The sequence below is a fragment of the Nonomuraea sp. NPDC050394 genome (assembly GCF_044459065.1).
Classification (GTDB): domain Bacteria; phylum Actinomycetota; class Actinomycetes; order Streptosporangiales; family Streptosporangiaceae; genus Nonomuraea.
Map to the genome: position 1 here is coordinate 1 of NZ_JBITIO010000012.1, position 57,671 is coordinate 57,671.

Consider the following 57,671-nt stretch of genomic DNA (forward strand, 5'->3'; position numbering starts at 1 on the left):
GTCCCCACCAGCACCATGCCCGGCCCGGTCCGCTTCTTCGCCGAACACCAGCCGGTCACCTCCATCGTCAACACCATCCGCGCCCTGCTCACCGACCAACCCACCGGCACCGACATCTGGACCGCCCTGGCCTGGTGCGCGGGCATCCTCATCGCCGCCTACCTCCTCGCCATGAACACCTACCGCCGCAAGATCGCCTGACGGCCGACACGGCCCGGCCCCATCGAGGGATCCCGGCCCACGTTCACAAGGCGCCCGGTGCCCGCCGCCCCCTTTGGACGAGGGCGGCGGGCTCTGACCTCTGGGGCGGGTGTCAGGCGTCCTCGTAGGGGATGATCTCGGCGAGGGCGGAGGCGCCGCCGAGGCTGTAGTCGCTGCGCAGCCTGATGTAGCGGGCCGTGACGCCGTCGAGCATGACGTCGTTGGGCGCGGTCATGCGGGGCCACGCGACCCGCTTGACGTCCCTGAACGTGACGCCGTCGTCACTGACCTGCACCATTCCCTCAAGGATGGTGCCGTTCATGTTGACCCGGAGCTTGGGCTGGAAGCGTACGGCCGACAGCTTCCTGACGCGGCCGAGGTCGACGGTGATGGTGTGCGGCTGCGGCGGCACCACGGGGTAGTCGGAGTGGAAGTCGGTGGTGAGGTTGCCGTCGACGGCCCTCGCCGGATCGCCGATACCGGGCTTGAACGTACTGGCGGTGGCGGTGAGCTCGGCGGGCGGGACGCGGCGGCCGGCGGGTGCCGCGGGCCAGATGTCGCGTCCCTTGCCGGGCTGTTCGGTGACGGGCGCCCGGTCGGGTCCCCTGCCCTTGCCGCGGATCAGGATGTCGGTGATGACGGAGCCGTGGTCGGAGTAGAAGGGGTACGGCCGGTTGAGCGGCGACTGCTGATGGCGGGGGAGACGGTCGACGTCGGCGCGGGAGCCCAGGACGCGGACGTCCTTGCCGCGGGCGAAGACGTAGTCGATGCGTCCGGGAATGGCGCCCATGCCGTGGAACGGGCTCCACGTGCGGCCGGGGTGGCGTCCGGCGTCGGGGTTGGCGTAGCGGAAGGTGTCGAGGAAGCCGGCGTCGCTGTACTGCTTGGTGTACGGCCAGGGCAGTACCACTCCACCATGGCCGGGAGCGTTGGCGAACTGCTCCGACCAGTCCAGGTGCGACTGCGCGTTGAGGTCGCCGCCCATGAGGACGGGGGCGTCGTCGTCGCCGATGAAGGACGGGATGGCCTTCTCGAGGATGGCCTTGCCCATCGCGACCCGGCGGAAGTGGTCGCCCTCCAGGATCTGATCGGTGGTCTTGGTGCGGGGCAGGCCATGGGTGTTCTGCACGGCCGCGTCGTGGGTGTCGCCGTACGCCCATCCGTCGTGCCAGGTCCACAGGCTGAACGCGTGGACGTGCTTGCCGTTGGGCAGGCCGAGGCGGGCGCCGCCGAGGTTGAAGGAGGAGATGTCGGCGTCGGCGTAGCGGGGGTAGACCTTCTCGATCTTGAGCTTGGTGTAGAGCCACAGGTTGTCGCCGTTGACGCTGTAGTCCTGCGGCTGGGTGAGCTGTACGCCGGAGTACCGGTCGTTCGACGGCCGCCCGGCGTTGAGCCCGTCGAGGATCTTCTGGCCGGACCCGTACCCCTCGACCACGAAGAAGACGTCGGGGTTGACCTCGTTCATGTAGTCGATCATCTGGGCGAGGTTCTCGCCGGTGGTCTCCTTGCGGTCGAACGTCCCGCCGACGAAGAGGTTCCACGCCATCAGCCGCAGCGGCGTGCCCACATGGTTCTCGGGCAGGGAGGTGACGGAGACGTCGACCGTGATGTCCTGCTCGGGGAGGGTGAAGGGGCGGCTGCGTACGCGCCCGTCACGGCTGTAGAGCGTGTCTCGTGCCCAGACCTGCTCACCGCTTCTGACGGTGGTGACGAACTCCTGCACGCGGTGCGGCCGGGACTTGGCGGTGGCGACCACGGTGCAGGTGCGGCCGTCGCAGTCGAGGCGGTAGCGGGGTTTGGATCCCCGGTCGGCGGTGGCGGGAGTGGTGGCGGCGAGCAGTCCGGCCAGAGCTACGGCCACGGCCAGGGGAGGGGTTAAGACGCGCATGGGCCTTCCTTCGCGGCGAGAGGTCGAGGGGAGGTTCCAATGATCACCGGGCTGCTGCCACTATTGATGGACTCCAGAGGATATTGCTCCGGACATGGCACCTCATGCCGGGATCATCCCGTCTTCTGACACGCTGTCGCAAGCCCTGTGAGAGACTATCTATGGAGTCCGCAATAAAGCCGTCCGGTCAGGGAGTGGCGGTGGACGGGGTGTCGCCGTAGGACCGCAGCAGACCGGACATGATCGCGGCGAACTGGTCGCGCTGCTCCTCGTCCAGGGACTGGAGCAGGCGGGCCTGGTTGGCGATGTGCTCGGGGAGCACCCGGTCGATGACCTCCAGGCCGTGCGGGGTGAGGCGGATCTTGACCGAGCGGCGGTCGGCCGTGTCGCGTACCCGGGTGACCAGGCCCTTGTCCTGCATCTTGTCCACACGCAGGGTGATCGCTCCGGTGGTGACCAGGGAGACCTTGAGGAAGGTCCCCGCGGTCAGCTCGTACGGCTCGCCCGAGCGCCGCAGCGTCGACAGGACGTCGAACTCGCCGGGTTCGAGACCGTGCTTGGCCAGTACTTCCTTGATCGACATATCCCACATGCGCGACAGCCGCATGAGGCGGCCGACGATGCCGACCGGCCAGATGTCGATGTCGGGACGCTCCCGGCGCCACTGCTCCAGCACCGCGTCCACCGCGTCGGCCATGACGACTCCTCCGAATAGGCGAGCGCTCATCTACTTGACACTCGCATAACTGCTCATTATCTTAGCGCTCATCTTATCAGCTATCGTCTTTCTCAGGGGTTGAGTCGCATGCCTTTCACCTCCTTCCGGGGTTCCAAGGTCCACTACGAGCTGGACGGCGCCGGGCCGGGCCTGGCCCTGGTGCACGGCACCGGCGGTGACGCCGACAAGGTCTTCGGCAACGTCGTGCCGTACTTCGCCGACACCCACACGGTGATCCGTCCCAACTTCAGCGGCAGCGGGCAGACCGAGGACGACGGTTCGGAGCTGACCGTCGACCTGATCGCCGGCCAGGTCGCCGCGTCCATCGAGGCGGCCGCGGACGGCCCGGTGGACCTGCTCGGCTTCTCGCTGGGCGCGGTCGCCGCCGCGGCAGTCGCCGCGACCAGGCCCGAACTGGTACGCAGTCTGGTGCTGGCCGGCGGATGGGCGCATTCGACCGGACCCCGCGACGCCTTCTACTTCGAGACCTGGCGCAGGCTGCTGGAGACCGACCGTGACCTGTTCAAGCGGTTCTCCGCCCTGACCGGGTTCAGCGCGGCGGCGCTGGACTCCTTCGGCCACGACGGGCTCGCCGCCTCCCAGGCCGACGCGTGGCCGCCCGCGGGGATGGGCCGCCAGATCGAGCTCGGGGCGCGCGTGGACATCCGGGACCTGCTGCCCGCCATCACCGCTCCCACCCTGGTCATCGGGTTCGGCGACGACGCCATGATCCCGATGGAGGGCTCGCGGCAGCTGCACCGGGCCATCGCCGGCAGCCGCCTGGTCGAGGTGCGGGGGCAGGGCCACATGGACTGGTTCGCCGACCCCACCGGACTGGTCGAGCTCACCGGCGGCTTCCTCACCGGGGAGAAGTAGCCATGTCCTACCCCGACCCCCGCTACTTCGGCGAGCAGGGCGAGGTCAACGCCCTGTTCCGGCCGTCCGGCGCCGCGCCCGACTTCGTCTCGGGGCCGGGCACCGGCGGCGAGACCCGCTACCACTACCTGTCCACCACCGCCTCCACCGGAGGGGAGTACGGCCTGTACCGGGTGGACATGGGGCCGAAGTTCGGCGGGCCCAGCACCCACTTCCACAAGGCGATGTCGGAGTCGTTCTTCATCCTGTCCGGCACGATGCGGCTGTTCGACGGCGAACGCTGGATCGACGCCGTCTCCGGCGACTATCTCTACGTCCCGGTCGGCGGGCTACACGCCTTCCGCAACGAGTCGGGGGAGCCCGCGTCCATGCTGATGCTGTTCGCCCCGGGCGCGCCCCGCGAGGAGTACTTCGAAGGGATCACCCAGCTCGGCGACCTCACCGACGCCGAACGCGCCGAGTTCCTCATTCACCACGACAGCTACTTCCTCTGACCGGCGGTGAAGGCCAGCAGGGCGGTGGCGGTCCGCGGCGGGTCCTCCAGGAGGGGCGAGTGCCCGAGACCGGGCAGCATCTCGACCTTCGCGCCCGGTACGACCAGGTAGTCGGCCGCGGACGCCGGCCGCCATCTGCGGTCATCCTCGCCGAAGATCACCAGGAGCGGCTTGCCGAGGGGCGCCAGCCGTTCCGGGAGCGCCCGCTCGTGCAGGTATTCGGTCGTCGCCCGCATCGTCGCGACGAGCGAGTGGTACGTCATGGCGCGTACCTCGTCCAGGAGTTCCCGAGGGACCTCGTATCCCGGGCGGCTGAAGCCGGTGCTCGCGAACCGGCGGATCCGCTCGTCGGCCGGCGGCCACGGCTCCGGGCTGATGGCGTCGGACTCCGATGCCATGAAGGCGCCCAGGCTGGGGCCGGTGTTGATGAGCGCGAGCGCGTTCACCAGGCCGGGACGCTGTTTGGCCAGAGCGGTGGCGATCACGCCGCCGCTGGAGTGACCGGCCACGACGGCGTGGTCGACGCCGAGCCGGTCCAGGGCCGCACCGACCCGGTGAGCCTGGTCGGCGGTCGCGTAGCTGACGTCGTCCGGTTTGGGCGATCGGCCGTGGCCGAGCAGGTCGATCCGGATCACGTGATGGGATCCGGTCAGCAAAGGAACCAGCAAGTCCCACGAGCGCGACGAGGACGCGGACCCATGGATGAGCAGAAGCGCGGGGGCGTCGCGCGGGCCGTCCCGCCGCACGTGCAGGGTTTCGGAAACGGTCATGAGGTCACTGTCCACGCCGGTACGCGGCGGTGTCTTGGACGAATGTTCCCTCAACGGGGCTCGTAGCATGGGGCCGTGCGGACGTTCGTCCACGGTGCGGCCCGGTGGGAGGTCGCGGTCCCGCGGCTGCCCGGCCGGGTGGCCGGTGTCAGCATGGCCGGATTCCGGGTCGGTGATCTGGACGCGCTCCGGATGGTCCCGCACCCGGCCGTGACGCTGCTGCTGGAGTTCGGGAGCGGTTCGCCGGTCCTGGACCACGCCGCCGGGCGGCAGGGAGGAAGCATCGTCGCCGGGCCCGGGTTCGGGACCGGAGGCACGGTCTGGGCGCGGGGCGAGAACGTCGAATGTGTGCAGGTGCGGCTGTCTCCGCTGGTCGCCCGCGCGGTTCTGGGCGTTGGCCCGGCTGAGCTGGACGGCGCCGCCGTGGCCCTGGACGACCTGTGGGGGCGGGAGGCCTCGCGGCTGCTTGAGCGGCTGGGCGAGGTCCGCTCCTGGCAGGACCGCTTCACCCTGACGGAGGTGCTGCTCGCCCGCCGGTATGAGGCGGGGGCGCGCGTCGATCCGGAGGTGGCGCGGGCCTGGCGCCGGATCGTCGGCGGGCGTGGACTGGCGCGGATCGACGGGCTCGCGGCCGAGGTCGGGTGGAGCCGTAAGCGGTTGTGGTCGCGGTTCCGGGACCAGATCGGGCTGCCGCCCAAGCGCGCCGCCAAACTGGTCCGCTTCGACCACGCCGCGCACCGGCTGGCCGCGGGTGAAAGCGCGGCCGGGGTCGCGGCGGAGATGGGTTACGCCGACCAGTCCCACCTGCACCGGGACGTCATGGGATTCACCGGGGTGACCCCGGCGTCCGTGGCCGGTGAGGCGTTCCTGGCCGTCGACGACCTCGCCTGGCCCACGGAGTTCACCGCAAGAGAGCGCTCTCTTGACAGCGGGCTTGTCGTGCCGGACAGTCTCGGGTAAATCCATTTCTGTGAATCCGGTGAGGAAACCCGAATGGATCACACCCCCCGTTCAAGAATGTCGCTCGCCATCGGTGCCGCCCTCACCACCGTCCTGGCGATGCTGGCCCCCATGGCCGCGAGCGCGGCCGTCACCGCCGCTCCCGCCCCCGGCCCGCTGGTCTGGTCCGACGAGTTCAACGGATCGGCCGGCAGCGCCGTGGACCCGTCGAAGTGGCGCTTCGACGTCGGCGGCAGCGGCTGGGGCAACAACGAGCAGCAGTACTACACCAGCAGCACCCGCAACGCCGCCCTGGACGGCGGCGGCAACCTCGTGATCACCGCCCGCCGGGAGAACCCCGCCAACTTCCAGTGCCACTACGGGACCTGCCAGTACACCTCGGCCCGGTTGCTGACCGCCGCCACCTTCACCAGGGCCTACGGCCGCTTCGAAGCGCGCCTGAAGGTGCCACGCGGCCAGGGCATCTGGCCGGCGTTCTGGATGCTCGGCAACGACATCGGGTCGGTCGGCTGGCCCGGCAGCGGCGAGATCGACATCATGGAGAACATCGGCCGCGAACCCGGCACCGTTCACGGCACCATCCACGGTCCCGGCTACTCCGGCGGCGCGGGCATCGGCGCCGCGTACTCGATCAGCGGCGCGTTCGCCGACGCCTTCCACACCTTCACCGTCGACTGGTCGCCGAACCTCATCATCTGGTACGTCGACGGCAACGAGTACCAGCGGCGCACGCCCGCCGACCTCGGCGGCGACCGATGGGTCTTCGACCACCCCTTCTTCATGATCATGAACGTGGCCGTCGGCGGGCACTGGCCCGGCTACCCCGACGCGACCACCACGTTCCCGCAGACGATGACCGTCGACTACGTCCGCGTCCACGCCCCGCCCGCCGCCGGCGGCGGCCAGATCGTCGGCGTCGGCGGCAAGTGCGTCGACGTGGCGGGCGCCAGCCCCGCCAATGGCACGGCCGTGCAGCTCTGGGACTGCAACGGCTCCGCCGCGCAGAACTGGACGTGGAACGGTGACGGTTCCGTGCGGGCGCTCGGCAAGTGCATGGACGTCGCCTCCGCCGGCACCGCCAACGGCACGCGGGTCCAGCTCTACGACTGCAACGGCACCGGCGCCCAGCGATGGACCTTCAACTCCGGCACCGGCCAGATCGTCAATCCTCAGGCGAACAAGTGCCTCGACGCGACCGGGGCGAGCTCCGCCAACGGCACCCGGTTGCAGATCTGGGACTGCTCGGGCGGCGCCAATCAACGTTGGGCGCGTTGACACTTATTGAGAACGCGCTCTCTTGGTGGCGTTCATATTCACCGTGACCTTTCCCCGGATATTCCCGCGCTCGGCCGCACGGTGCAGGTCCGCCAGCGCCGCCAGCGGCCGGGCGCTCACCTCGACGTCCACCACGCCCTTGTCGATCAGCGCCACCAGCTCGGCGAGCTGACCCGGATCGTTGCGGGCCACGAAGTGAACGGCGCGCGGATGCCCGATCGGCCGGGTGATCGACACGAACGCCCCGGTGATCACGGTCCCCGCGACATCCCAGCCGAGCGTGTGCGGCAGGGTGATGCCGAGCGTGTCCTTCAGCAGCCCGACCTCCGACGGGTTGAAGGAGGTCGCGGCCACCCGGACGGGCACCTCACCGGGACCCGGCCGCGGCACCGGCAGCTCGTCCGGCGAGATCACCGAGGCGTCGCCGTGTGGCGGCTGGGCGCGGCCGCCCGCATGCTGCGCGACAAGGACGCCGCGCTGGGCGAGATCGCCACCGAGGTCGGCTACAGCTCGGAGTACGCCTTCTCCCACGCCTTCAAGCGCCAGTACGGCATGGCCCCCGGCCAGTACCGCCGCCAGGGCTGCCCGCTGCCCGGCCGCTGACCATGGCCGTCCGGCTGCGGCCGGAGCTCCCGCGCACACGAGTCTCCCGTGCGTACGACATTCGCGAACGGAACGATGTACGCACTGCGTACGTTGTGCGTATAGTGAACGTTGTACACATCGCACGGCCGGTCCGGCCGTCGAAAGGAGACTCCATGCGATTGAGCGACTCCCTTTACAAGACCGCCGAAAAGCTCCTCATGCACAACCGGAGCAAGATCGTTTTCGGTGACAGGGTCGTGCCGAACTGGCTCGGCGACGGAGCCCGCTTCTGGTACCGGTCGAGCACCGCGACCCGGCGGCAGTTCCTCGTCGTGGACCCGGAGGCGGGCACCCGGCGCCCCGCCTTCGACCACGAGCGGCTCGCCAAAGCCCTGGAGGCGGCCTCCGGTCACGAGGTGAGCGCGGCCAAGCTGCCCTTCATGGCGATCGCACTGGCCGGCGACTCCGTCTATTTCGCCGCCTTCGACAAGACCTGGCAGGTGTCCCTGGACACCTACGAGGCGCAGGAGACGCCGGCCCCGCCGGCCGTCAACCCGATCGAGGCCGTCTCGCCCGACGGGCAGTACACCGTCTACCGCGACGGGCCCAACCTCGGGCTGCGCCGGATCGCCGACAACCAGACCCGGCCCCTGACCACCGACGGCGACGCCGGCCACGAGTACGGCGTGAGCCCCGACTACTTCCAGTACGACAACCTCATGAAGGCGGTCGGGCTGCCGGAGAACCCGATCTGCGCCGCCTGGTCGCCCGACGCCACCAAGGTGCTGAGCCACCGCACCGACCAGTCGGGCATCGGCCTGGCGCACCTGATCGAGAACTGGCCCCGCGACGGCAGCCGGCCCAACCTGCAGCCGCAGCGGCTGGCCCTGCCCGGCGACACGCACATCCCGACCGCCGAGATGACCGTGGTCGACGTGATCGGCGGCCGGGTCGTGAAGGCGCAGGACGAGCCCGTACTGATGACGATCATCTCGCCGATGGTGGTGCGCTGGGCCTTCTGGGCGGAGGACAGCTCGGCCGTCTACTACCTCAGCCAGTCCCGCGACGTGCGCACCCTGAAGCTCAAGCGCATGGACCCGGTCACCGGCGAGGTGACCACCCTGATCACCGAGACCGGCCCCACCCGCGTGGAGCCCACCCAGACGGCGCTCAACTTCTTCCCCATCATCAAGGTGATCAACGGCGGGGCGGAGGTGCTGTGGTACTCCCAGCGCGACGGCTGGGGCCACCTCTACCTGTACGACACCAGGACCGGCGAGCTCCGCAACCAGGTGACCTCCGGAGGCTGGGCCGTCCAGGAGATCCTGCACGTCGACGAGGCGAGCCGTACCGTCTACTTCACCGCCGGCGGGCTGATCTCCGAGGACCCCTACCGCCGCTCGGTCTGCAAGGCGGGGCTGGACGGCGGCGGGTTCACCCGGATCACCGACGACGCCCTCCACCACGTGGTGAGCGTCTCGGCCGACGGCCGCTACTTCGTCGACAACGCCTCCACGACGGACACGCCGCCGGTGATCACCGTACGCGGCTGGGACGGGGCCGTCCGCGTCGAGCTGGAGCGGGCCGACATCTCCGCGCTGCAGGCCACCGGCTGGAGCGCCCCCGACCGCTTCCGCGCCAAGGCCGCCGACGGCATCACCGACATCTTCGGCGTGCTCTACAAGCCACACGACTTCGATCCGAACCAGTGCTATCCGGTCATCGACGTGGCGTACCCGGGTCCGCAGGTCCTGCGCGTGCTCCCGACGTTCGACCCGGGGCCGTTCGGGTACGAGGCCGAGGCTCTGGCCGCGCTCGGCTTCGTGGTGGTCGCCATGGAGGGCCGTGGCACTCCGGGCCGCGACAAGGCCTTCCATGACCACTCCTACCGGAACTACAAGAGCGCCGGCGGCATGGAAGACCACGTGTCCGCGATCACGGAGCTGGCGCGGACCCGCCCGTGGATGGACATCGACAAGGTGGGCATCACCGGCATCTCCGGCGGCGGTTACCAGACCGCGCGGGCGATGCTCGACCACCCCGAGTTCTACAAGGTCGGCGTCTCCCGCTCCGGCAACCACGACAGCCTGAGCTACCAGCAGGGCTGGGCGGAGACCTACGACGGCCCGGTGGGCGAGGTGGACTACGCGCTGTCCTCCAACGCCGAGTCCGCGGCCCGGCTGCAGGGCAAGCTGCTGCTCATCCAGGGCGGGGTGGACACCAAGGTCCTGCCGGAGCAGACGCTGCGCTTCGTCGACCGGCTCATCGCCCACGACAAGGACGTGGACCTGCTGATCATCCCCGGCGCCGAGCACCTCTACCTGGGCTACGAGCACTACATGTTCAGGAAGCTGTTCGACTACTTCGTCCGTCACCTGCTCGAGGTGGAGCCGCCGGCGTACCGGCTCGCTCCTTCGGTGCTCGACGAGGAGCGCATCGCGGAGATGTTCGTCGGATGACCCGGCCGTCCCGGGCGGCGGGGGCCGCCCGGGACGTGCCGTCACAGCACGTTGAGCTTATGAGCCGAAGGAGAGACCTGATGAGTGGAGTACCCGCGCGACCGGCGTGCCCCGACCCGGAGCACGTGTCCGCCACCGGCGGCAAGGGCATGATCTCGACCTCCCACCCCGCGGCGTCGGCGGCGGGCGTGGCCGTGCTGCGCAAGGGCGGCAGCGCGGTGGACGCCTACCTGGCCGCCGCGGCGGTGCAGACGGTGGTCGAGCCGACGATGACCACGCTGGCCGGCGGACTGTCGGTCACGGTCTACGACCCGGACACCCGGCAGAGCCTGGTGATCGCGGGTATGGCGGGCCTGCCCGCGGGCGAGAACGGTGACCTGGACGACGGCGCCCGGCTGTCGGGCCGCACCGTGGTGCCGCCCGGCTGGGTGCGCGGCGCGCACGCCGCGTGGAGCAAGTTCGGCCGCCTGTCGTGGGCGGAGCTGTTCGCCGACGCGGTGGTGGCGGCACGTGAGGGTTTCGTGGCCGACCAGTTGCTGTGGGGCTGGGCGTTCGCCTACCGCATGGCCGCCGGTCGCTATCAGGAGGGCCACGACACCTGGTTCCCCGGCGGTCACCTGTTCCGCGTCGGTGAGGTGCTGCGCCAGCCAGCGCTCGCCCGTACCATCGAGCAACTCGCCGAGCAGGGGCCCGAGTACTTCCACGAAGGCGAGTTCGCCAAGAGGTACGTCGAGACGGCACGGCGGCACGGCGGCCGGATCACCCTCGACGACATGGCCGCGGCCAGTGCCGTCGAGATGCCGCTCCCGCCGTTGCCCACCGCGGGCGGCTACGAACTGCACACGGTGGGCGCGCTCTACCCGCTGCTGCTGAGCCTGTCGTCGCTGATCGAGACCGACGACCTGTACACGCGGATGCGCGTCGTCGAGGAAGTGTGGGCCTACGGCCTGGACGAGATCCCCGACCCGTTCACCGATCCGACCGTCCCGATCGAGGACACGCTGCGCGCGATCTCGCCGGAGGCGGCCGAGCGGCTGGTGCCCAGGGTGGTGCACGGCAAGCCCCGGCCGTTCGACCCGATGAACGGCGGCACCAACGCGATCGTGGTCGTGGACGAGCGCGGCATGATCGCGCACGGCACGCACTCCTCCAGTTCCACGGCCTTCGGCGTCGGGCTGATGACGGACGGGGTGATCATGCCGCGGCCGATCACGTTGTTCGCCGACCCTTGGGTGAAGATCCCGGTCGGCTGGGGCACCTCGCTGCTGGCCATGCGCGACGGCAAGCCGGCGTACGTGGCCGGGTCGCCGGCGATCTCGGCGGTGCAGAACGTGTACCAGAACTCCGTGAACGTCCTGGAGCGGGGCATGACGGCGCTCGAATCGGTGAACCAGCCCATGTTCGGCGCGTCCGTGTATCCCAGCAGGCGGCCGATCGTGGAGTCCTCCTTCGGTGACGTCGTCCTCACGGAGGTGGAACGGCGCGGCGTCGGCATCACCCGCGTCTCGCCGTGGGAGCTGGAGATGGGCAGCTGCCAGGCCATCGCGTTCGGCGAGGACGGCACCCTGCACGGCGTCGCCGACCCCCGCAGGCTGGGCAGCGCCGCCGGGTACTAGCGGTGTGGCCGTGACGCGATATTGACGGACCTCCTCGTCAAGGGTCCGTCAATATCGCGGGCCGCGCCATTTCCGGTCCTGAATAGTGGGGACGGCACAGAGCCGGGTTTGTGGCGGGATCAGAAGCCTTTCCCGATCCGGCTCCCTGGTCAGGGAATGGCCGGCCTCCCGATGCGGGCCCCTTTGGCAGCGGCGCGGTCATGCCGCATTCTCGCCCTTCTTTCTCGGGAGGCCTTCAGCGATCCGCAGAAGAAGGTCGATGGCCACACCTCAGTCCTTCGCGCACGCACCGGCGTGGACAGGGCCAGGACCGGGTCCTGGCCCTTCGCGTGCGTCACTTCAGCACCCTGATGCTGGTCGGGATCGGCTGCTGCAGCCAGCCCTCCGTCTCGCCCTGGGCCTTGCTGAAGAAGAACGGCTGCTTGGCCACCGCGATCGGGACGATGTCGGCGTCGCGCAGGAGGGCCCGCTCGGCCTCGTTCCAGAGCGCGCAGCCCGCGGCGCCGGTGGTGGCGGCGGCCTCGCCGGCCAGCTTGACGAAGTCGGGGTTGTCGATGCCGGTGAAGTTCTGGCCCTTGGGCGGGACGGCGCCGGAGGCCCACGGCAGGATGTGGGTGGGCAGGTCGAACCTGAGGCCCGCCCAGTAGGCGTCGAAGTCGCCGGTCTCGAACATGGCCCTGGTGGCGGCGGCCAGGTCGTCGGAGGTCAGCTTCACGGTGACGCCGACCGCCTGCCAGCGCTTGGACACCAGCTCGGCGGCGGCCACGCTGCCCTCGCCTTCGCTGGGGCTGTAGTGCAGGTCGATCACGAGCTTCTCGCCGTCCTTGGCGCGTGTCCCACCGGCGCCCTTGACCCAGCCGGCCTGGTCGAGCAGGGCGGCGGCCCGTACGGGATCGGTGGCGGGCAGGTGGCCGGTGACGTTGTCGGCGGCGCACGGCTGGGTCTGGCTCGCCACCAGGCCGGGGGCCCGTGTGCCCGTACCCGAGGTGACGACGTTCACCAGCTCGTCCAGGTCCAGGGCGGCGGTCAGGGCGCGGCGGACGAGCGGATCGGCGCCGGGCCGGCCGTCGCGCTGGTTGTACCAGAGCTCGCCGAGCATGGCCGTGAGGTCGAAACGCTCCAGGTTGCGGGCCAGCAGCCGCTCGCGGTCGGGGCCGGCGACGTTGGCCAGGTTGACCTGCCCGGCCAGCAGCAGGTTGGCGCGGGTGGTCTCGTTCGGCACGACCTTGAACACGATCGTGGCGGGGCTGCCGGGGGCGTTGCCGGCGGCGCCGTCCGGGCCCCAGGTGTAGCCGTCGCGGCGGGTGAAGGTGTAGGTGTCGCCGCGGACGATCTTGCTGAGCACGAAGGGCCCGCTGCCCACCGTCGCGTTCTCCAGGAGCTTGGGGTCGGCCAGGCCCTTGTCGCAGACGATGGGGACGCGGCCCAGCGTCTCGATCAGGAGGGCGAAGGGCTTCTTCATCGTCACCTTCACCGTGCCCGTCGCCTCGTCGGCGCCGACGTCGTACGGCGCGGCCGGCACCAGCAGCCCGGACAGCGGCGACGGGTTCTTGAGGTGGCCGAGTGCCCTGGCCACGGTGCCCGCGGTGAGCGGGGAGCCGTCGGAGCAGGTGATGCCCTTCTTGAGGGTGAAGGTGGCGGTCCTGGCGTCGGCTTTCCAGGTCGCCGCCAGCCCCGACACGATCTGGCCCCGCGGGGTGACGTTGATGAGCGAGTCGTAGGTGAGGCTCGTCATCTCGCCGTGCGGGAGCAGGTTGCGGTAGGGGTCGAGGATGCCGGGGTCGGCGGGGATCGCGAAGGTGAAGGTGCCGTCCTTGACGTACTCGGCGGGGCCCGCGGCCGGGCGCGGCGCGCCGCCGCACCCCGAGGCCAGCGCGGCGGCGGTCACCGCGGCGATGAGAGCGCCGGCGGGTGTGCGTGTCTCAGCCACGGCGCACGACCGGCAGCACGACGCAGGACGCGAGCCCCGCCTCGTGGAAGACGCGCTGGTCGGCGACGACGACCTTGTCGTCGTCGAAGGGGTTGTCCGCACCGGAGTTGGTGTTGCGGTCGTAGCGGCTGAACCCGGTGCTGCTCACCTCCACGCGGATGCGGTGTCCCGGCAGGAAGCGCACCCCGCAGGCGTCCATGGTGAACTCGAACAGGGTGGGCTCGCCGGGTTCGAGCAGCTTCGGCTCCTCGAACGACTCGCGGAACCGCGCCCGCAGCGCGCCGCGGCACAGGAAGCGAGCGGTGCCGTCCGGCTGCACGTCCGACAGGCGCACATGCCAGTCCGTGTCGAGTGCCGACGACGAGGCCCACAACCGGCAGGTAACCCAGCCGACGACGTCGAGCGGCTCGGCCAGCGGCTCGCTGGTGTAGCAGAGCAGGTCCGCGCGCTGCTGCGCGGGACGCTCGTCGACCGGCCCCTCCTGCATGCTCCAGACACGTGTGCCCTGGTCGAGGGGATCGTAGCGGTAGACGTCGGCCGGCTCGGCACCCGGCGGGCCGGCCGACAGGACGCCGTCGCCGTCCAGCGAGTTGGCGCGGCCCCCCGAGTGGAAGTAGAACGGCACCTCCTCGGCGTCGCGCAGCGGCCACTCGTCCTCCGCCCACCATTCGTTCGCGCCGGTGACGAAGACGTGCACGGGCTTTTCCGCTTCGATGCCGTTCTCGATCCCCTTCAGCCACCGGTCGAAGAAGCGGATGACGTAGTTGTCGAGCTCGACGACGGCATGCTCGCCGAAGTCGGCGCCGCTGAGCTCGCGCCGCATGTTCACCATGTGCGGCCAGGGCCCGATGATCAGCTTCTGCCTGTCCGCGGCGCGGCCGGTCCGCATGGCCTCGAAGTTCAGGGGCGCGCCGGGGAAGTTCATGTCCCACCAGCCCGTGATGTTCAGCACCGCGAGGTCGGAGTCCGGGTGGTGGTCATAGGAGCGCCGCTTCCAGTACTCGTCGAGCACCGGGTGCCGCAGCATCTCATCCAGCCAGCGCGAGCCGGCCCCGGCCTGTTCCGCCAGCGACGTCAGCGGCAGCGCGTCGAAGTACGGCTGGTGCTCGGTCAGCATGCTCATGGGGTTGAGCCGCTGGTAGGAGCGGACGCCCATGTCGACCATCCACTCGGTGATGCCCAGCATCAGGCATCCGCCGAAGATCGGCTCGTTGCGCCACGGCGAGGCGGGCGGCGAGCAGTACGGCACGATCGCCTTCAGGCTCGGCGGCCGGCGCGAGGCGGCGAACCACTGGGTCTGCCCGGCGTAGGAGCCGCCGAGCATCCCGACGTTGCCGTCGCACCAGTCCTGCGCGGCGATCCACTCGATCACGTCGTGGCCGTCGTCGGCCTCGTGGAAGTGCGGCTCGAACACCCCGTCGGAGTTGAACCGCCCTCGGCAGTCGTTGAAGGCCGTGATGTAGCCCCGCTCAGCCAGCCCCCGGTAGATCCCGCCGTACCGTCCCGCCACCTTGTCGTACGGCGTGCGCTGCAGGACGACCGGCAGCGGACCGGGAAGGTCGGGCCGGACCAGGTCCAGCGCCAGCTCCACCCCGTCGCGCATGGGCACCCGCAACCCGTGGATCACGCGGGAGCCCTCCGACATCACGGGCGAGGTCTCGCCGCGCGGCGGCTCACCGGGCTGCGGCCTTTCCGCCGGGCGCACTTCTGTCATGACATTTCTCCTCGCGTCGAGGCAGGGCCGGAATTCACTGGCGACGGTACGGCAGCCGCGAACGCCCCCTTTCAAACGCCCGTAGAAAACTGGCCACGCCGCTTTGGACAGATGTCGCGCCGCCACCTGCTTCGTATGCGCATCCCAAAACCGGCCCGTTATTCGTACCGGCGTATGGACGATGCCCCCGGTGAATTCACCTAGCCTGCCGGTGCCAGTGCATTGACCCGGAATAGGGGAATCATGTTCGCGCACGAAGAAGTCGTCATCCGGGCCGGCGTCCGCACCGGCCTGCCGATCATCATCGCCGTCCATTCCACCGTCCTCGGCCCGGCCGGCGGCGGCTGCCGGGTGCGTCACTACGCCGACTGGCGCGACGGCCTGGCCGACGCGCTGCGGTTGTCGCAGGCCATGACGGACAAATGCGCGATCGCCGGGCTGGACACCGGAGGCGGCAAGACCGTGGTCGCCCTGCCCGAGGGATACAGCTTCACCCCGGAAAGCCGCCGCGACATGTTGCACGACGTCGCCGACGTCGTCCACTCCCTGCGGGGCAGGTACGCGACCGCCCCGGACGTGGGCACGGGCCCCGAGGACATGGCGGTCATCAAGGAACGAACCCCGCACGTCTTCTGCACCCCCGCCGAGATGGGCGGCAGCGGCGATTCCTCTCCCGCCACCGCCACCGGCGTGATGGCCGCCCTGGCCGCGGTCTGCGCCCGCCTGGACAAGGGCGCCGCGCTCGACACCGCACCGCTGAAGGGGCGGCGGGTGGGCGTGCTGGGGCTCGGCCATGTGGGGTCGCACCTGGTCCGGCGTCTGGCCGCGGAGGGCGCGGACATCCTGGCCGCCGACGTCGACCGGGCCAGGCGGCGGCTCGCCGGCGAGGTGGGCGCCACCTGGCTCACCCCGGACGAGCTGGTCGAGGCCGAGCTCGACATCCTCGTCCCGGCCGCGATGGGCGGCCTGCTGACGGAGGAGCTGGTGCCCCGGCTCAGGTGCGCCGCCGTCGCCGGACCGGCCAACAACCAGATCACCACCCCGGAGGTCGCCCGGCTCCTGCACGAGCGCGGCATCCTCTGGGCCCCTGACGACATCGTCAGCGCCGGAGGCGCGATCTACGCCCACGCCGTCGAGCTGCGCCACCTGGCCGCCGAGGAGGCGAACGCCCGCGTGGCCGAGATCGCCGAGCGCCTCGGCGCGGTGCTCGACCTCGCCGAACAGGACGGGGTCAGCCCCTACTTCACCGTGCGCGAACTCGCCCGCACCCGTCTGGGCCGATGACCATGGCCCCGCCATACGAGCCGCACGACGGACACGAGCCGCACGAAGGGCCCGAACCACGCAACGGGCACGAGCCGCACGACGGACACGCGCCGCACGACGGGCACGAGCCGCACGACGGACACGCGCCGCACGACGGGTACGCGCTGGACGACAAGTACGCGCGGGCCGGTGGCCGTGTCCTCATGACCGGGGTCCAGGCGCTGGTACGGCTCACGCTTGAGCAACGCCGCCTGGACGAGGAGCGCGGGCTGGACACCCGGATCTTCGTCAGCGGCTACCGGGGCTCACCCCTGGGCGGGGTCGACATGGAGATGGAACGGGCGGCGCCGTTCCTCGAACCGGCGGGCGTCGTCTTCCGCTCCGGCCTGAACGAGGAACTGGCGGCGACCGCCGTGGCGGGGACGCAACTGCTGGAGCGGGCGCCGGGACGGCGGCACGAGGCGGTCACCGGGTTCTGGTACGGCAAGAACCCGGGCCTGGACCGGGCCGCCGACGCCGTACGGCATGGCATGGTGTCCGGCACGGCCCCGCTGGGCGGGGTCGTGGCGTGGATCGGCGACGACCCGGCGTGCAAGTCCTCGTCGGTGCCGAGTTCGTGCGAGCAGATGTGCCAGAGCCTGTCGATGCCGCTGCTGGTGCCGGGCTCGGTGGAGGAGGTCATCGAGCTCGGACTGCACGCCGTGGCGATGTCGCGTGCCAGCGGGCTGTGGGTCGGGCTGAAGATGCTCGCCGACGTCGCGGACGGCTCGGCCACCGTGGAACTGGCGGGGCGGGGCGAGGGCGTCCCGCCGCCGGACCGCGGGCGGGCCGGGTCGGCCGGGCTGGGCGGGGCCGTGCTGGACGCCGAGCACGACATGCGCACCCGCCGCCTGGACCTGGCGCTCGCCTACAGCCGCACGGCGGGGCTGAACCGCGTCACCTCCGACGGCGACGGCGCGACCCTGGGCGTCGTCGCGCCCGGGGGCGCCCACGCGGTCGTGGTCCGCGCGCTGGCGGACCTCGGCCCGTCGGCCCCGAGGCTCCGGCTGGTCAAGCTGTCGATGCCATTCCCCGTCTCGGATGAGGAACTGGTGGAGCTGACCGCCGGCCTCGAGCGCGTGCTGGTCGTGGAGGACAAGGTCAGCTTCGTGGAATCGCGGCTAAAGGAGGCGCTCTACCGGCGCCCGGACGCGCCCGAGGTGGTCGGCCGCTCCCTGCTGACCGCCCGGGGCACGCTCGGCGCCGAAGACGTCGTACGGGCGCTGGCGACACTGACCGGCGAGCCGCCGCGGCCCGAGCCGATCGTCCGGCGCGCGCTGCCCCTGGTCGCGGCCAGAGCGCCGTTCTTCTGCTCGGGCTGCCCGCACAACACCTCCACCCGCACCGACGACGCCACCCTGGTGGGCGTGGGCATCGGCTGCCACGCCATGGTCGCGCTGGACGGCAAGGGCCGGGGCACCCAGCTCGGCATCACCCAGATGGGCGGCGAGGGCGCGCAGTGGTTCGGGATCGCCCCCTTCACCGACGACCGCCACTTCGTGCAGAACCTGGGCGACGGCACCTTCCACCACTCGGGCTCGCTGGCCGTCCGGGCGGCGGTGGACGCCGGCGTGACCATGACCTACAAGCTGCTCTACAACGACGCGGTCGCGATGACCGGCGGCCAGCGGGCCGAGGGCCGGCTCGACGTGCCGACGCTGACCCGGTGGCTGGCCGACGAGGGGATCAAGAAGGTCGTCATCACCACGGCGGACCCGGCGAGCTACCGCGGCGTACGCCTGGATCCGATCGCGACCGTCCGCCATCGCGACGAGTTCGCCGAGGCCGAGCGGAGCCTCGCCGCGCTCGACGGGGTGACGGTGCTGATCCACGACGACCGGTGCGCCGCCGAGGAACGGCGGCTACGCAAACGCGGCAAGCTGCCCACCCCCACGGAGAAGGTCGTCGTCAACGAACGGGTCTGCGAAGGCTGCGGCGACTGCGCCGAGAAGTCGACGTGCCTGTCCGTGCACCCCGTCGACACCCCGTTCGGCGGCAAGACCCGCATCCACCAGGGCTCCTGCAACTCCGATCTCAGCTGCCTCAAGGGCGACTGCCCGTCGTTCCTGCTGGTGACGCCCGGGAGCAGGCGCGAGAAGGAACCCCCGGCCCCGCGCGCGGACCTGCCGGAGCCGGTGCCGCGCTTTCCCGACGTCCTGATCAGGATGCCCGGCATCGGCGGCACCGGCGTGGTGACGGTCTCGCAGATCCTCCAGACCGCCGCCCGTCTGGACGGCCGGCACGCGGCGGGCGTGGAGCAGACCGGTCTGGCACAGAAGGGCGGTCCCGTGGTCAGCGATCTGCGGATCTCCGCTCGGCCCGTCACCGGCTCGGTCAAGGCGGCCCCGGGCACCGCGGACGTCCTGCTCGCCCTCGACCTGATCGGGGCCGCCGCGGACGGCAACCTGGCCACCGCGCGGTCCGGCCACACGATCGCCGTGGTCAACACGACGCTGGTGCCGACGCTCGGCATGGTCACGCACCGGAGCGCCCTGCCCCGTTCCCCCGCGGACGCGCTGGAGCGCATCGAGTCCGTGACCGACGCGCCCGGCAACCTGTACCTGGACGCGCAGGGCCTGGCCGAGACGCTGTTCGGCGATCACATGCCGGCCAACATGGTGCTGGTCGGCGCCGCTTTCCAGCACGGCTGCCTGCCGCTGAGCGCCGGGGCGATCGAGCGGGCCGTCCGGCTCAACGGCGCGGCCGTGGACAAGAACCTCGCCGCCTTCCGCTGGGGGCGCGCCGCCGTGGCCGACCCCGCCGCGGTCCTGGCCGTGGTCAAGCCCGCCCCGGCCCCCGAGCCCGCCGGCATGGCCCTCTGGACCGCCGACCTCACCGCCTACCAGAGCCCGGTCTACGCCCGCCGGTTCGCCGCCGCGGTCGGCGAGGTCGAGGCGGCCGTGACCGGGCGCGTGGACGAGGAGACCGGCCGCACGATCACCACGGCCTACGCCAGGAGCCTGCACAAGCTGATGGCCTACAAGGACGAGTACGAGGTCGCCCGCCTCCACCTGGACCCCGCCGAGAAAGCCCGGCGCGCCGCGGAGTTCGGGCCGGACGCGAAGGTCGCGGTGCTGCTGCACCCGCCGGTGCTGCGGGCGCTGGGCATGAAGCGCAAGATACGGCTCCGCCGTACCGCGCGGCCGTTGTTCCTGCTGCTCAGGGCGGCCAGGCGGCTGCGCGGCACGCCGTTGGACCTCTTCGGGTACGCGCGGGTCCGCCGGGTGGAGCGGGAACTCGTCACCGAGTTCCAGGGGCTCATGAAGGCCGCGCTCGACCGGCTCACCCCGCAGACGGCCGGGCAGGTGGCCGCCATCGCCGCGCTGCCGGACCTCGTCCGCGGCTACGAGGACATCAAGCTCGCCCGCGTCGCGGAGTTCCGCGCCCGGGCCGACCAGGCGCTCGCCGGGCTGGAAAGGGTCACCAGTGCTCCATGACCGAGGTGGCCCGGCCGTACGCGACCTCCATGATCTGAAGGACCTTCGGGACGTCGCGGCGATGTTCAACCGCATCTGGCGGCCGCCGCCCGGCATCGACGCCGTCGGCCTGGAGTGGCTCCGTGCCCTGTCGCACGCCGGGAGCTACGTGGCCGGGGCCTATGCGGACGGGCGGATCGTCGGGGCCTCCGTCGGCTTCCTGTCCGCGCCGGCCGGCCGGGCGCTGCACTCCCACCTCACCGGCGCCGACAAGGGCCACGGGATCGGCTTCGCGCTGAAGCTGCACCAGCGCGAGTGGGCGCTGGCCAGGGGACTCGACCGGATCACGTGGACGTTCGATCCGCTGGTCCGCCGCAACGCCCACTTCAACCTGGCCAAGCTGGGCGCCAGGCCGGAGGAGTACCTGCCGTCCTTCTACGGTGTCATGACCGATGCCATCAACGGCGGTGGCGACGACTCCGACCGGGTGCTCACGACGTGGCGGCTGGCCGAACCGGGCGTGGTGGCCGCGGTGGGGCGGCAGCCGTACCGGAGGGAGATCCCCCGGGACGCGGCGGTCGGGCTGGGCGAGGCGGACGGGCGGCCCGTGCCGGGGCGCACGGACGCGGCGACGGTGCTCGTCGCGGTGCCGGAGGACATCGAAGGGCTGCGTCGCGGCGATCCGGCCGTGGCCAGGTCGTGGCGGCTGGCGATGCGCGAGGTGCTGGGCGGCCTGCTGGCCGAGGGCGGCCGGGTGACCGGGTTCCACCGGCGTTCCTTCTACGTCGTCGAGAGGGGCGGGCCTACCTGAAGATCTCCATCTGGAGCATGGCGTCGAGCCGCGCGCGATGGTCGTTCAGGTCGATCCCGCTGATCTCGACCGCGCGCCTCAGGCGGTACCTGAAGGTGTTGGAGTGGACCTTCATCGCGGCCGCGGCGGCGATGACGTCCCCGAACGCCTCCAGGTAGGCGCGCAGCGTGCCCGCCAGGTCGCTGCCGTGGCCGGCGTCGTGGGCGAGCAGCAGTTGGTACGGCCCGCCGGGCTCCTGCCGTTCGGCGGCGGCCAGGTCGGCGAGCCGCAGCAGGAGCGACTCGAACTGGACCGCCCGGTAGGCCGCCACCGTGCCGCTCGCCCGGCGCGAACGCAGGACGCGCAGCGCCCGGTCGGCGTCCGCGCGGGCCGTGGGCACCTCGCTCAGGTCCGCCGCCTGCGTCCCCACCCCGATGTTGGCGGTGAAGCGGTGGCCGACCCGGTCGAGGAAGGACTCCGCCACCCGGACGGCGCGCTGCTCGGCGTCGCCCGGCGCCCGCACCGGCAGGACGGCGTAGGTCACCCGGCCGATGAGGGCCGCGGCCGAGCCCGGGTGGATGGCGCTCAGGTGCAGCGCCAGCGTGTCGCTGAAGCGCTGCCGTTCGCTCTCCCGCTTGACCGGGTCCTCTTCGACGGCCGGGGGTTCTCCGGGCTCGGCCAGGTGCGCGGCCAGGACGCACAGGTGCCCGCCGGAGACGCCCAGCCGCTCCGCCGCCGCGGCGGCGTCCTGCCCGCCCGCCAGCACCGCGGACAGCAGACCGGCGCGCAGCCGCCGCGGGGTGTCGGCGCCCGCCCTGGCGCGGAGCATCTGCATCGCGACCATCTTCGAGGAGTCGGTCAGCGCCCGCTTCCTGGCCGGGCTCAGCTCCTCGCGCGTCACGGCCCAGATGGTGCCGAGGATCTCGTCGCCGGATCGGACCGCGATGGCCGTACGGAAGATGTCCTCGTGATGGAGGTAGAGCGGTTCCAGGCTCCGGTAGATGGCGCGGTAGGTGCCGAGTTCGTCCATCAGCCGCCGCAGCCGCTCGGGCGTCTGGCGGCCGAGGATGGTCTCCACGCGGCTGGGATCGGCCTTGTCCTGACGTTCCGAATAGGCCACCACCCGCGAGGAACGATCCTCGATCGTGATCGGCGCGTCCACCAGCGCACAGACCGCGTTCGCCAGGGCGAACAGGTCGTCGGGCACGTCATCGGCCGCGGCCGGCGCCCCGCCGGCGAGCATCGCGCGCATCAGCGCCGCCACCTGGGTCCACGAGGCGCTCCTGTCCAGGCCCAGCAGCGTCGTCCCGGTCCGCGCCGCGGTGGCACGGACCTCGTCGTCCACCGTGACCGGATGTTTCACCACGAGCGCCACGGACCGCCCGGCCGCCTCCAGCAGGTCGCTGATCCGCCGCGGGCCGGTCACTCCGACCCCGAGCAGCAGCCCGCCGGGCGGGATCGGCTGCCCGTCCGCGGGGTCGTGGATGAACACGCCGGTGACCTCCGCGTCGAGGTCGCCGGAGGGCACGGCCACGTCGAGGACCGAACTGCCCAGATCCTCCAGGATCCGCCGCACGTTGATCGCCGGCCGGCTCGTCATCCGCTCACGATAATGGACGCCCGCCCACGCTGACATCGGCCCGGCCACCTGTGTCAGCAACTTGTCAGCGTGCCCGAGCAGGGTGCATCCATGATCAACGATGCGTACACCCTGCCGGCGCTGCCGGCCACCCGCACCCCCGGCTGCCCCTTCGACCCGCCGCGGGAGCTGGCGCGGGCCCGCGAGCACGGCCCCATCAGCCGCCTGCCCTTCCCCGGCGGGGACGAGGGCTGGGTCGTCACCGGTCACCAGCTCGCCCGTACCGTGCTGGGCGACCCCCGGTTCAGCTCCCGCCAGGAACTCATGCGCTCCCCGGTCGCCGACCTGGGCGACAGCCCTGTTCCCCCGGCGCCGCCCGGCATGTTCATCATGATGGACCCGCCGCAGCACAGCCGGTACCGCAAGCTGCTGGCGGGCAAGTTCACCGTCCGCCGGATGCGGCTGCTCACCGAACGCGTCGAGCGGGTCACCGCGGAACGTCTCGACGCGATGGCCGCCGCCGGTCCTCCCACCGACCTGGTCAGCGCGTTCGCCCAGCCGATCCCGGCGATCATGATCTGCGAGCTGCTGGGGGTTCCCGCCGCCGACCGGCCCTTCTTCCAGGAGCATGTCGCGACCATGTTCGACGAGGACGCCCCGGACGAGGAGCGCTACGCGAGCCACACCGCGGTCCACGGGTACATCGCCACTCTCGTGTCCGCCAAGCGCGCGGCCCCGACCGACGACGTCCTCAGCGACCTGACCGGCACCGACCTGTCGGAGGCGGAGCTCATCGGCGCCGCGGGCCTGCTGCTGGCGGCGGGCATGGACACCACCTCGAACATGCTCTCGCTGGGCACCTTCGCCCTGCTGAGCACCCCCGGACAGGTGGCCATGCTGCGCGAGGACCCCGACCGGTCCGTCGAGGAACTGCTGCGCTACCTCAGCGTCGTGCACGTCCGGCCACGGGTGGCCCTTGAGGACGTCGAGCTGGACGGCCACACCGTCAAGGCCGGCGACCAGGTGATCCTGTCGCTCAGCACCGCCAACCGCGACCCCGGGCGCTTCGAGCACCCCGGCGCCCTCGACGCCGGGCGATCGGCCGGCGGCCATCTGGCGTTCGGCCACGGGGTGCACCAGTGCCTCGGCCAGCAACTCGCCCGCGTCGAACTGCGCACCGCCTACCCGGCGCTGTTCGGCCGGTTCCCGTCGCTGCGCCTGGCCGTACCGGCCGGGGACATCGTCATCCGCCCGGAGTCCGGGGACGTCATCGGCGTGAAGAGCCTGCCGGTCACCTGGGACGTCTGAGGCCCCGTCCCGTGCACGTCGTATGCGAGTTGCGCACACCGATCCGAATGCGTACAGTGTGCACAGCGAGTGTACGACGTGCGCCTAAGGACTGATCATGCCTGTCTTCGAAACCCCAGAACCGATCCTCGCCGTCATCGCCCTGGCGGCCGGCGACGTCCGGATCACCGCCACAGGGCGCGGCGACACCAGCGTCGAGGTACGGCCGAGCGACGCGGACAGCGACGAGGACGTCAGCGCCGCCGGATCGTGCGAGGTCGAGTTCCTCGCCGGCCGGCTCACGGTCAGGACGCCGCGCCAGGACGCGCCGGCCAGACGCGCCGGATCGGTGGAGGTCACCGTCGAACTGCCGGAGGCCTCCGGCCTGGAGGCGGACGTGGCCGCCGGGGGAGTGCGCTGCGCCGGGCGGCTCGGCGAGACCCGTGTCACCGCCTCCCACGGCGAGATCGACCTCGACCGGACCGGCCGCCTGGAGGCCGGCTCCGGCTCCGGGGCGATCAGGGTCGCCGCCGTCGACGGCCAGGCCCTGATCAAGACCCTGAGCGGGAACGTGCACCTGGGCGAGGTCTCCGGCGACCTGCGGGCCGGCACCGCGCACGGGGACATCGTCGTCGAGCGCGCCCTGTCCGGCGTCCAGGCCAAGACCGCGCACGGCGACATCCGCATCGGCGAAGTGGTCCGCGGGCTCATCTCCGTCTCCACGGGCCTGGGCGAGGTCGAGGTCGGCGTACGCAAGGGCACCGTGGCCCGGCTGAACCTCGGCTCCACCTATGGCCGCGTCCGCAACCTGCTCCAGCCCGGGGCGGCCCCCGGACCCGCCGAGGACCACGTCGAGGTCAGCGCCTCGACCACCCACGGCGACGTCCTCATCCACCACTCCTGACCCGCGAGAGGAATCCACCATGACCGAGCCGTTGAGCACCCTGCCCCTGGAACGGCCCGCCGGCCGCCCCTTCGACCCGCCCGCCGAACTCGCGCGGCTGCGCGCGGAGCAGCCCCTGCGGCCGCTGATCTTCCCCGACGGGCACGAGGGCTGGCTGGCCCTCGGCTACGACGAGGTCCGCGCCATCGTGGCCGACCCGCGCTTCAGCTCCCGCTACGAGCTGATCCACTACGCGCTGGCCGACGTCGGCCAGATGCCGCCCGCCCCGCCCGGCGACCTGGTCGGGATGGACCCGCCGCAGCACAGCCGGTACCGCAAGCTGCTGGCGGGCAAGTTCACCGTGCACCGCATGCGCCTGCTGGCCGAGCGCGCCGAGGAGGTCACCAAAGAGCACCTGGAGGCCATGGCGGCGTCCGGCCCGGAAGCCGATCTGATCGAGGCCTTCGCCCGGCCGGTGCCCGCGGTGATGATCTGCGAGCTACTCGGCGTGCCGTACGCCGACCGGCAGGAGTTCCAGCAGATGGCCGCCACCATCGGCGGGCTGGACGCCACCCCGGAAGAGCAGTACGCCGCCTACGCCCAGATGGGCGAGTACATCGGCAAGCTGGTCCAGGCCAAGCGCGCCACTCCCACCGACGACGTGCTCGGCGACCTGACCGGGAGCGACCTGACGGACGAGGAACTGGCCGGCGTCGGCGCGTTCCTGCTCGGCGCCGGGCTCGACACCACCACCAACATGATCGCGCTGGGCACCTACACCCTGCTGCGGCACCCGGACCAGCTCGCGCTGCTGCGCGAAGACCCGGACCTGGCCGGCAACGCGGTGGAGGAGCTGATGCGGTTCCTGACGATCACCCACACCGGAGCGCGCGCGGCCCTGGAGGACGTCGACCTGGCCGGGCAGACGATCAAGGCCGGGCAGACGGTCGCGCTGGCGGTGCAGGCCGCCAACCGCGACCCCGGGAAGTACCCCGACCCGGACGTCCTCGACCTGCGCCGCGACGCCTCCGGCCACATCAGCTTCGGCCACGGCATCCACCAGTGCCTGGGCCAGCAACTGGCCCGCGTCGAGATGCGCGCCGCCTTCCCCGCGCTGCTCGGCCGCTTCCCCGGGCTGCGGCTGGCCGTACCCGCCGACCAGGTGCCGATGCGTGAGGGCCTGGACATCTACGGCGTGCACCGCCTGCCGGTCACATGGTGAGCGTCCCGCGACCCGCGGAAAGTCCCTGACCATGACCGTGGCCGAACCCGCCCTCAGCTGGGAGAGCATCGTCACCGCGCACTCCGCGCTCGTGCACCGGCTGGCCTACCGGCTGACGGGCGACCCGCACGACGCCGAGGACCTCACCCAGGACGTCTTCTGCAAGGTCTTCCGCTCCCTGCACACCTACCGGCCGGGCACCTTCGAGGGCTGGCTGCACCGCATCACCACCAACCTCTTCCTCGACGGTGTACGGCGGCGCGCCCGCGCCCCCGTGCACCCGCTCAGCGAGGAGTCGGCGAACCGGCTGCCCGCCCGCGACTCCACTCCCGAGCAACTTCTCGACGAGCGGCGGTTCGAGCCCGACATCGAGGCCGCCCTGCTCGCCCTCACCCCGGTGAACCGGGCCGCGGTCGTGCTGAGCGACGTCGAGGGCCTGCCGTACGAGCAGGTCGCGGAAGTGCTCGGGATCAAGACCGGAACCGTCCGCAGCCGCATCCACCGCGGCCGCGCCCAGCTCAAGCAATACCTGCACCACAGAGCCTGTGAAAGGACATGACATGCACACCTTCGACACCCCCGGCCCCATCCACGCCCTCGTCGAGTTCGGCTCCGGCGAGGTCCGCGTCGACGCGGGGCCGTACGAGGAGACGACGGTCGAGGTGACCCCCGCCGACCCCGCGCGCTCCGCCGACGTGGCTCTGGCCGGGCAGACCGAGGTCACCTACGCCGACGGGCACCTGGCCGTGCGCTCGCCCCGCCAGGCCTCCCGCCGCTGGTCCACCAAGACGCCGCCCTCGGTGGTGATGGTCATCCGGCTGCCGGCCGAGTCCGAGCTGAACGCCGACGCCTTCTACGGCGCCATCCGTGCCACCGGAAGCCTCGGCGACGTCGAGGCGCACACCTCGCACGGCGACATCTCCCTGGAGGAGACGGCCGGCGTGCGCGCCCGCAGCGAGCACGGCTCCATCACCATCGCGCGGCCCGTCGGCGTGGTGGAGATCGCCACCGACGGAGCCGTCCGCGTCGGCGAGGCCGGCTCCACCCTCACGATCGAGGCGGGCAGCGGCGACATCGACATCGACCGGGTGCACGCCGACGTCAAGGCCACCTCGGCCCACGGCGGCATCCGCATCGGACGGCTGGCCTCGGGCAAGGCCGTACTGGAGACCGGCTACGGCGCCGTCTCCGTCGGCGTGGCCCGCACCACCGCCGCCGACGTGGACGTCAACTCCCGGCACGGCAAGGTCCGCGACACCCTCGATTCCGGCCGCGCCCCCGTGCACACCGACGCCAAGGCGGACATCTACGCCCGCACCACCTATGGCGACATCAATGTCCACCGCGCCTGACTTGCCAAGGAATCCGACCATGACCGGCACCGCCATCACCGTCTCCGGGCTGCGCAAGTCCTACGGCTCCCACCGCGTACTCGACGGCATCGACCTGTCCATCCCGCAAGGATCGATCTTCTCCCTGCTCGGGCCCAACGGCGCGGGGAAGACCACGACCGTGCAGATCCTGTCCACGCTCATCAAGGCCGACGCCGGGCAGGTCACCGTGGCCGGCAACGACCTGGCCAAGCAGCCGGACGCCGTACGCGCCGCCATCGGCGTCACCGGCCAGTTCTCCGCCGTCGACGGGTTGCTGACCGGCGAGGAGAACCTTCGCCTCATGGCCGACCTGCACCTCCTCGGCCGCTCCAAGGGCCGCAAGACCGCTCGCGAGCTGCTGGAGCGCTTCGACCTCACCGGCGCGGCCCGCAAACGGGCCGCCACCTACTCCGGCGGCATGCGGCGCCGCCTCGACCTGGCCATGACCCTGGTGGGCGACCCGAGCGTCATCTTCCTCGACGAGCCGACCACCGGCCTCGACCCGCGCAGCCGCCGTTCGATGTGGGCGATCGTGCGCGAACTCGTCGACGGCGGCGTCACCATCTTCCTCACCACCCAGTACCTGGAGGAAGCCGACCAGCTCGCCGACCGCATCGCCATGCTCAACGGCGGCCGCATCGTCGCGGAAGGCAGCGCGGAGGAGCTCAAGCGGCTGGTACCCGGCGGGCACGTCAGCCTGAAGTTCGCCGACTCGGCGAGCTACGAGCTGGCCCTGCGCGGCGTCGGCCCGATCTCCCGCAACGACGAGGCCCTCACCCTGCTCGTCCCCAACAACGGCGGCACCGCCACCCTGCGCGGCCTGATCGACTGGCTCGACGGCAACGCCATCAAGGTGGAGGAACTGTCGGTGCACACCCCCGACCTCGACGACGTCTTCCTCGCCCTCACGGAGTCACGATGACACGCGCCCTGACCGACTCGGCGACCATGCTGCGCCGCCAGCTCCGGCACATCCTGCGCTACCCGGCGCTGACCCTGACCGCGGCCGGCATGCCGATCATCTTCCTGGTGCTGTTCGTGTACGTCTTCGGCGGCACCATGGGCGCCGGCATCGACGTCGGCACCGGCGACCCGCGCACCGCCTACGCCAACTACCTCGCGCCGGGCATCATCCTCATGACAGTCGTCGGCGCGGCCCAGGGCACCGCCATCTCGGTGGCCACCGACATGACCGGCGGCATCGTGGCCCGCTTCAAGACGATGGCCATCGCCCGCGTCTCCGTTCTCACCGGGCACGTACTCGGCAGCATCATCCAGACCATGCTCGCCGTCGTCGCGGTGGTCGCCGTCGCGCTGCTGGTGGGCTTCCGGCCCAGCGCGGGCGTGGGCGGCTGGCTCGGCGTCGCCGGCGTCCTGGTCATGATCAGCTTCGCGATCACCTGGCTGTCCACGGCGCTCGGCATGGTCACCGACGACATCGCCGCCGCCAGTAACCTGCCCATGCCGCTGATCATCCTGCCCTTCCTCGGCAGCGGCTTCGTCCCCACCGCGTCGATGCCGGACGCCCTGCGGTGGTTCGCCGAGAACCAGCCCTTCACCCCGATCATCGAGACCCTGCGCGGCCTGCTCACCGGCACGCCGGTCGGCGACAGCCTCACCCGCTCGATCGCCTGGAGCGCCGTCATCGCCCTGCTCGGATACCTGTGGGCCAAGAAGCTGTACAACCGCGACCCCGGAAAGTGAGAACCGCCGGCCGGCCTTGCCCACACGCGGATGACGGCGCCATCGACCCGGAAACAAGGAGACGCACCATGCATCAGTTCGCCCCGGAGCGGGGGCCGGCGTGACCGCCTCCGCCACCCTGCCTGCTCCCCTCAGCACGACCGCCCGATCCCTGGCGCCGGATCTGGCACGCGGCATCATGCTGCTGGGCATAGCCTTGGCCCACGCCCCGCAGTTCCTGCTCGACTGGACACGCGGGTCCTCGGCCCTCAACACGATCGCCCACTTCTTCACCACCCTCGTCACCGACAACCAGGCCCGCGGGATGTTCGTCTTCCTGTTCGGCTACGGCCTCGGGCAACTGGCCCAGCGTCAGTACGCGCGCGGCAGCGAATGGCCGTCCGTGCGCGCGCTGCTACGCCGGCGCAGCCTGTGGCTGATCGTCATCGGGCTGGCACACGCGGTCGTCCTGGTGCCGTTCGACGTCATCGCGGTCTACGGCGTGACGATGCTCTTCCTCGCCTTCCTCGTACGCGCCCGCGACGCCGTGCTGTGGCGGCTGGGCCTGCTGACCCTGATCCCGGGGGCGCTCTTCCTCACCTGGCAGAGCGTTCAGGTCTACACCACGGCCGCGGAGGGCTCGCCGTTCACCATCGCGAAGTACATGGAGCCGGCCTTCGTCGAGCACCTCCTCACCAACGCCGTCGCCTGGCCGGGCAGAACTCTGGTGTCCATCCTCTTCGCGATCCCCGGCATGGCATGGGGGCTCCTGGCCGCCCGCAAGAAGATCCTCGACGAGCCGGAGCGGCACGTGGCTCTTCTGAAGCGGATCGCCTTGCTGTGCATCGGCGCCGCGGTCGCCGGACGGCTCCCGGCGGCGTTCCTGGCCGTCGGCACCTGGCCCGACGTGGCGACGCCCGTTGTCTGGGTGACGTACGCCGCGCACAGTTTCACCGGCTACATCGGCGGCATCGGCGCGGCCGCGGCCATCGGGCTCGCCGCCGTCCGCATCGGCCGCGACCACGGCCCCCTCACCACCGCCCTGGCCGCACTCGGGCAGCGTTCGATGACGTTCTACCTCGCGCAGTCGGTGGTCTGGGTGGCCCTCTTCTACCCGTTCACCCTGGGCCTGCGCGACGACCTCAGCTTCGCCGCCAGCCTCGCCGTCGCCGTCGTCATCTGGGCGGCCTCGATCCCCGCGGCGGCCTGGATGCACCGCAAGGGATACCGGGGCCCGTTCGAGGCACTCGTGCGCCGCATGTCATACCGCTAGCCCGCACGGCCGTTTCCTCCCGCAGGCGCCCTGCGGAGCGCGGGGGATGCCCAGGCTCACGATCCGGGGACCGCGGGGGCGTCATGTCCGAGCCTCGCCGTCGCCGTCCGCGGCGCGCAGCCGTTCCCTGTAGGCGCGAACGGCCGGCCGCACCAGGCACACCCGCAGCGCGTAGACCCCGGCCCCTCGGGGTGAGCTGAGGTGAGCGCCGACCCCTCCGCGACGCCGAAGGTCGCGGGGGAGCGGAAGCGTGGTGCCGGGCCTTGGTCTCCGATCGACGAAGCCCGCGTACCGGGTCAGGGGCGGGGGATGGCTACGGCGTTGTACGTCGTGTCGGGGGCCGGCGGGGTGGTGAAGCGGGCGTTGGGCAGGTAGAGGCGGGACCCGAACGCGGCCACCGTCGTCGGCACGTCGAACAGGGCGCTGGTCACCCGACGGACCACGCGGCCCTCGGTCCCCGCCGTGTTCAGCCGCAGGACGGCCACCGTGTTGATCCGGTTCTGCACCGCGTACAGCGTCCGGCCGCGCAGCAGCAGGCCGTCGCCCTGCGGCAGCGACTCGCCGTGCAGGTCGATCCGGGAGGTGGCGCCGGAGCCGTCCGCGCGGAACAGGCCGCCGGTGTTCGACTGCACGATGATCAGGCCCTGGCCGTCGGGGGTCGCGGCGATGCCGTTGGCGTTGATGCCGGTTCCATACACCAGGTCGCCCGTCAGCGGGACCCGCACCACGTCGGCGGGCAGCCGTCCGCCGCGCAGCGGCAGCTTGTAGAGCACCGGGTTGGCGGAGTCGGTGAACCACGCGGCGTCGCGGGTGAGGACGACGTCGTTGACGAACCCGGCGGCGGTGGCCAGCCGGTAGGAGGCCAGGACCCGGCCGGTGCGGGTGTCGACGACGCGGGCGTCTCCGGCCGTGCCGCCCGCCACGAACAGGCGTCCGCGCTCATCGATCTTCATCCCGACGGACGGGGTGCCGGGACCCCGGCTGATGATCGCGCCGCGCCCGGTACGCAGGTCGGCGCGGTAGATGGAGCCGTCCGCCAGCGAACCGAAGTAGGCGAGCGGGCCGGAGCCGATGGCGATGCCCTCGGGCCGGAAGCCGTTGGGCAACGGGATGGACTCGGGTGCCTCCCGGTCCGCGGCCGCCCCGGCGGGAGCGCCGGTCGCGGCGGCCAGGACGAGCGTGGTGACAATCGCGCAAAGGAGCCTGATGGTTCGCAGCATCTGATGCCCTCTTTCCAATCGTCTCGGGACCCACGCTAGATCGCCGCGCGCCATGCGCAAGTACCGGGACGTTGTGAGGAACGCACCATCGGTGATGTCGTACGCCTCTGGCCCGGCAGGGCGCCGCGGCCTAGCGTGCGGTCCATGGCCGCTCTGCGACGTCTCGCCGTCCTTCTGGTCGCCAGCGCCGTGTCCGCCGCCGGGCTCGTCGTCCCCGCCCGGGCGGACGTGTCGTACTTCTGCCTGTCGGTGCAGCGGTTCCCGCCGGTCGGGCCGCGCTACGAGGTGCGGGGCCTGATGTGTCACGGATCGGGCACCACCGACGTCACCATCACCGGCGGCGGCACCCTGGTGACACATCTGTGCCACACCGCCACCCTTTCGGGCACGACGCTGACGGGCGAGGACTGCCGCCAGGCGTCCGGCTAGCGGGCGGCGTCGCCGCCGTACACGGCCGTCACCTTCACACCGAGCGCCACGGGCAGAAGCGGCGCGGCTTCCGCGATGGCCGCACCGCCCGGGGCGAAGGCGGCGGCGTGCCTGAGCGCGATTCTGGCCGCCCGCCCCTGGACCTCGTAGGAGGCGTGCCCGAACGCGGCGGCCAGCGCGGGAGCCAGCTCGGCGGCATGCGGCAACTCCCGTTCCAACCGGCGCAGGCCCTCCAGGGCGAGCCTGGCCTCAGGCCGGAACGTCAGCGCGCCGATCGTCTCGACCACCTGGCCTGCCGCGGCCGCGCCGCCGTACCCGATCTGGGCGAGCGCCAGCTCCGCGACCGCGCCGGGAGCGGCGGGCAGCAACCGCAGATAGTCGCGTACGCGGGCGGCGGCCTCCTGCGGCGTCGGGTCGAGCAGGCGGTGCAGCCGCACGAAGAAGCGCAGCCCGACGCACCCGGCAGTCCGCCACGAACTCATCCCGATCCATGTTCTGCCCCTCCGCCCTAGCATGATCGATACCCACCTTCAGGTGCGTAACGGACTTTCTACCGTGACCATCAGACATTGTTCGACATGAGGGGAGTACGCGGATGCGCATGGGAATTCTGGGCACCGGAACGCTGGCCGCGGCGCTCGGCGAAGCCTGGGCACGCGCCGGGCACGAGCTGACCGTCGCGGGACGATCTCCGTCCAAGGCGCGCGAGCTCGCCGACCGGCTGGGCGGGGGAGCACGCGCGCTCACGCCCCGCCAGGCCGTCGAGGATCGTGACGCCGTGCTGCTCGCGGTGTCCTGGCAGGGCGCCGAGGACATGCTGCGCGACGCGGGCGCGGCCGAAGGCTCGCTGGCGGGAATCCCGTTGATCGATCCGACGAACGCCGTCGAGCACGGCGTGGGCGTGGTGCTGACCGCACCCGGCGAGGCGATGGCACAGCGGATCGCCCGGCTGTCTCCCGGCGCGCACGTCGTGAAGGCCTTCAACGTCTTCCCCTCCGCCCAGTGGACCGGCGCCGGTGGCGAACCCCCTGTCACGGTGGCGATGTGCGGTGACGATCCTCGGGCGTTGCGCGTGGTCGGCGACCTGGTGCGTGATGCCGGCGGAGTCCCGGCCGTACTGGGGCCGCTGGATCGCGCCCGCCAGCTTGAGGAGGTCGCGGGCTTCGTCATCGGGCTGGCCTTCGCCGGCACCGACCCCGGCTCCGCCATCCCGCACCTCCCCACGGCGGCCGCGTGAGGGCGGTCATCCCCTGGGGCCGCAGGGCGAGACGAGGAGGTGCGCGGCGACGAGGACGACGAGCCAGACCAGAGCGCGCCTGGCCGACCGGCGAGACGGCGCTCACCCATCGTCCGGGAAACGGCGGGCTCGTCACCGTCCCGGACGCCCGCCGTTGACCAGCCGCGAAGTTCTGTCGCCATGTGTGGATTTGTACGCGGATGTCGCCCCGGATCCTTCCTAAGTTTTGCGTTGCCGGACAACACCGGCACCACCACTGATGGGAGTCAGGAATCATGCGTAAGCTTCTCGCCGCCACGGCCATCGCCGGTTCGATCGCCGCCGGTCTGGCCATCGCGCCCGCCGCCAACGCGCAGAGCGCCACCACCGCCACCCAGAGCCGGTCGGGCATCGTGGCCTGGAAGAAGCTGTTCTCCAGCGACGGTAAGGCCTACACCCGCGGCGTCGTGCAGAAGACCGGCCCCGGCGTGTGGCGGATCAGCTGGAAGGGCTTCGACAAGGCCGGCGGCAAGAAGGGCTACGCCTGGTTCCGCTACCAGAAGAACGGTCAGTGGAAGAGCCGCGTCACCGCCTGGGACGGCGTCACCGGCATCCGCCAGTTCGAGCTGCGCGGCATCAAGAAGCTGTTCACCTACACCTGCTGGGCGGGCAAGTCCGACAACTGCGGCAAGAAGCTCTGGCTCGTCAAGTAAGCCCATCCGCTTCGGCTACATTCCGTAGTCGAACAGGTGAGAACTGTTACCAAGGCTCTTGGGGATGTCCATGAGCGGGGGGAGGCTGTGCGGTGGTGGGCCCTCATCGTCGAGGGCCCTGATCTGCGAAGGAGCGGCATCCCCGATGACGAAGCTTCTCTCTGCGGCCCGCCGGGCCGGCGTGGCCGTCCTGGCCACGATGATCGGGCTGGCGATCCTCGCCGTCCCCGCCACCGCGACGGCCGCGACCGTGTGCGCCAAGACCCCCGTCCTCGCCAAGCAGTCGCAGGTACGCGCGGCTGATCCGGCCTACTTCGAGATGACGGACGTCACCGGCGCCAGGTTCGTCGTCCAGCTCACCGACGCCGCCAAGATCGCGCACGCCCGCAGGATCCTCAGCGGTGAGGAGACGCACAGGGTCCACGTCATCGGCCGGATCATCAAGAGGACGGCGCCCTACAACCCGGGCTGGAGCTTCCACTACGACCCCGCCACGATCGACTTCTTCGAGGTGGCCATCGAGGTCTGCGACTCCACGATCCCCTACACCGAGGACCACCTCGACGAGGCGTGCGGCGCGTTCCTGCCCGGCTGCGTGTGGTGTCCCTGGACCTCCCGGCTGGTCCGCGAACTGGCCGGCCGATAGCCGGGCGTAGCCCCTCGGACGGGCCCGCCGCACACGACTCCGCGACGAGGGCGGCGCCGCGTGCGGCGGGCGTCCCGCATCGGGGACGCGCCCGCGACCGCTCTATCAGAAGATCGCCACCATCCCGGAACGCTCCCGGGCGAAGTGCCTCTTTTGATATCGCGATCTCTTCTCTAGCGTCGGCATATCCGCTGGCACATCACCCGGAAGGGATCACCGATGTCGCACCCCCCAACCGCCGAGGCGGCCTTACCCCCCGACACCGGCCTGGCCCGCGAGGACTACGCGCTCGAGCGCGTCCCCGCCACGGCCCGCTACGGCTGGATGACCATCGCCGTGCAGCGCTTCGGCCTGCTCAGCGCGCTGTCGCAGTTTCTCCTGGGCGCCACCCTCGGTCTCGGCATGACGTTCTGGCAGGCCGTGCTCGCCGTCACCCTGGGCGCCGCCATCCTGGAACTGGTCGCGATCGCGCTCGGCGTCGCCGGGATGCGCGAGGGCCTGTCGACCAGCCTGCTGGCGCGCTGGGCCGGTTTCGGCCGGTACGGCTCCGGCCTGGTCGGCCTGGTCATCGCCACCGCGCTGCTCGGCTGGTTCGGCGTGCAGACCGCCGTGCTGGCCCGGGGCGTCTCCGGCCTGCTCGGCGGCTCACCGGCGTGGATCTGGGCCATCGCCGGCGGACTGGTCATCACCGCGATCGTGGTGCACGGCTTCGCCGGCATGGCGTGGACCGCCTGGATCACCGTCCCGGCGTTCCTGGCGCTGGCCGGCTGGGCGATCGCGGTCGAACTGGCCCAGCGCCCGCTCGGCGAGCTCATCGCCTCCAGCCCGGCGGGCCCGGCGATGAGCCTGGCGCAGGGCGCGACCCTGGTCGCGGGCGGGTTCATCGTCGGCGCGGTCATCTCGCCGGACATGTGCCGCTTCAACCGCAACGCCGCCGACGTCGTCAAGCAGACCGTGCTCGGCATCTCCCTGGGCGAGTACGTGCTCGCGCTCGTCGGCGTCCTGCTGGCCCACGCGCTGCGTACCGGCGACGTCGTCACCATCGTCACCACCACCTCCGGCACGGTCGGCGTCCTCGTGCTGATCACCGCGACGGCGAAGGTCAACGACTGGAACCTGTACGCCGCCAGCCTGGGCGTCACCAACACCCTCTACACCGCGTTCGGCCTCAAGGCCGGGCGGGCCGCGGTCACCGTCGGGCTCGGCGTGGTCGGCACCGCGCTGGCCGCCCTCGGCATGGCCGACCACCTGGTCGGCTTCCTCATCCTGCTCGGTGTGGCGATCCCGCCGATCGCCGGGATCATGGTGGCCGAGTACTACGTCGTCCGCACGTGGCGGGCCGTACTGGACACCTCGCGCGAGCAGGGCGCCCTGCCCGCGCGCTCGCCCGGCTGGGTGCCCGCGGCGCTGGCCGTCTGGGTGGCCGCCGCGCTCATCGGCCACTACGTCACCTGGGGCATCCCGGCGCTCAACGCGCTGCTGGCCGCCTTCGTCCTGTACGCCCTGGCCGGCAAGGCCGGGCTGACCAGCTCCAACCGGGCATCCGCCGCATGAGCGCGGCGCCGTACCCCGGCCTTCCCACAGACAGGAGCACCGCACCGTGCGCATAGGCATCGACGTGGGCGGAACCCACACCGACGCCGTCCTCCTCGACCCGGCCATGAACGTCGTGGCCACGATCAAGACGGCGACGACCGCCGACGTGACCCGCGGCGTCGTCACGGCGCTGACCGACCTGCTGGACAGCCACAACCTCGACCGCGGCCAGGTCACCGCCGTCATGATCGGCACCACCCACTTCACCAACGCGCTCGTCACCCGCCGCCGCCTGGCCCGCACCGGCGTCGTACGGCTCGCGCTGCCCGCGACCGCCGCACTGCCGCCCACCTCCGACTGGCCGGCCGAGCTGATCGCGGCCATCCGCCCGAGCGTGCACATGTGTCACGGCGGGCACGAGGTCGACGGCCGTCCCATCTCGCCGCTGAAGCCCGACGAGCTCAAGCGGGCCGCCGCCGACCTGGCCGCCCGCGACATCACCACGGTGGCGATCAGCTCGGTCTTCTCACCCGTCACCGCCGAGGCGGAACTGGCCGCCGCCGGCATCCTGCGCGCCGAACTGCCGCACCTGCGGGTGAGCCTGTCCCACCAGATCGGCCGCATCCGGCTGCTGGAACGGGAGTCGGCCACGATCGTCAACGCCTGCCTGCTCGACCTGGCCGACGAGATCGTCGACGCCTTCACCGGCGCCCTCACCGCCGTCGGGGTAAGCGCCCCGCTGTTCCTGTCGCAGAACGACGGCACCCTCATGGACGCCGAGTACACGCGCAGATACCCCGTGCGGACCTTCGCCAGCGGCCCCACCAACAGCATGCGCGGCGCCGCCTTCCTGGCCGACGTCACCGACGCCGCCGTGGTCGACATCGGCGGCACCACCGCCGACGTCGGCGTGCTGACCGGCGGCTACCCGCGCCAGGCCAGCACCGATGTGGACATCGCGGGTGTCCGCACCAACTTCCGCATGCCCGATGTCATCTCCGTCGGCCTGGGCGGCGGCAGCCGCGTCACCCTCGACCCCGGCCTGCGGATCGGCCCCGACTCGGTCGGCTACCGGCTCACCGAGCAGGCCCTGGTCTTCGGCGGCGACACCCTCACCGCCACCGACCTGGCCGTCGCCGCGGGCATGGCCGACCTCGGCGACCCGGCACTCGCCGGCCGGGTGGACCGGGATCTGGCACGGCGGGGAGTGGCGTGGATGGCCGACCGGGTGGCGGGGCTCGTCGACCAGATGCGCCTGAGCGCCGAGCCGCTGCCCGTCGTCATCGTCGGCGGCGGCAGCATCCTCATGCCGCCCGAACTGCCCGGCGTGCCGGAAGTACGCATCCCCGAGCACCACGGCGTCGCCAACGCCATCGGCGCCGCCATCGGCCAGATCGGCGGCGAGGTCGACCGCCTGTTCGTCACCGGCCCCCAGCTCACCCGTACCGACGTCCTCGACCGGGCGCGCGCCGAGGCGATCGAACTGGCCGTCTCGGCCGGAGCCGCTCCCAGCACCGTCCAGGTCGTGCACGTGGACGAGATCCACGTCAACTACCTGCCCGGCAACGCCGTGCGCGTCATCGTCCGCGCCGTCGGCGACCTCGACCTCGGCCGCACCCCGAAGGAGGCGCCCCAGTGGGCTACGACCTGACCCCGCAGGGCCTGCACGACCTGGCGGAAGGCGCCGCCGTCCTGGGCACCGGCGGCGGTGGAGACCCCTACATCGGGCGCCTGCTGGTGGAGAAGGAGATGGCGGCGGGCCGTACCGTGCACATCATCGGCGCCGGCGAACTGCCCGACGGCGCGCTCGTGCTGCCGTCGTCGATGATGGGCGCTCCGACGGTGTTCGTGGAAAAGCTCCCGTCCGGCGACGGCAACGCGGCCGCGTTCCGCGCCCTGGAAAGGCATCTCGGGCGTACGGCTCACGCCGTCATGCCGACCGAGTGCGGCGGCCTGAACAGCATGATCCCGCTCATGCTCGCCGCCCAGCTCGGCCTGCCCGTCGTCGACGCCGACGGCATGGGACGGGCCTTCCCCGAGCTCCAGATGCAGACCTTCGGCGTCCTGGGCGTGTCCGGCTCGCCCATGGCCATCGCCTCCGACCACGGCGACACCGCCATCATCACCGCGGGCGACAACAAGCGCATGGAACAGCTCGCCCGCGCGCTGACGATCCAGATGGGCGGCGCCTCCTTCATCAGCGACTACCCGATGGACACGGCGGAGGTCCGGCGTACCTCCGTCCACGGCACGCTGACGCTCTGCCGCCGCATCGGCGAGACGCTGCGCGAGGCCCGCGCCACCCACGCCGACCCCTTCGACGCCCTCACCAAGATGCTCGCCGGCACGATCTACAGCCTCGGCACGGTCCTGTTCCACGGCAAGGTCGTCGACGTCGAACGCCGCACCGTGGACGGCTTCGCCCGCGGCAGGGCCAGGCTGGAGGCGACCGGCGACCCCGGCGACGTCCTGGAGATCACCTTCCAGAACGAACACCTCGTCGCCCGCCGCAACGGCACGATGGTCGCGATCGTCCCCGACCTCATCTGCACACTCAACACCGAGTCCGGTGCGCCCATCCCCACCGAATCCCTCGCCTACGGCCAGCGCCTGACCGTCTACGGCATCTCCACCCCGCCGATCATGCGGACCCCCGAAGCCCTGGCCTGCTTCGGCCCCGCGGGCTTCGGCCTGCCCGACCCGTACGTCCCCCTGGAAGATCTGTGATCAGCCGCCGGAGCCGCCCCCGCGCGGCTCCGGCGGCCAGGTTTTTCATCTCACAAAAGGCGGCGTTATGTAAAAAAGGATGGTGGGCGGTGAAAAACGCCATTCATACACTGTGGCCGACAAAAAACCTCCCGTAGGAGGCCTCCATGGCCGTCATCAAATTGGCGTTGTCCGCCCTGCTCGTCATCATGGCGCAGGGCGGTGCCGCGTTCAGCTTGACGAGTAGCGCCTTCTCGCCCGGCGGCGTGATCCCGACGGTTCACGAATGCACCAGCGGCGGCAGCGACCCGCGCCAGCGGAACGAGTCCCCGCCGCTGTCGTGGACCGGCGCCCCGGCCACCGCCAGGAGCTACGCGATAGTGATGCGCGACCTCGACAACAACAATCTCATTCACTGGGTGATCTATGACATTCCGGTGAGCGTGACCTCGCTCCCGCAGAATGTCGACCACGCCTACAGGCCGTCGATCCCCTCGGGATCCAGGCAGGTCTACTACCGCGGCAGCGCGAGCCTGTTCGGATACCAGGGCCCCTGCTCGCCGCGCACGGTGAACACCTACGAGTTCGTGGTCCACGCACTCAACAGGGCGACATTGTCCGAACTGACCTCCAGTTCGTCCACGCAGACCGCGGCGAGGGTCATCGGCAACGCGTCGCTGGGATCGGCGAGGCTGTCCGGCGAGTCGTGAACCAGTCTCCTTGTGGAACGCCGTGGAACCGGGTGTCACGCCCTCTCGGGTGAGGACGAACTCCCGCGAACGGAAGGACACAAGAGATGAAGGCAACCGGCGAAAGGGTCATCCGGGCGGGCGGAGTGCTGCTGATCGCGGCACTCGCGCTCACCGGCGTCGCCGCACCCGCCTCGGCCACCGGCCAGGGCGCGGCGGGCACGTGCAGGCTGACCATCCAGCGGGTCCCCGGGCCCGACCTGTACCAGGTGGACGTCTCCTGCACCGACGCCCAGGTGCTCAACTTCACGCTCATGGGCTCGGACCCGTGGCCCAACCCCGATGACCGGCTGGTCCGGATCCTCGGCTCGTCGAAAGTCATCGGAGGCGACTTTCTCAACGAGGACATCGGCGCCCGCGACGAGGTCTACGCCAAGGTGGCGTACCAGATACCGGGCGGGAGCAGCGGGAGCCGTAACTCCAACACGGTGACCGGCCGCTTCGGCTCACTGTTCACCTAGAGATCCCCAGGGGCCGGCGCCCCGGTTTCCCACGTTTTCCCAACCGGCGGCGCCGCTCTACCCACCGGGTGAGCCCCCGATCGATCCTGAGGCGAATCACATGCCACGGGGAATCGTGTACCAGGGGAGCACGCATGGGGCTACGAAGGTGGACGGCCGTCCTGACCGCGGCGGCGCTGGTCATGGCAGGCCTGGTCGTCACGGCTTGGACGCCGCGCAGGGCGGATGCCCAGGCGGTGGACATCGCGACCGCGTGGATGGTCAAACCGCTGTACCGATTACGGGGCACCACCACGAACGACAACACGCTGTTCACCACCTGGGAGACGGAGTACGACAGCGCGGTGGCCAAATGGGGCTACACCCCCGAGGGCCAGGTTCTGCACGTCGCGCGTGAGGCGGTGACGGGGCTGTCGCCGGTGACCGGCATGCGGAAGTCTGGCGGCGACCGCATCTTCACCCTCGATGAGGCCGAGCGCGACCAGGCCGTGGCGCAGGGCTACGTGGACGAGGGCGTCCGCTTCCACGCGCAGGCGGCGGACGGGGAGGGACTGCTCCCCGTCCATCAGCTGATCAAGGGCCCTTCCCACCGGTACGTCGTGGGCGAGGCGGAGAAGGCCCGCGCGCTGGCCGAAGGCTGGACCTACCAGAAGGTCGCCTTCTACGGACGGGGCTCGTTCACGAAGAAGCTGCTGGTCAACGGGGAGTTCACCACCGACACCTCGTCCTGGCAGGCGGCCGGCCCGGCCACGCTGGCGGCCGAGAACGGCGCCGCGAAGATCACCGTGGCCGGCGGCACCACCGAACCCGCGCAGGCGCACGTGCGCCAGAGCGGCCGGACGTTGCAGGCCAAGCGGACCTACACGCTGTCGTTCGACGCCCACGCCACGGCCGAGGTGGCGATCAGAGCCGTGGTCTGCGAGGAGAGCGAGACCTGCCCGGAGATCTTCGCCACCGAGGTGGAGCTCACCGATCAGCCGCAGCGCTTCTCCTACACCTTCGACTCCACCGCCGACACCGCCCAGGGCGCGCTCACGTTCCAGCTCGGCGGCAAGGGCGAGCTGACGGCCTTCCTGGACAACGTGTCGCTGACGGAGCGCAAGTGGACCGTCTCCACCGATCCGCGGCCGACCGAGGCCGAGGCGCTGGCCGCCGCGGAGACCTCGGGCCAGCTCGTGGAGGTGCTCGCCGAGCGGGGTGAGGCGCGGGAGGTGTACGCCACCCCCGAGGGCACGATGTACGTCCAGGACCGCCTCACCCCGATCCGCATGAAGCAGGGTGACACGTGGGTCCCCTTGTACAACGGCCTGCGCTTCAAGGACGGGGCGGTCCGGCCGTACACCTCGCTGGTGGATCTGAAGCTGTCGGCCGGCGGGACCGGACCGATGGCGACGCTCACCCGTTCCGGCCACACGATGTCGCTGACCTGGCCGAGCACGCTGCCCGCGCCGACCCTGGACCACGACACCGCCGTGTACACCGGGGTGATGGGCCCGGACGTGGACCTGCGGGTCAAGGCGACGCCGGACGGCTTCGCGCACACGCTGGTGGTCAAGACCCCGGCCGCCGCGCAGGATCCCCGTCTGGCCACGCTGACCCTGACGCTGGCGGCGCCGACACTCACCGTGAGCACGAACGCGGAGGGCACGCAGGAGGCGGTCGATCCGGCCAACGACGCGGTGATCTTCGAGGCGCCCAAGCCGATCATGTGGGACTCGGCGCCGGCTCCCGGGGGCCCGGCCGCGCTGACGACCGGTGAGGACGGCCCGGTGGATCCGCCAGCCACCCATGCGACGGACGCGGCGCCGGGCGACGCCTCGAAGATCGCCACGATCGGCACCGAGCTGTCCGGCGGCCGGCTCACGCTGGTCCCGGACGCGGCCATGCTGAACGCGGCCGACACGACGTTCCCGGTGTACATCGACCCGATGTACCGCACGCCGATGAGCTCGGCCAACCTGATGGTGGCCAGCAGCGGGTTCGAGATCTACAACTTCACCAAGGACCAGGGGATGGGCCGGTGCCCGATCGGCCTGCCCTCCAGCGGCCGCAGCTGCGGCTCCCCGCACAGGAAGCGGCTGTTCTACCGCGTCCCGACCGGATGGCTGGCCGGCAAGCAGATCCTGTCGGCCGAGTTCCACGTGCGGGAGGTGTGGGCGGCCTCGGGCAGCAAGCGGCCGGTCAACATCCATCTGGCCAAGGCGTTCGGCAAGAGCTCCACCTGGAACTCGACCTCCGACAACTGGCTGCGCAAGCTGGACAGCCGCAACGTGGCCAAGGGCTGGTCCGGGTGTGCCGCCAGCACCTGCCCGGCCGGTGACGTGCTGTTCAACGTCACCTCGGGAGTCCAGGAGGCGGCGCGGAAGGGCTGGCGCGACACCACGTTCGGGCTGCGCGCCGCCGACGAGGGCGATCAGCTGGGCTGGAAGCGGTTCGAGTCGCGCGCCTTCCTGCGCGTGCACTACAACCGGCCGCCGCTGCAGCCGAGGATGAGCCAGCTGGAGATGGAGCCGGGCGGCCCGTGCAAGGGGCCGGGCAACCCGTCGGTGTTCAACTGGTCGACGCCGAAGCTGATCGCCAAGAACCTGCGCGACCCCGACACCTACAACCGCACCGCCGACAAGGTCCGGGCGGAGTTCCTGGTGTCCTGGAAGAACGCCGCCGGGCAACCCCGGACCTGGCGGCACTTCACCGACCCGAAGAGCGCCAGGTCGGGCAAGGTGGCCAACAGCTTCATGGCGCACGTTCCGCGCGGCCTGCTGCCGGAGAACACCGTGATCAACTGGCAGGTCCGGGCCTGGGACAGCCGCAAGGGCAAGGGGCCGTGGAGCTCGAACGGCGCGGCGACCGCCTGCTACTTCGTCTTCGACACCAAGGCACCACCACTGCCGGTGATCACCTCACCGGGCCCTGAGGGGTACGTCGCGGAGAACCCCCTCGATCCGGCACAGGTGCCGCAGGACGGCATGGGCCGCTACGGCAGGTTCGTCGTCACCTTCGACCCGTCGGTGACCGAGTGGGCGTACGCGGTGAACGAGGATCCCACCCAGTTCCGCCGCCGGAGCGCGGGCAGCGCCACCGAGACGGTCCAGCTTCTCCCCAAGGTCATCGGCAGCAACAGCCTCTACGTACGCGTCAGGGACCAGGCGGGCAACTACTCCAAGGGCTCGGCCGTCTACCGGTTCCGGGTCGCCCCCGGCCGCGCGCCGAAGGCGCACTGGAAGCTCAACGACCCCGCGGGCTCGCTCACCCTGGCCGACACGCGGGGCCGCTTCCCCGCCCGGGTGTCCGGCACGCCGCAACTGGGCGTGGCCGGTTCACGCGGCACCGCGATGGCCGGCAACGGCACCACCGCGTTCGCCCGTACCGACACCGCGGTGCTGGACACCACGCAGAGCTTCACGGTGACCGCGTGGGCCAAGCTGCCCGACACCCTGCCCACGGGGTACGCGACCGTGGCGGCCCAGGACGGCGTCAACGTGTCGGGCTTCTGCCTGCGCTATGACCCGAACGCCAAGAAGTGGGTGTTCTGGCGGATGCACTCCGACGCGACGTCGGTCCCGTCCTCCAGCGCCTGGTCGGCCAAGCCCGCCAAACCCGGCGAATGGACCCACCTGATGGGCGTGTACGACGCCGTCGCCAAGAAGGTGCGCCTCTACGTCAACGGCGAGCCCGGCACCGAGATGGACTACACCAGCGCCTGGCGGGCCGGCGGCCCGCTCACGATCGGCCGGGTCCAGTGGGCCGCCACGCCGCTCGACTTCTTCCCCGGGAAGATCGACGACGTGCGCGTCTACGACCGGATCGTCACCGTCGAGGAGGCGGCGGCGCTGTCGAAGGAGATGCTGACGGTGGCGCACAAGTGGCACCTGAACAACTCTCCCGCCGACAGCGGTGAGGCGATCAGAACCCCCGTCCGCCTGTACGGCGCCGCCCGCTTCGTGCCCAGGACCCCCATGAGCAACAGCGCCGTGCCCGGCTCCCTGCACCTGCCCGGCGCGGCGGGCGACTACGCCGGCATCGCCGCGGCGATCCTGGACCCGAGGGAGAGTTTCACCCTCTCGGCCTGGGTGGAGACCAGCGGGAACGCGCGCAAGGCGATGACCGTGCTCGACCTGCCCACGGCCACCGGCAGCGCGCTGCGGGTGAAGTTCGATCCCGGCCGCGGCGATCCGGACATGGGAGAGATCGGCCGCTACGTGGTGGAGATCCCGGGCGCCGGCATCGTCGAACACCCGGCCTTCCACACCGGCTTCGGCGACTGGGACCACCTCGCGATCGTCTACAACGCGCGGGAGAAGTCGCTGGAGCTCTGGGTGAACGGCACCCTTGAAGCGGCCCCGGAGGCGGAGGTCAAGTCCTACCGCCACGACGTCGCCCTGACCGGGCCCGTCACCTCGGCGCAGATCGGCCGCGGCGGCACCGCGGCCAACTGGTCCGGCCACGTCGACGACGTCTGGGTGCTGCGCGGCCCCGCCGACGAGACCCTGATCGACCTGCTGTCGCTGTGGTCGGAGATGTCGGTCGTCTCAGAAGACGCGCTCAACGACAACGACTCCGACTGACCCCGCCACGGGGCCGCCGCGCCGCCGCGGCGGCCCCGTCACCCCCACTCTTTGTTTGGAGGTACGGCATGCGCGTCCATGCCGCACGCCGCCGTCGCGCGTCCTTATCCCGGATGCTCCGGGCGGTGCTCACCCTGATGCTCACGGCGGGACTGCTGTTCGTCCCCCCGACCTTCCGATCAGCGGCCGCCGCCTCCGAGCGCGACCGGCCCAAACCCGTGGACCGGGAACGCGTCGTGCCCGGCAGGCCCGCCGCGGTGAAACCCCGGATCAGCGAGCCGAAGGCGCCCGACCCGGTCGCGGCCTGGCCCGCGCCCGGCACGGCCGAGGTCGACCTGGCGGCGTCCGCCGTCACGACCCGGCGGGCCGGTACCGTCAGGGCCGCGCCGGCGGACGCGTCGTCCACCGGGCGGGTGAGGATCCAGACCCATGACCGTGCCGCCTCGCGGCGCGCCGGCGTCAGCGGCCCGATCATCACCGCGACCCGCACCGCCGGACCACCCGGCAAGGTGACGATGACGGTGGACTACGCGCCCTTCGCCGAAGCCTACGGAGGCGGCTTCGGCTCCCGCATGCGCCTGGCGGCGCTGCCCGCGTGTGCCCTGACCAGCCCGGACAAGGCCGAGTGCCGGCAGGCCGTACCGCTGAAGGGGCGTAACGACAGCGCGGCCAGGACGCTCGGCGCGGACGTGGACCTCGGCGCCGAGCCGATGGTGCTGGCCGTGACGTCGGCGGCGGCGGGCGACAAGGGCGACTTCGGGGTCACCTCGCTGTCGCCGTCGGCGACCTGGCAGGTCAGCGCCCAATCGGGAGACTTCTCCTGGTCCTACCCGCTGCGGGTGCCGCCGGTGCCGGGCGGGCTGGTGCCGAACCTGGCGGTCAACTACTCCTCGGCCGCCATCGACGGCCGCACGGTCAGCAGCAACAACCAGGCCTCGTGGGTGGGCGACGGCTTCGAGCTGTCGCCCGGGTTCATCGAGCGCAAGTACAAGTCCTGCAAGGACGACGGCGTGCCGAAGGACCCGACCTACCAGGTCGAGCCCATGGACCAGTGCTGGGCCTACGACAACGCCACGCTCTCCCTGGGCGGATCGGGCGGCGAGCTCATCCCGACCGGCGCGAACACCTGGGTCCTGGCCAAGGACAACGGGACGAAGGTCCAGCGGCTCACCGGCACCGACGCCGACACGGGCAACGGCGACGACGACAACGAGTACTGGCGCGTGACCACCCCCGACGGCACCCAGTACTTCTTCGGCAAGAACCGCCTGCCGGGCTGGAGTTCCGGCAAGCCGCAGACCAACGCCGCCTGGGAGGTGCCGGTCTTCGGCAACAACAACGGCGAGCCGTGCCACAAGGGCGCCTTCAAGGACTCCTGGTGCGCGCAGGGCTGGCGGTGGAACCTCGACTACATCGAGGACACACGCGGCAACGCCGTCGCCTTCTACTACGCCAAGGAGAAGAACCACTACGGCCGCAACCTGCGCGCCGCCGACGACACCCCCTACACCCGCGGCGGCCACCTGACCTCCATCCAGTACGGCCTGCGTAGCGGCAACCTGTTCCCCGCCACCCCGCCGGCCCAGGTGGACTTCACCAACGCCGAACGCTGCCTGGCCGACGAATGCGGCGACATCGGCGCCCACCCGGCCCGCTGGCCGGACGTGCCCTGGGACATGAACTGCGACCAGGGCACCGAGTGCAAGGACGGCAAGGGTACGGCGACGCCGAGCTTCTGGACCCGCAAGCGCCTGACGAAGGTCACCACCAAGGTCGTCAACCCGGCGGGCACCGGCCACCGCGAGGTGGACTCGTGGCAGTTCAAGCACCTGTGGGGCATCGCCGACGTGGACCGGCAGCTCAAACTCACCGACATCGCCCACACCGGGCACGCCGGACCCGCGCCGATCACCACGCCGCCGGTCAGCTTCGTCTACCAGCAGCTGGCCAACCGGGTGGACAAACTCGGCGACGACGTCGGCCCGTTCATCAAGGAACGCGTGGCCGCCATCCAGAACGAGACCGGCGGCAAGCTCGACATCACCTACTCGGAGATGGACTGCACCCCCTCCGACCTGCCCGAACCGGCGACCAACCGGCGCCGCTGCTTCCCCACGTTCTGGCAGAACGCCAACGGCGGGGCCGACCCGAGCCTGGACTGGTTCCACAAGTACGTGGTGCGCGCGCTGATCCAGACCGACCTGACCGGCGGCGGCTCGGACATGGTCACCCGCTACGACTACAGCATCGGCAAGCCCGCCTGGCACTACGCCGACGACGACGGCATCACCCCGCAGAAGTTCAAGACGTGGTCGAACTGGCGCGGCTACGACAAGGTCCGCGTGATCAGCGGCGCCACCAGCGCCTCCAGCGGCGGCACGCCGTCCCAGACCGACCAGTGGTTCTTCCAGGGCATGCACGGCGACCGCGCCGGCCCCTCCGGCGGCACCAAGACCGTCACCCTCCCGGACGGCGAGGGTGGCAACCTCACCGACCACGAGTCGCTGCACGGCATGACCCTGCGCACCGTCACCTACGACAAGGTGGGCGGCGAGCCGGTGAGCAAAGCCGTCACCAGCCCGTGGCACCACCAGACCGCCAGTAAGTCCCGTCCGTGGGGCACGATGACGGCCAACCTCACCGGGACCAAGACGACCCGCACCTTCGCCCTGGCCGGATCCTCCTGGCAGCAGACCCGCTCCACGGTGACCGACTTCGACCTCACCAACGGCGCGGCGCTGGCCATCGATGACGAAGGCGAGGTCGGCGTACCCGGCGACGAGGAGTGCACCAGGACCGAGCTGACCGCCGACGGACCGCGGGTGCTGCGGCTGGCGGCCCGGGTGATCACGGTGGCCCGGCGCTGCGCCGACCAGCCGAACCTGACCGCCGACCTGGTCGCCGACGTACGCAGCTACTACGACGACAAGGCGTTCAAGGCGGCGCCCGCGCACGGCGACGTGACCAAGACCGAGCGGGCGGCCGCGGCCACGGCGACCGCGATCACCTCCTACCAGGTGATGGCCCGGTCGAGCTTTGACGTCCTGGGCCGGCCCAAGACCGTCACCGACGCCGACGGGCAGGTCACCTCCACCGGCTACTCCGAATCGCACGGCGTTACCACCGAGGTGACCTCGACCACCCCGCGGGCCACGGCCACCGACCCCGAATCGGCCATGACCACCACACGGGTGCTGGATCCGGCCTGGGGCCTGGCGATCCGGGAGACCAATCCCGGCGGCAGGACGACCATCGCGGATCGTGACGCGCTGGGGCGCACCTCGAAGGTCTGGGGGCCCGGCCGTACGAGGAGCCAGGTTCCCGACAACGAGTACCGGTACCTGATGAACCCCGGCGCGATCGTGGCCGTGGGCGCCAAGACGCTGACCAAGGACGGCGGCCAGCAGGCCTCCTACACCCTGTTCGACGGCTGGCTGCGGCCACGCCAGTCGCAGGCCCCCGGACGGGACCACACCACCGGCACCAAGGGCCGGATCATCTCCGACACCGTCTACAACGGGGCCGGGCAGGTCCACTACACCTTCGCGCCCTACTACGCCGACGGCGACCCGCAGCCCACCCGGTTCGGCGCGGCCGCCGTGGGCGCGGTGGAGAGCCAGGTCTGGAACACCTACGACGGCCGCGGCCGGCTGCTCGTCGAACGGCTGCTGTCGGGCAACAGCGACGGCGCGGCCAACGAGCTGTGGAACACCCGCTACGAGTACGGCGACGACTGGACCAAGGTCATCCCGCCGTCCGGCGGCACCCCGGTGACCACCTACACCGACGTGCACGGCCGTACCCGGGAAGTGCACCAGCACCGCGCGGCGGGACCGGTCGTCACGACGTTCGCCTACAACCACCGCGGCCAGCCGGAGTCGGTGACCGGCCCCGGCAACCAGGTCTGGACCTACACCTACGACCTGCTCGGCCGCCGGGTGCGGACCGACGACCCCGACCGCGGCGTGGAAAAGGTCGCCTACGACACCCTCGACCGGCCGGTGCTCACCACCGACGCCCGCAACCACAAGATCGGCGTCCAGTACGACGGCCTGGGCCGCGCGATCGCCAAGTACGACGCCACCAGCTCCTCACCCGGCACCAAGATCGCCGAATGGGTGTACGACACCGTCCGCAAGGGCCAGCTGACCAGCTCCACCCGCATCGTCGGCAACGACCGCTACACCACCCAGGTGGAGGAGTACGACAACCTGGACCGCCCCCAGCGCACCAGGATGACCCTGCCCGCCGCCGAAGGAGCCCTGGCGCCGGCCGGCGGCTACGTCTTCGACACCAGCTACAACCTCGACGGCAGCGTGGCGGCGAGCAGCAGCCCCGCCGTCGGCGGCCTGCCCGCCGAGAACATCGCCTACACCTACGACGACCTCGGCCGCCTGGTCTCCACCAAGTCCCAGCTGTCGACCTACCTCACCGGCGCCGACTACACCAAGACCGGCAGGCTCATCGGCCTGCGCATGCAGTCCGGCGCCGCCGGAAAGCAGATCGACCAGACCTTCGACTACGAGTTCGGCACCGGCCGCCTGGCCAAGGCCACCACCTGGCACTTCGGCATGCCCGGCACCGACCGCAGCACCCAGTACACCTACCAGCCCGCCGGGAACATCACCCAGGTCAAGGACAGCTCCCGCGACGGCGTCGACAACCAGTGCTTCCGCTACGACGAGCTGTCGCGCCTGTCGGAGGCCTGGACCCAGACCGACGACACGCAATGCGCCGAGACCGGCGCGAACACCACCATCGGCGGCCCCGCCCCCTACCGGGCCACCTACACCTACGACGACACCGGCAACCGCCGCAGCGAATCCCTCTACGGCGGCGGCCCGGCAGGCGGCGTCCAGCAGTCCGACCGCACCTACGCCTACGACCCGGCCAAGGCGCACCGCCTCACCACCGTCTCCGGAGCCGCCTCCTACGCCTACGACGCCTCCGGCAACACCACCGAACGCCACACCCAGGGCGGCAACCAGACTTTGACCTGGAACGCCGAAGGCGAGCTCGAACGGGTCAACGACGACAAGAAGGGCGAAACCCGCTTCCTGTACGGCGCCGACGGCGAGCGCCTCATCCGGCGCGACAAGGACGGCACCACCCTGTACCTGCCCGGCCTGGAAGTCCACCTGGCCAAGGGCGCCACCGCCACCACCGCGCGCCGCTTCGTCGGCAACGCCATGCGCACCACCACCGGCGTCACGTACTACATCGGCGACCACCAGGGCAGCGCCGAACTGGCCATCAACGCCGAAACCGGCGCCCTGGGCCAACGCCGCTACGCCCCCTTCGGCCGTCTACGCGGCGCCCAGGGCGAATGGCCGCAGGAACATCAGCGCGGCTTCGTCGGCGGCATCACGGACACGGGCACCGACCTGACCACCCTCGGCGCCCGCAGCTACGACCCCGTCACCGGCCGCTTCATCTCCGTCGACCCCCTCATCCAGATGGGCGACTCCCAGCAGATGAACGGCTACAACTACGCCAACAACAACCCCGTCACCCTGGCCGACCCGACCGGCATGGCCCCCTGCTGCAGCGGCATCGCCTGCACGAAGTCCCTCGATCCCCCCTGCAGAGACGACCAGCTGGACGACGACGACTGCGAAGGCCCCTGCGACTTCGACAGGGCCAAGAAGGGCCTGGAAAGCGGGCGCGACCACGCGGAGAACGAGCGCCGGCAGCAACAGCAGATCGCCGGGCAGAACGCGGCGCTCCAAGCCTTGTTAGGCGCCGGCCTCGGCTTCATCAAAGACTTCCTGAAAATAGAGGACATCAAAGGCTGCTTCGGCGGCAGCGTGGGCAAGTGCGTCAGCCTGATCCTCGAAGTGGTGCCCGCCAAGAAGATCGGTGGCCTGATCTGGAAACTCGCCACCAGGGTCCGGATGGGCATCAAGATCTACAAGAAGGTCCAGGGCGCCGTCAAGGCGGCCCGTCGGGCCATCGAACAGCTCGACGCGAGAATCGAGGACATCAACAAAAAGATCGCCGCCATCGACGCGCTGATGGCCCGCGCGGCGAAACGCGGGAAGAATCCGAAGTCCGCGGGCACGTCGTGCAAGCTGTCCAACAGTTTCACCCCGGATACCAAGGTCCTGCTCGCCGACGGGACCGGAAAACGCATCGACCAGCTGAAACCCGGCGACAAGGTCCTGGCCACCGACCCGGAAACCGGCCGCACCGAAGCCAAGGAGATCCTGGCCACCATCGTCGGTGACGGCACCAAGAACCTCGTCACCATCACCGTGGACACCGGAAAGTCCGTGGGCGACATCATCGCCACCGACGGCCACCCCTTCTGGATAGAAAGCGAAAAGGCCTGGCGCGACGCCAGAGACCTGCGCCCCGGCCAGCTCCTGCGCACCGCCGCGGGCACTTACGTCCAGATCACCGCCGTCAAGTCCCACACCACCCAGGCCCGCGTCCACAACCTGACCGTCGCCGACATCCACACGTACTACGTACTGGTGGGCGCCACCCCGGTTCTCGTTCACAACTGCGGCAAAGGCTCGGACGCCGGCGACGTGGACAAACCCGAACCGATTCATCTGGCGATGGGTATCTCCAGCAAAGGGGGCGTCCAACTGCTGGACCGCTTCGCGGCCTCGGTGGGGGCTGTGACATGGAGAGGCGAGCCGTTCCGGGACCTGTTCACCAGCAACACCGCATCCAATCCGCAGCTGACCCTCATGATGAATCGGGTGCAAGAGCGCGGCGGACGCATCAGCTTCAACCTGGAGGAGATGGAGGACGTGCAAGGTGTGTTGAAGGGAACCTCGGGTATCGGGCTGAGAACGACATTCGAGCTTCAATACGTGTGCGGGCACGCGGCGATACGCGCCATTACGACATTCCACAATGGAGCCGCCCCATGCTGAACAGAGGCCCTTGACGCATGGACCCGGAGAGTCACTGGGCGGGGCTGCTCGCGGACTATGCGCCGCCGCACCCGGAGCGGAGCTGGTTCGAACCCCAGCTCTTGCCCCTGCTGCGCGCCGCGGCCGAGCAGCCCGCCCTCCGCCGGGTGTATCCGATCCTCACCCTGAACCGTCTCACGGTGTTTCACAGTCCTGAGGTCTTTCGATCGGCGCCCGAGGATCGGTGGCCGGCGGTGGTCGTGGGGTCCGACAATTTGTACGCCGTCGTCTCGGACGCGTGGTCGGACGAGGCCACGATGTACCTCACGACCGCTGATCCCGGCCTGGCGGCGGAGAAGCTGGCGAGCTTGGTCGGGGAGATCTTGGATAGCGGAATGTGACTTTCCTTATCGGCGGAAGCGCATTCGTCTCGTTCGCATATCGGCCGTGCCTCGGACACGATAAGGTTTTTTCGGGAAATGGGGGGATTCGTTTCGGTTGAGTATCCGTTGACGTCATTCCTCGACGCCCGGTCAATCATGTACAGGTGATCAAGTCACCAAGTGACGGCGTCCGCCTGCTCGGTCCGGTCGAGTTCCGGTGGGCGGGGGCGCCGGTGGCGTTGCCCAGGCGTCAGCAGCGGCTGCTGCTCGGCGTGCTGGCGCTGTCGGCCAACCGCATGGTTCCGCTGCAGCGGCTGGCCGAGGTGTTCTGGCCGGACGGGGTGCCGCAGGGCGGGCGCAGGCAGGTCCAGGTGCTGGTCTCCCGGCTGCGCGGGCTGCTCGCCGGGACGGACGTGGAGGTTCTCGCCGCCGGGTCCGGCTACGGGTTGCGCATCGATCCCATGGCGGTGGACGCGCACCGGTTCGCCGTGCTGACGGAGCGGGCCGCGAGCAGCCTTGACGACGAGGAGAAGGCCGCTCTGCTGCGGCAGGCGCTGGACCTGTGGCGCGGCCCGGTTCTCGACGAGGCGGCGGTCGGCGGCGCGCGTGACCTGATCTGCGTCAGGCTGGAGGAGGCGCGGCGCGAGGCGCTCGAAGAGCTCGCCGAGGCGTCGCTGCGGCTCGGGCGGCACCGGCAGATTCTCGGTGCGCTGGCCGAGGAGGTGGCGGCCGATCCCGCCCGTGAGCGGACGGCCGGGCTGCTGATGCTCGCGCTGTACCGTTCCGGGCGCGTCGCCGAGGCGTTCGACGTCTTCGAGCGGGTTCGCGCGCGGCTGTCCGGGGAGCTCGGGCTCGATCCCGGTCCCGCTCTGGTACGGCTGCGCCAGGACATCCTGCGCGGCGACCCCCGCCTCGGCGGGCGCTCCGGTGGCCAGGAGACCGTCGGGCGGACCGGTGATCTTGAGGGTGAAGGGCTGGTGATGCTGGGCCTGGGCCGGATCCGCTTCGCCCAGGACCGCTTCGCCGAGTCCGTGGCCGCCTACGAGGAGGCCAGGCGCGCCTTCCAGCGGCTCGGCGACCGGCGGCATCTGGCGGCCGCGATGTCCGGGCTGGGGACCGTACGGGCCGAGGGCGGGTGGTTCGCCGAGGGGGAGTCCGACCTGCTGGAGGCGGCGTCGATCTTCGCAGCGCTCGGCGACCTGGCCGGGCACGCGCACGCCACCTACATGCTCGGCTTCGTGGAACGCGAACGGGGCGACGACGAGCTGGCCCTGTGGCTGCTCGGCCGGGCACTGGAGGCGTACCAGAAGATCGGTGACCGGCGCGGTGAGGCCCTGCTGCAGCGCAGCGTCGGTCTCGTGCACCGGGCCAGGGGCGAGTACGCGCCCGCGGCGGCCAGGACCCGGGAGTCGCGCCGCCTGTTCACCTCCCTGGCCGACCCGCACGGCGCCGCCTACGCCGACCAGTCGCTCGCCAAGATCCGGATCCGCGTGGGCGACCTCCCGCAGGCCGAGCGGGCACTCCAGGCGAGCCTGCGCGTCTTCACCGGACAGGACGACCGCTTCGGCCGCGCGCTCGGCCTGCGCACGCTCGGCGAGCTCCGTCTGGAGCAGGGCGCGACGGCCGAGGCCAGGGTCGCGCTGTCGGCGTCCCTCAACCTCTGGGAGGCGCTGGAGCTCCCGCTGTGGCGTGCCCGCACGCTCACCAGCCTCGCCCACCTGGAGCACCGGTACGGCGAAGCCGCCCAGGCCGGCGCCGCCCGCCGGGAGTCGAGCGCCATCTTCAGCCGGATCGGCAGCCGTGAGGGCCGCTGACGTCGCCGGCAACCGCGTGGCAACAGGGCCCGCCTACAGTGCGCACGAGCATCGTGCCCTGCGCTGTGAAGGAGAGCCTCATGAGGCGATTAGCCATCGTCGCGGTGGCGTTCCTGCTGTCCACGATCGGAGTGGCGGCCGGGACGTCGAGCGCGGCGGCGGGACCTTGGGTGGAGCCGGGACTGGCCGCGCAGCTCGCTACGGGAGCCGAGCTGCGGGTCAACGTGGTGACGAGGGAACGCGCCGATCTGGCCGCCGCGTCCGGGGCCGGGCAGGTGCTCCAGACGTTGTCGCGCCTGCCCGTGCTCACCCTGCGTACCGGCGAGGCGGGGCTGCGGCGGCTGACCGGCCTGCCGGGCGTGGTCAGCGTGTCCGAGGACCGGCCGGTGCCTCCGGTTCTCGGGCAGAGCGTTCCGCTGATCGGCGGCGACCGCACCAGGGCGGCCGGGCTGACCGGCGCGGGCGGCGTCGTGGCCGTGCTGGACACCGGGGTCGCCGCCGGGCATCCGTTCCTGGGCGGCCGGGTCGTGGCGGAGGCGTGCTTCTCGCCCGCCGACTTCGACTACTCCGCCTCCAGCCTGTGCCCGAACGGCGCCGCCCGGCAGGAGGGCGCGGGCTCCGCCGACGCCGAGAGCGGGCAGTGCGCCGACGAGCTGCTCGACTGCTCGCACGGTACGCACGTGGCCGGGATCATCGCCGGTGACGGCGAAGGGCTCGACGGCGACGACGGCAGCGGCGTCGCGCCCGGAGCCGGCATCGTGGCCATCCAGATCTTCAGCAGGTTCGACTCCGACGACTTCTGCGGCTCCGGCCGCGCGCCGTGCGTGCTCAGCTTCCCCAGCGCCCAGCTCGCCGGACTGGAGAAGGTCCAGGCGCTGAAGCAGACGCTGCCCATCGTGGCGGCCAACCTGAGCCTGGGCGCCGGCAGGCACACCGCGCCCTGCGACGGCGATCCCCGCAAGGCCGTCATCGACACCCTGCTCGCCGCGGGCGTCGCCACGGTGGTCGCCGCGGGCAACGACGGCTACCCGGACGCGATCACCGCTCCGGCCTGCGTGTCCTCGGCGATCGCCGTGGGCAGCACCACCGACGCCGACACCCTGTCCTCCTTCAGCAACCGCGGCCCGCTCCTGGACCTGCTCGCCCCGGGCAGCGACATCATCTCCTCGGTGCCCGGGAACGGCTGGGCGCCGATGAGCGGCACCTCCATGGCCGCCCCGCACGTCTCCGGCGCGCTCGCCGTCCTGGGCCAGGCCTTCCCCGGGCTCGGCCCCGCCGCGCTGGAGGCCAAGCTGGAGGAGAGCGGGCGGGTCATCAGCTACCCGGGTGCCGCCACGCCACGTCTGCAGCTGGATGACGCCGCCCTGGACGCGACGCCCCGGCCGGGGCCCGACCAGTACTTCCACTCCCGCGGCAGGCTCCTGGACAACGTCCAGATCAGCGCGAACTCCGCCATGGCCGTTCAGGTCGCGGGCGTGGCCGGGCTGCCCGCCCAGGGACTGCGGGCCATCTCGCTCAACGTCAGCGCCAAGGGCGAGGGCTTCGGGTCGGGGGCGCTGGCCGTACACGCCTCGAACGAGCAGGAGCCGGACGGAAAGGTCCTCGCCTACGACAACACCCGCTTCGCCTCCACGATGATCATCACCAAGGCCGGCGCGGACGGGAAGGTCAAGGTCGTCAACCGCGGCACGGGCGCGGTCAGGGTGACGCTCGACGCGCACGGCCACACCCTCGACCACGCGGCGGCCGTCGTGGGCGGCACCTATGTCCCGATCACGCCGGCGCGGGTGGCCGACCGCACCGTCGTCCCCGCGTGGGGCAACCACCAGCTGTCCACCACCGGGATGCCCGGCCTGCCCGCCACCGGCGTGGCCCAGGTCGCCCTCACGGTCATCCTGAAGAGCCCCTCGACGGGCACGATGCGCGTGTACGCCGCGGGCGACGTCTTCCCGGCCGAGGCCAACGCCGACTACCCGGCGGGCATCGCCACGCAGTTCCACACGATCGTCAAGCCCGGCCCCGACGGGAAGATCAACGTGCACAACCTCGGCTTCGACAACGCCGAGATCTCCGTGGACGTCGCGGGCTACTACACCGCCGGGCAACGGGCGTCGGTCGTCAAGGCGATCCGCCCCACGCCCGCGGCCAGGGCGCTGGCGATCGCGGCGGGCGCCACCAGGACGCTGCGTTTCACCGGCCTCACCGCGGTCGGGCTGACCGTCGCCGCCAGGGGCGCGGCGGCCGGCGTCGTCTCGGTGGTCCCGCAGAACGGGCCCACGACCTCGCGGGTGGTCGCGTATCCGGCGGGCAAGGACGCCGTCGGCTTCACCACCGCCGCCGTGCGCGCCGACGGGTCGGTGGTGCTGAAGAACGAGGGGACCGGACCGGTGAGTGTCGACGTCGATGCCTACGCCCACTTCGCGAGGGGCTAGAAGGGGAGGCGGGCGCATGAGCCCCGTGGCGGTGGACGGGTTACACGCCCGCAGACTCGCGGCCGAACTGCGTGTGCTCAAGGCCGCCTCCGGCCTGGGACTGGTCCAGATGGCGGCGCGTACACACTGCAGCAAGTCCTCGCTCGAGCGCTACCTCAACGGCAAGCTGCTGCCATCCCGGCAGGCCGTCGAAGCCATCAGCGAGGCGTGCCGCGGGGACACCGCACGGCTGGTGGCGTTGTGGGAACTGGCCGTGGCCGATCCGCCCGCGTGGGGGCGTCCGGCCCAGCTTCCGCATGACGTGGCGGGCTTCACCGGCCGTACCTCCGAACTCGCCCGCCTGGCGGCTCTGGTGCCGGACGCGGGCGACGCCGTCGCGATCGCGGTGATCGACGGAGTGGCCGGCGTCGGCAAGAGCGCGCTGGCGGTGCACTTCGCGCACCGCGTGGCCAGCCGGTTCCCGGACGGCCAGCTACACGTCGACCTGCGCGGTTCCGGCGCCGACCCGTTACCGCCCGCCGAAGCCCAGGCCCGGTTCCTCCGGGCGCTCGCCCCCGGCCTGCGGCACCTGCCCGCCGAGGTGGGTGAGCGGGCCGCCCTGCTGCGCAGCCTGATCGGCGACCGGCGCATGCTCATCCTGCTGGACGACGCCGCCGCGAGCGACCAGGTCCGCGCCCTGCTGCCCGGCAACGCCGGATGCCTCGTCCTGGTCACCAGCCGCCACTGCCCGGGCGGTCTGGTCGCCCGCGACGGCGCCCACCACCTCGCCCTGGGCCCGCTCACCGCCGCCGAATCCGCCGACCTGCTGGCCGCCGCCGCCGGCGCCGAACGCGTCGCCGCGGAACCCGAGGCCGCCGCCCGCCTGACCCGGCAGTGCGGATACCTTCCGCTGGCCCTGCGCGTGGCGGCCGGACGCCTCATCGTGCGCCCGTCGCTCACGATCGCCGCTCTCCTCGCCGACCGGCGCCGATGGGACGACCGGGAGGCGGCACGGAGGGCGTCTCGCCGGGCCCAGGCGGTGTGGGCGTTCAACGTGCTGGGCCTGCGCGACGGCCCGGCCGAACTCCTGGAAACGCTGGCCATCGCCTACCTGATCGAACACCAGGACGTCCACGGCGGGTCAGGCCTGGTAGAGCCAGATCCAGTTGCCGCTCGGGTCGCGGACGGCCGAGCATCGGGGCATGCCGCCGGGGTCGTGCGGGGCGACGGCCTCCATCGCGCCGGCGGTGACGGCGCGGGCGTGGCAGGTGTCGATGTCGTCGGTCAGCAGGCCGAAGGTTGAGGTGCCGGGACGGTCCATGTGGTCCGGGGAGGCGATGAGGTGGATCAGGAAGAAGTCGTCCTGGCCGTGAGTGCCGAAGAGGAAGGCGGAGTGGTCGGCTTCCTCGGTACGCCTGGCCACGTCGTAGCGGAAGGCGAACGCCTCGGCGTAGAAGGCCACCGCCGCGCCGAGGTCGTCGACGGCGATCTTGAGCTGGACGGGGCGGCAACCGGTCCGGACGTCTGGCATGGTGAATCCCTCCTGGAGGAAGCGCTGGGTGTCGCCGATCCTGGCGGTCAGCAGGTCTCGGCGGCGTTGGAGCAGGCTCAGGTGGCGGGCCAGGATCTCCCTGGTCACGGCGCCGGTCTCGTCGTCGA

42 protein-coding genes and 2 pseudogenes (1 of these 44 running past the window's edge) are annotated in these 57,671 nt (G+C 71.3%); 34 read left to right on the plus strand and 10 right to left on the minus strand.

Annotation, left to right across the window (positions count from 1 at the left end):
• A pseudogene (locus tag ACIBKY_RS37285) lies at nt 1-201 on the plus strand (ABC transporter permease); the annotation flags it as partial.
• Nucleotides 202-313: 112 nt separating this feature from the next.
• Here ACIBKY_RS37285 and ACIBKY_RS37290 read toward each other — a convergent pair.
• Nucleotides 314-2,089, minus strand: a complete 1,776-nt coding sequence (locus tag ACIBKY_RS37290; RefSeq protein ID WP_397104323.1) for a discoidin domain-containing protein — start codon at nt 2,087-2,089, stop codon at nt 314-316.
• A gap of 187 nt (nt 2,090-2,276) precedes the next feature.
• Nucleotides 2,277-2,786, minus strand: coding sequence for a MarR family winged helix-turn-helix transcriptional regulator (locus ACIBKY_RS37295; RefSeq protein ID WP_397104325.1), 510 nt, complete (start codon nt 2,784-2,786; stop codon nt 2,277-2,279).
• Nucleotides 2,787-2,894: 108 nt separating this feature from the next.
• On the opposite strand from ACIBKY_RS37295, the gene ACIBKY_RS37300 reads away from it, so the two are divergent.
• Together ACIBKY_RS37300 and ACIBKY_RS37305 are read left to right on the plus strand one after the other, a co-directional pair.
• Complete coding sequence (locus ACIBKY_RS37300; protein ID WP_397104327.1) at nt 2,895-3,683, plus strand: alpha/beta fold hydrolase; 789 nt, start codon at nt 2,895-2,897, stop codon at nt 3,681-3,683.
• Nucleotides 3,684-3,685: 2 nt separating this feature from the next.
• Entirely contained in the window at nt 3,686-4,177 is a 492-nt protein-coding gene (locus ACIBKY_RS37305) for a cupin domain-containing protein (RefSeq protein WP_397104329.1), read from the plus strand.
• Here the strand turns inward: ACIBKY_RS37305 and ACIBKY_RS37310 are convergent.
• Nucleotides 4,165-4,947, minus strand: a complete 783-nt coding sequence (locus tag ACIBKY_RS37310) for an alpha/beta fold hydrolase (RefSeq protein ID WP_397104331.1) — start codon at nt 4,945-4,947, stop codon at nt 4,165-4,167. The genes ACIBKY_RS37305 and ACIBKY_RS37310 overlap by 13 nt on opposite strands.
• A 75-nt stretch (nt 4,948-5,022) precedes the next feature.
• Between ACIBKY_RS37310 and ACIBKY_RS37315 the strand changes: the two genes are divergently transcribed.
• On the plus strand, nt 5,023-5,907 hold the full coding sequence (locus ACIBKY_RS37315; RefSeq protein ID WP_397104333.1) for a helix-turn-helix domain-containing protein: 885 nt from the start codon (nt 5,023-5,025) through the stop codon (nt 5,905-5,907).
• 33 nt (nt 5,908-5,940) lie between these two features.
• Nucleotides 5,941-7,182, plus strand: coding sequence for an RICIN domain-containing protein (locus tag ACIBKY_RS37320; protein WP_397104335.1), 1,242 nt, complete (start codon nt 5,941-5,943; stop codon nt 7,180-7,182).
• Between the two features lie 3 nt (nt 7,183-7,185).
• Here the strand turns inward: ACIBKY_RS37320 and ACIBKY_RS37325 are convergent, their stop codons facing one another.
• Nucleotides 7,186-7,596 (minus strand): alcohol dehydrogenase catalytic domain-containing protein, encoded by a 411-nt coding sequence (locus tag ACIBKY_RS37325; protein WP_397104337.1) that lies wholly within the window; start codon nt 7,594-7,596, stop codon nt 7,186-7,188.
• Between the two features lie 12 nt (nt 7,597-7,608).
• Between ACIBKY_RS37325 and ACIBKY_RS37330 the strand changes: the two genes are divergently transcribed.
• From ACIBKY_RS37330 to ACIBKY_RS37340, 3 genes are all read left to right on the plus strand, one after another.
• The gene (locus tag ACIBKY_RS37330; RefSeq protein WP_397104339.1) at nt 7,609-7,785 is read left to right on the plus strand and encodes a helix-turn-helix domain-containing protein; all 177 of its coding nucleotides are present in this window, start codon (nt 7,609-7,611) and stop codon (nt 7,783-7,785) included.
• 155 nt (nt 7,786-7,940) lie between these two features.
• Nucleotides 7,941-10,226, plus strand: a complete 2,286-nt coding sequence (locus ACIBKY_RS37335; protein WP_397104341.1) for a DPP IV N-terminal domain-containing protein — start codon at nt 7,941-7,943, stop codon at nt 10,224-10,226.
• An 80-nt stretch (nt 10,227-10,306) separates the two neighbouring features.
• A complete protein-coding gene (locus ACIBKY_RS37340; RefSeq protein WP_397104343.1) occupies nt 10,307-11,842 on the plus strand; it encodes a gamma-glutamyltransferase in 1,536 nt (511 codons plus the stop codon).
• Nucleotides 11,843-12,176: 334 nt separating this feature from the next.
• On the opposite strand, the gene ACIBKY_RS37345 is transcribed toward ACIBKY_RS37340, so the two are convergent.
• Together ACIBKY_RS37345 and ACIBKY_RS37350 are read right to left on the minus strand one after the other, a co-directional pair.
• Entirely contained in the window at nt 12,177-13,772 is a 1,596-nt protein-coding gene (locus ACIBKY_RS37345) for an ABC transporter substrate-binding protein (protein ID WP_397104345.1), read from the minus strand.
• Entirely contained in the window at nt 13,765-15,486 is a 1,722-nt protein-coding gene (locus ACIBKY_RS37350; protein ID WP_397104347.1) for a CocE/NonD family hydrolase, read from the minus strand. The genes ACIBKY_RS37345 and ACIBKY_RS37350 overlap by 8 nt, the downstream gene beginning before the upstream one ends.
• Before the next feature lie 243 nt (nt 15,487-15,729).
• On the opposite strand from ACIBKY_RS37350, the gene ACIBKY_RS37355 reads away from it, so the two are divergent.
• The 3 genes from ACIBKY_RS37355 to ACIBKY_RS37365 are packed head-to-tail and all read left to right on the plus strand — an operon-like array spanning nt 15,730 to nt 21,018.
• Complete coding sequence (locus tag ACIBKY_RS37355; protein ID WP_397104349.1) at nt 15,730-16,770, plus strand: Glu/Leu/Phe/Val dehydrogenase dimerization domain-containing protein; 1,041 nt, start codon at nt 15,730-15,732, stop codon at nt 16,768-16,770.
• Nucleotides 16,767-20,228: an indolepyruvate ferredoxin oxidoreductase family protein gene (locus ACIBKY_RS37360; RefSeq protein ID WP_397104351.1), complete on the plus strand. Its 3,462-nt coding sequence runs from the start codon at nt 16,767-16,769 to the stop codon at nt 20,226-20,228. The genes ACIBKY_RS37355 and ACIBKY_RS37360 overlap by 4 nt, the downstream gene beginning before the upstream one ends.
• Nucleotides 20,218-21,018: a GNAT family N-acetyltransferase gene (locus tag ACIBKY_RS37365; RefSeq protein WP_397104353.1), complete on the plus strand. Its 801-nt coding sequence runs from the start codon at nt 20,218-20,220 to the stop codon at nt 21,016-21,018. The genes ACIBKY_RS37360 and ACIBKY_RS37365 overlap by 11 nt, the downstream gene beginning before the upstream one ends.
• Here the strand turns inward: ACIBKY_RS37365 and ACIBKY_RS37370 are convergent.
• On the minus strand, nt 21,011-22,597 hold the full coding sequence (locus ACIBKY_RS37370; protein WP_397104355.1) for a PucR family transcriptional regulator: 1,587 nt from the start codon (nt 22,595-22,597) through the stop codon (nt 21,011-21,013). The two genes, ACIBKY_RS37365 and ACIBKY_RS37370, sit on opposite strands and share 8 nt — an antisense overlap.
• A gap of 90 nt (nt 22,598-22,687) precedes the next feature.
• Here ACIBKY_RS37370 and ACIBKY_RS37375 point away from each other — a divergent pair, with 90 nt between their 5' ends.
• From ACIBKY_RS37375 to ACIBKY_RS37410, 8 genes are all read left to right on the plus strand, one after another.
• Nucleotides 22,688-23,884: a cytochrome P450 gene (locus tag ACIBKY_RS37375; RefSeq protein WP_397104357.1), complete on the plus strand. Its 1,197-nt coding sequence runs from the start codon at nt 22,688-22,690 to the stop codon at nt 23,882-23,884.
• 97 nt (nt 23,885-23,981) lie between these two features.
• Nucleotides 23,982-24,767, plus strand: a complete 786-nt coding sequence (locus ACIBKY_RS37380; RefSeq protein WP_397104359.1) for a DUF4097 family beta strand repeat-containing protein — start codon at nt 23,982-23,984, stop codon at nt 24,765-24,767.
• Between the two features lie 19 nt (nt 24,768-24,786).
• A complete protein-coding gene (locus tag ACIBKY_RS37385) occupies nt 24,787-25,968 on the plus strand; it encodes a cytochrome P450 (RefSeq protein WP_397104361.1) in 1,182 nt (393 codons plus the stop codon).
• Between the two features lie 31 nt (nt 25,969-25,999).
• Nucleotides 26,000-26,527: a sigma-70 family RNA polymerase sigma factor gene (locus tag ACIBKY_RS37390; protein ID WP_397104363.1), complete on the plus strand. Its 528-nt coding sequence runs from the start codon at nt 26,000-26,002 to the stop codon at nt 26,525-26,527.
• Between the two features lies 1 nt (nt 26,528).
• Entirely contained in the window at nt 26,529-27,320 is a 792-nt protein-coding gene (locus ACIBKY_RS37395) for a DUF4097 family beta strand repeat-containing protein (protein ID WP_397104365.1), read from the plus strand.
• A 19-nt stretch (nt 27,321-27,339) separates the two neighbouring features.
• A complete protein-coding gene (locus tag ACIBKY_RS37400; protein ID WP_397104367.1) occupies nt 27,340-28,263 on the plus strand; it encodes an ATP-binding cassette domain-containing protein in 924 nt (307 codons plus the stop codon).
• Entirely contained in the window at nt 28,260-29,045 is a 786-nt protein-coding gene (locus ACIBKY_RS37405; protein WP_397104369.1) for an ABC transporter permease, read from the plus strand. The genes ACIBKY_RS37400 and ACIBKY_RS37405 overlap by 4 nt, the downstream gene beginning before the upstream one ends.
• A gap of 100 nt (nt 29,046-29,145) precedes the next feature.
• A complete protein-coding gene (locus tag ACIBKY_RS37410; protein WP_397104371.1) occupies nt 29,146-30,297 on the plus strand; it encodes a DUF418 domain-containing protein in 1,152 nt (383 codons plus the stop codon).
• Nucleotides 30,298-30,593: 296 nt separating this feature from the next.
• Here the strand turns inward: ACIBKY_RS37410 and ACIBKY_RS37415 are convergent, their stop codons facing one another.
• On the minus strand, nt 30,594-31,517 hold the full coding sequence (locus tag ACIBKY_RS37415; protein ID WP_397104373.1) for an SMP-30/gluconolactonase/LRE family protein: 924 nt from the start codon (nt 31,515-31,517) through the stop codon (nt 30,594-30,596).
• 144 nt (nt 31,518-31,661) lie between these two features.
• Between ACIBKY_RS37415 and ACIBKY_RS37420 the strand changes: the two genes are divergently transcribed.
• Complete coding sequence (locus tag ACIBKY_RS37420) at nt 31,662-31,946, plus strand: hypothetical protein (protein WP_397104375.1); 285 nt, start codon at nt 31,662-31,664, stop codon at nt 31,944-31,946.
• On the opposite strand, the gene ACIBKY_RS37425 is transcribed toward ACIBKY_RS37420, so the two are convergent.
• Complete coding sequence (locus ACIBKY_RS37425) at nt 31,943-32,428, minus strand: hypothetical protein (RefSeq protein ID WP_397104377.1); 486 nt, start codon at nt 32,426-32,428, stop codon at nt 31,943-31,945. The genes ACIBKY_RS37420 and ACIBKY_RS37425 overlap by 4 nt on opposite strands.
• A gap of 113 nt (nt 32,429-32,541) precedes the next feature.
• Here ACIBKY_RS37425 and ACIBKY_RS37430 point away from each other — a divergent pair, with 113 nt between their 5' ends.
• The 14 genes and pseudogenes from ACIBKY_RS37430 to ACIBKY_RS37495 all read left to right on the plus strand — a co-directional run.
• Nucleotides 32,542-33,183, plus strand: coding sequence for an NADPH-dependent F420 reductase (locus ACIBKY_RS37430; protein WP_397104379.1), 642 nt, complete (start codon nt 32,542-32,544; stop codon nt 33,181-33,183).
• 275 nt (nt 33,184-33,458) lie between these two features.
• Entirely contained in the window at nt 33,459-33,875 is a 417-nt protein-coding gene (locus ACIBKY_RS37435) for a hypothetical protein (protein ID WP_397104381.1), read from the plus strand.
• A gap of 145 nt (nt 33,876-34,020) precedes the next feature.
• Nucleotides 34,021-34,521, plus strand: coding sequence for a calmodulin-binding protein (locus ACIBKY_RS37440; RefSeq protein ID WP_397104383.1), 501 nt, complete (start codon nt 34,021-34,023; stop codon nt 34,519-34,521).
• A gap of 219 nt (nt 34,522-34,740) precedes the next feature.
• A complete protein-coding gene (locus ACIBKY_RS37445) occupies nt 34,741-36,075 on the plus strand; it encodes a purine-cytosine permease family protein (RefSeq protein ID WP_397104385.1) in 1,335 nt (444 codons plus the stop codon).
• Between the two features lie 46 nt (nt 36,076-36,121).
• The gene (locus ACIBKY_RS37450) at nt 36,122-37,708 is read left to right on the plus strand and encodes a hydantoinase/oxoprolinase N-terminal domain-containing protein (RefSeq protein WP_397104387.1); all 1,587 of its coding nucleotides are present in this window, start codon (nt 36,122-36,124) and stop codon (nt 37,706-37,708) included.
• Nucleotides 37,693-38,784: a DUF917 domain-containing protein gene (locus tag ACIBKY_RS37455; RefSeq protein ID WP_397104389.1), complete on the plus strand. Its 1,092-nt coding sequence runs from the start codon at nt 37,693-37,695 to the stop codon at nt 38,782-38,784. The genes ACIBKY_RS37450 and ACIBKY_RS37455 overlap by 16 nt, the downstream gene beginning before the upstream one ends.
• Before the next feature lie 146 nt (nt 38,785-38,930).
• Entirely contained in the window at nt 38,931-39,473 is a 543-nt protein-coding gene (locus ACIBKY_RS37460) for a YbhB/YbcL family Raf kinase inhibitor-like protein (RefSeq protein ID WP_397104391.1), read from the plus strand.
• A gap of 86 nt (nt 39,474-39,559) precedes the next feature.
• On the plus strand, nt 39,560-39,973 hold the full coding sequence (locus ACIBKY_RS37465; protein ID WP_397104392.1) for a hypothetical protein: 414 nt from the start codon (nt 39,560-39,562) through the stop codon (nt 39,971-39,973).
• 134 nt (nt 39,974-40,107) lie between these two features.
• On the plus strand, nt 40,108-44,538 hold the full coding sequence (locus tag ACIBKY_RS37470) for a LamG-like jellyroll fold domain-containing protein (protein WP_397104394.1): 4,431 nt from the start codon (nt 40,108-40,110) through the stop codon (nt 44,536-44,538).
• Nucleotides 44,539-44,663: 125 nt separating this feature from the next.
• Entirely contained in the window at nt 44,664-51,425 is a 6,762-nt protein-coding gene (locus tag ACIBKY_RS37475) for an RHS repeat-associated core domain-containing protein (RefSeq protein WP_397104396.1), read from the plus strand.
• Between the two features lie 17 nt (nt 51,426-51,442).
• The gene (locus ACIBKY_RS37480) at nt 51,443-51,805 is read left to right on the plus strand and encodes a hypothetical protein (protein WP_397104398.1); all 363 of its coding nucleotides are present in this window, start codon (nt 51,443-51,445) and stop codon (nt 51,803-51,805) included.
• Between the two features lie 146 nt (nt 51,806-51,951).
• Nucleotides 51,952-53,601, plus strand: coding sequence for a BTAD domain-containing putative transcriptional regulator (locus tag ACIBKY_RS37485; protein ID WP_397104400.1), 1,650 nt, complete (start codon nt 51,952-51,954; stop codon nt 53,599-53,601).
• Between the two features lie 80 nt (nt 53,602-53,681).
• Nucleotides 53,682-56,033, plus strand: a complete 2,352-nt coding sequence (locus ACIBKY_RS37490; RefSeq protein WP_397104402.1) for a S8 family peptidase — start codon at nt 53,682-53,684, stop codon at nt 56,031-56,033.
• Between the two features lie 16 nt (nt 56,034-56,049).
• Nucleotides 56,050-56,940 (plus strand): annotated as a pseudogene (locus ACIBKY_RS37495) (helix-turn-helix domain-containing protein); the annotation flags it as partial.
• A 213-nt stretch (nt 56,941-57,153) separates the two neighbouring features.
• On the opposite strand, the gene ACIBKY_RS37500 reads toward ACIBKY_RS37495, so the two are convergent.
• A protein-coding gene (locus ACIBKY_RS37500) for a MerR family transcriptional regulator (RefSeq protein WP_397104404.1) crosses the window boundary here: on the minus strand, nt 57,154-57,671 show its 3' portion. Its footprint extends 220 nt past the window's final position; the window shows 518 of its 738 coding nt (coding positions 221-738); its start codon lies beyond the right edge, outside the window; its stop codon occupies nt 57,154-57,156.

Coding starts and splice junctions, on each gene's coding strand:
- ACIBKY_RS37320 (WP_397104335.1), top strand. CDS start 5,941: ATGGATCACACCCCCCGTTCAAGAATGTCGCTCGCCATCGGTGCCGCC.
- ACIBKY_RS37375 (WP_397104357.1), top strand. CDS start 22,688: ATGATCAACGATGCGTACACCCTGCCGGCGCTGCCGGCCACCCGCACC.
- ACIBKY_RS37295 (WP_397104325.1), bottom strand. CDS start 2,786: ATGGCCGACGCGGTGGACGCGGTGCTGGAGCAGTGGCGCCGGGAGCGT.
- ACIBKY_RS37390 (WP_397104363.1), top strand. CDS start 26,000: ATGACCGTGGCCGAACCCGCCCTCAGCTGGGAGAGCATCGTCACCGCG.
- ACIBKY_RS37385 (WP_397104361.1), top strand. CDS start 24,787: ATGACCGAGCCGTTGAGCACCCTGCCCCTGGAACGGCCCGCCGGCCGC.
- ACIBKY_RS37290 (WP_397104323.1), bottom strand. CDS start 2,089: ATGCGCGTCTTAACCCCTCCCCTGGCCGTGGCCGTAGCTCTGGCCGGA.
- ACIBKY_RS37420 (WP_397104375.1), top strand. CDS start 31,662: ATGGCCGCTCTGCGACGTCTCGCCGTCCTTCTGGTCGCCAGCGCCGTG.
- ACIBKY_RS37415 (WP_397104373.1), bottom strand. CDS start 31,517: ATGCTGCGAACCATCAGGCTCCTTTGCGCGATTGTCACCACGCTCGTC.
- ACIBKY_RS37470 (WP_397104394.1), top strand. CDS start 40,108: ATGGGGCTACGAAGGTGGACGGCCGTCCTGACCGCGGCGGCGCTGGTC.
- ACIBKY_RS37395 (WP_397104365.1), top strand. CDS start 26,529: ATGCACACCTTCGACACCCCCGGCCCCATCCACGCCCTCGTCGAGTTC.
- ACIBKY_RS37445 (WP_397104385.1), top strand. CDS start 34,741: ATGTCGCACCCCCCAACCGCCGAGGCGGCCTTACCCCCCGACACCGGC.
- ACIBKY_RS37435 (WP_397104381.1), top strand. CDS start 33,459: ATGCGTAAGCTTCTCGCCGCCACGGCCATCGCCGGTTCGATCGCCGCC.
- ACIBKY_RS37370 (WP_397104355.1), bottom strand. CDS start 22,597: ATGACGAGCCGGCCGGCGATCAACGTGCGGCGGATCCTGGAGGATCTG.
- ACIBKY_RS37305 (WP_397104329.1), top strand. CDS start 3,686: ATGTCCTACCCCGACCCCCGCTACTTCGGCGAGCAGGGCGAGGTCAAC.
- ACIBKY_RS37380 (WP_397104359.1), top strand. CDS start 23,982: ATGCCTGTCTTCGAAACCCCAGAACCGATCCTCGCCGTCATCGCCCTG.
- ACIBKY_RS37480 (WP_397104398.1), top strand. CDS start 51,443: ATGGACCCGGAGAGTCACTGGGCGGGGCTGCTCGCGGACTATGCGCCG.
- ACIBKY_RS37400 (WP_397104367.1), top strand. CDS start 27,340: ATGACCGGCACCGCCATCACCGTCTCCGGGCTGCGCAAGTCCTACGGC.
- ACIBKY_RS37335 (WP_397104341.1), top strand. CDS start 7,941: ATGCGATTGAGCGACTCCCTTTACAAGACCGCCGAAAAGCTCCTCATG.
- ACIBKY_RS37430 (WP_397104379.1), top strand. CDS start 32,542: ATGCGCATGGGAATTCTGGGCACCGGAACGCTGGCCGCGGCGCTCGGC.
- ACIBKY_RS37465 (WP_397104392.1), top strand. CDS start 39,560: ATGAAGGCAACCGGCGAAAGGGTCATCCGGGCGGGCGGAGTGCTGCTG.
- ACIBKY_RS37350 (WP_397104347.1), bottom strand. CDS start 15,486: ATGACAGAAGTGCGCCCGGCGGAAAGGCCGCAGCCCGGTGAGCCGCCG.
- ACIBKY_RS37405 (WP_397104369.1), top strand. CDS start 28,260: ATGACACGCGCCCTGACCGACTCGGCGACCATGCTGCGCCGCCAGCTC.
- ACIBKY_RS37490 (WP_397104402.1), top strand. CDS start 53,682: ATGAGGCGATTAGCCATCGTCGCGGTGGCGTTCCTGCTGTCCACGATC.
- ACIBKY_RS37460 (WP_397104391.1), top strand. CDS start 38,931: ATGGCCGTCATCAAATTGGCGTTGTCCGCCCTGCTCGTCATCATGGCG.
- ACIBKY_RS37310 (WP_397104331.1), bottom strand. CDS start 4,947: ATGACCGTTTCCGAAACCCTGCACGTGCGGCGGGACGGCCCGCGCGAC.
- ACIBKY_RS37440 (WP_397104383.1), top strand. CDS start 34,021: ATGACGAAGCTTCTCTCTGCGGCCCGCCGGGCCGGCGTGGCCGTCCTG.
- ACIBKY_RS37355 (WP_397104349.1), top strand. CDS start 15,730: ATGTTCGCGCACGAAGAAGTCGTCATCCGGGCCGGCGTCCGCACCGGC.
- ACIBKY_RS37300 (WP_397104327.1), top strand. CDS start 2,895: ATGCCTTTCACCTCCTTCCGGGGTTCCAAGGTCCACTACGAGCTGGAC.
- ACIBKY_RS37425 (WP_397104377.1), bottom strand. CDS start 32,428: ATGAGTTCGTGGCGGACTGCCGGGTGCGTCGGGCTGCGCTTCTTCGTG.
- ACIBKY_RS37360 (WP_397104351.1), top strand. CDS start 16,767: ATGACCATGGCCCCGCCATACGAGCCGCACGACGGACACGAGCCGCAC.
- ACIBKY_RS37340 (WP_397104343.1), top strand. CDS start 10,307: ATGAGTGGAGTACCCGCGCGACCGGCGTGCCCCGACCCGGAGCACGTG.